Raw genomic sequence first — 57,671 nt, 5'->3', positions numbered from 1 at the left:
CCTGTTGCAATGATAGTAACATCTGTTCCTTCGTTTAATAAAATTGCTTTTCCAATTACGAAAGGTTCGTCAGCAGGAGTAAAGTTAGCAACTACTGGACGACCGAAACGTAAATATGCTGGTCCGTGGTGATCTGCTAATGCAATAGTTGCTGCTTTAGTCTGGTTGTAATCGCAAGTATTGATTACAGTCATTCCTGGCAGCATTTTCATTAAACCAATATCTTCTAAGATTTGGTGAGTTGCTCCGTCTTCTCCCAAAGTTAAACCAGCGTGAGAAGCACATATTTTTACATTTTTATCTGAGTAAGCAACAGATTGACGAATTTGATCGTAAACTCTACCAGTAGAGAAGTTCGCAAAAGTTCCAGTAAATGGAATTTTTCCGCCAATTGTTAAACCTGCAGCGATACCAATCATGTTTGCTTCAGCAATTCCGATTTGGAAAAAACGCTCTGGGTGATTTTTTTTGAAATCATCAAATTTTAATGATCCGATTAAGTCAGCACATAATGCTACAACATTTTCGTTTTTTTGACCTAGTTCTGTCATTCCCGCTCCAAAACCAGAACGAGTATCTTTACTTCCTGTATTTTCGTATTTTTTCATTTTATTTCTTTTGTGGTACTAAGCTTCTAAGTGACTAAGTTTCTAAACTGAAAACTGTCTACTAAGATTGCCTACTTTTTAATAGTCTGCTAAAGTTGAAACGTTTTGAGCCAAAGCACTTGCTAATTGGTCATTGTTTGGCGCTTTACCGTGCCAAGCATGAGTATGCATCATGAAATCTACTCCGTTACCCATTTCTGTATGCAATAAAATACAAACTGGTTTTCCTTTTCCTGTTCTTGATTTAGCATCAGTCAATCCAGCGATAATTGCATCGATGTTGTTTCCTTCTTTGATCTCTAAAACATCCCAGTCAAAAGCTTCGAATTTAGCGCGAAGACTTCCCATTGGAAGAACTTCATCTGTAGTTCCGTCAATTTGTTTTCCATTAAGGTCGATAGTAGCGATAATGTTATCTACTTTTTTAGCAGAAGCATACATAATAGCTTCCCAGTTTTGGCCTTCTTGTAATTCTCCGTCTCCGTGTAAACTATATACGATATGATTGTCTTTGTTTAATTTTTTAGCTTGAGCTGCACCCAAGGCTACAGATAAACCTTGTCCTAATGAACCAGATGCAATACGAACTCCAGGTAAGCCTTCATGAGTTGTTGGATGCCCTTGTAAGCGAGAATCTAATAATCTGAATGTAGCTAATTCTGAAACTGGAAAATAACCGCTGCGTGCTAGAACGCTATAAAAGACAGGAGAGATGTGTCCGTTTGAAAGGAAAAATAAATCTTCTCCAATTCCGTTCATATCAAACCCCTCTTTGCGGTCCATAATATTTTGATATAGTGTTACCAAAAATTCAGTACAACCTAGTGATCCTCCTGGGTGTCCAGAGTTTACAGCATGTACCATTCTAAGAATATCTCTTCTTACTTGGATCGTTAAATCGCTTAATTGTTGTGTGTTAGGCTTCATTTTATATGTAAAATTTTAAACTGTAGCAAAAGTAACGGATATTTTGTGGGGAGACAAATGATTTTCTGCTTTAGTTCGTTTCAATTGTTAAATTTTTTTGCTCTTTTCTTATCAGAATTAAGGAAAATGCAAGAAATTGATAATTACATATAAACGTTTTGCCACACATTAAACAATTGTAATGATTTTTAAAAATCTATTTAAATTGTTTAATTTGTGGCAAAAATGTAGAAATTAAGAAGGTTTAATTGGTGTCGCCCTCACTGTAATAATTATTTTCTTCGTCTTCTGAACCAATGTCTTCTTGATCATCGTCTAATTCAGAACCAGGAACGTCCAAATCATTTCCGATTTTATCGCTGTTTTGTTTCCATTCGTTATTGTTTTGAATGATAGTTTTATCAGTTGAAATATTTTCGGGATCTATATCTTCTAGTTTATCTTCTTGATTATAGATATCTTCATTTGAGGGATAATTTAGATTTTCTAAATTTTTTTCTATTTCATTTTCTTTTGCTGTGTTTTTGTCTTCTGAATTTATCATAATGCAATGTATTAAAGATTAATTAAGAGGTTTGATTGTTTTATAAAGTTATAAAATTCTGATAATTTGGGATTTATATTTTTTACAGATAAAAAGTTTTATCATTTACATTTTTTAAGATTTACTTAAATTCTTGCATTTAGAATCTAAAATCAGAAATTAAGAAAACATTAGCTAAATTTCTAATTGACAAATAATCTAATTAATAAAATTTCCTGAAATTAAACTATCTTTGCCGTCCCGAACAGTAGGGAGAAAAACGAATTTATGAAGTTTGATTTATTACAAAAGGATCCGCAGTCTAAAGCTAGAGCGGGAAGTATTACTACAGATCACGGAGTTATAGAAACTCCTATTTTTATGCCTGTTGGAACAGTTGCTTCTGTAAAAGGAGTGCACCAGCGTGAATTGAAAGAAGAGATTAATCCCGACATTATTCTTGGAAATACCTATCACTTATATCTGCGTCCACAGACCGAAATTTTGGAAAAAGCAGGAGGATTACACAAGTTTATGAACTGGGATCGCAATATTTTGACCGATTCTGGAGGATATCAAGTGTATTCGCTTTCGTCAAATAGAAAAATTAAAGAAGAAGGAGTAAAGTTCAAATCGCATATTGATGGTTCTTACCACTTTTTTACGCCAGAGAATGTAATGGAAATTCAGCGTACAATTGGTGCTGATATTATTATGGCTTTTGATGAATGTACGCCTTATCCTTGCGATTACAGATATGCGCAACGTTCAATGCACATGACACATCGCTGGTTGGACCGTTGTATTAATCATTTGGATAAAGTGCCTTATAAATATGGCTATGAACAAACATTTTTCCCGATTGTTCAAGGAAGTACTTATAAAGATCTTCGTCGTCAGTCGGCTGAATATATTGCTAATGCAGGACAGCAAGGAAATGCAATTGGCGGACTTTCTGTAGGTGAACCTGCTGAAGAAATGTATGCCATGACAGAAGTGGTTTGCGAAATTCTTCCAGAAGATAAACCTCGTTATTTAATGGGCGTTGGAACTCCAATTAATATTTTAGAAAATATTGCATTAGGAATTGACATGTTCGACTGCGTTATGCCAACTCGTAATGCAAGAAACGGTATGTTGTTTACAGCAAATGGAACAATCAATATCAAAAATAAAAAATGGGAAGCTGACTTTTCTCCAATCGACGAAATGGGACACACTTTTGTAGATACAGAATATACGAAAGCATATTTACGCCACTTATTTGCAGCCAATGAATATTTAGGAAAGCAAATTGCTACGATTCATAATCTTGGCTTCTATATGTGGTTGGTTCGTGAGGCTAGAAAACATATCTTAGCAGGCGATTTTAGACCATGGAAAGAAATGATGGTTAAAAATATGAGCCAAAGACTTTAAAATATATTGATTTGTTTAATCGTTTATTCGGTTAAACGATTAAACAAATAATCGATTAAATTCTACTATGTTAACAATAATAGATAAATACATCTTAAAGAGATATCTGGGGACTTTCTCAGTCATGTTGCTTTTATTTGCGCCAATCGGAATTGTGATTGACGTTTCTGAAAAGGTAAATAAAATGCTTGAAAATAAGATTCCGTTTGGAGATATTGCTTTCTATTATTACAATTTTACGATTTACTTTATTAATTCGCTGTTTCCGATATTTTTGTTTTTATCGGTAATCTGGTTCACATCAAAATTGGCTAATAATACAGAGATTATTGCGATTTTGAGTTCTGGAATTTCATTTACGCGTTTCTTGCGTCCTTATATTATAGGTGCAACAATTGTTTCGATTTTTGTGTTGCTTATGGGATTTTTTATTGTTCCTGCAGCCAGTGAAGGCTACAATAATTTTAGGTATACTTATTTGAAAGGAAACGGAAAAGAGCTCATGCGTGGTGAGAATACAAATGTTTTCAGACAAATCAATGATCATGATTTTATATTTGTAAATAGCTTTAATGAAGAATCAAAAACAGCTTTCAATTTTTCTTTAGAACATTTCGAAAAAGAAAAATTGACTTATAAAATTACTGCAAGCCGTATTAAATGGGATCCAAAGAAGAAGATTTATGTTTTATACGATTATACAAAAAGAACTATAGGCGAGCTAAATGACGTGCTTGAGAAAGCTCCTGAAAAAAATGTAGCTTTTAAATTTGAATTGGCCGATTTGACCCCCGTAGTTTACATCGCAGAAACCCTTACTCTTGGTAAACTAATTGATTTTATTGAAAAAGAAAGAAAAAGAGGTTCAGGAAACATAAATACCTATTTGGTTGTTCTTTATAAAAAATATAGTATTCCGGTTTCGGCATTTATTTTAACGATTATTGCGGTTTCGGTTTCTTCTATGAAACGCCGTGGTGGAATGGGAATGAACCTTGCTATTGGAATCGCAATCGCATTTTCATTTGTATTCTTTGACAAAATCTTTGGTACACTTGCCGAAAAATCTACATTCTCACCTTTATTAGCTGTTTGGTTTCCGAATATTGTTTTTGGAATTTTAGCGGTTTACCTATTACGTAATGCGAAACGATAATTTAAAAAGCTATCTAAATCTTCACTTAATTGTTTTTATTTGGGGTTTTACGGCCATTTTGGGTGCTTTAATTACAATTGATGCCGAAAATCTGGTTTGGTACAGAATGCTGATTGCAATGATTTTTCTAGGCGGATTTATTGCTTTTAAAAAACAATCTTTTCAGGTTCCGATAAAAGAATTCTTTAAATTGATTTTTGTCGGATTATTAATTGCGCTTCATTGGATTTTCTTTTTTAAGGCAATTCACGTTTCCAACGTTTCCATTACGCTTTCCATATTTTCATTAGGAGCATTTTTTGCCTCTTTGTTAGAACCATTATTTTACGGAAGAAAAGTGCTTTGGTATGAAGTTCTTTTCGGACTTGTAATAATTGCTGGGTTAGGACTCATTCTTCAAGTTGAAATAAAATACCTTGAAGGTGTTTATTATGCATTAGCTGCAATTATTTTAGGAGTTTTATTTACTTTAATGAATGGGAAATTAATTTCAGATCATGAACCTTCTGTAATTACTTTTTATGAGTTTGGTGCAGGAGTTTTTTTTATTACGATTTATTTTTTATTTCAAGGAAAATTTACAGCAGATTTCTTCGAGATGTCTTTAAATAACTGGATTTTATTATTGATTTTGGCTTCAATCTGCACGGCTTATGCATTTACTGCTTCGGTAAAAGTAATGCAAAGATTGACACCTTATACTGTAATGTTAACCACTAATTTAGAGCCAGTTTACGGGATAGTTTTGGCTTATTTTATCTTGGGTGGAAAAGAAAAAATGAGCATTGAGTTTTACATCGGAGCGGTAATAATTATTATAACAGTTATTCTAAACGGTGTTTTCAAACATTATCAGAACAAGAAAGAAAACTTGCAATAGTTTTCTTATTATTAAAATGCATTTTTATACTTTAAATAACAATTAACTTCGCCAATGATATAATATTTTTATATTTGCGGTTCGATTTACAAACAAAATTCAAAAATCCATGGAATATTTAGATTTTGAGCTTCCAATTAAAGAACTTGAAGAACAGTTAGAAAAGTGTGTTATTATTGGAAAAGAATCTGACGTTGACGTAACACCAACGTGCAAGGAAATCAACAAGAAATTAGAGCAAACGAAGAAAGATATATACAAAAACCTTACGGCTTGGCAGAGGGTACAATTGTCAAGACACCCAAATAGACCTTATACTTTAGACTATATCAAAGCAATATGCGGAGATACTTTCTTAGAACTTCATGGAGACAGAGGTTTTAAAGATGATAAGGCAATGGTTGGTGGTCTTGGTAAAATAAACGGACAATCGTTTATGATTATCGGTCAGCAAAAAGGTTTTAATACAAAAACGCGTCAATACCGTAATTTTGGTATGGCTAATCCAGAAGGATACCGTAAGGCTTTACGTTTGATGAAAATGGCAGAGAAATTCGGAATTCCAGTTTTAACTTTAGTAGATACTCCAGGTGCATATCCAGGATTGGAAGCTGAGGAAAGAGGGCAAGGAGAAGCTATTGCTAGAAATATCTTCGAAATGGTTCGTCTGCAAGTGCCAATCATTACCATTATTGTAGGTGAAGGTGCTTCTGGTGGAGCTTTAGGAATTGGTGTTGGAGACCGCGTTTATATGTTAGAAAATACTTGGTACTCTGTAATCTCTCCAGAATCTTGCTCTTCTATTTTATGGAAAAGCTGGGAGTACAAAGAGCGTGCAGCTGAAGCTTTAAAATTGACTTCTTCTGACATGAAAAAACAAAAACTTGTTGATGATGTGATTCCAGAACCACTAGGAGGAGCGCATTATGACCGAGAAACTACTTTTAAAACAGTAGCAGAATATATTACAAAAGGATATAACGAATTGAAAGACTTATCAACAGCCGATTTAATTGCCCAGAGAATGGACAAATACAGCAATATGGGCGAGTTTAAAGAGTAAATTCATAAAATAGAATGAAAAATCCGAAGCCCTGCGGTTTCGGATTTTTTTTTGGTTATCAACACAAAAAAATATTTATAAACAATAGAATAGTTATAACTCGCTAGCATATTTTTTTTAAATTTTGCTACTTTCGCTATATGGAAAATTTCAAAAATGTAAACCCTGTCAAGGTCGACAAAACTACTATTATCAATCTAGAAAAAGGTAAGCTTCCTCCACAAGTAATTGACTTGGAAGAGGCTGTACTTGGTGCGATGATGATTGACAAAAAAGGGGTAGATGATGTAATTGATATTTTACAGCCAGACGCTTTTTACAAAGACGCACACAAACATATTTTTGAAGCAATTTTACAGCTTTTTACAGAAACTCAGCCTATCGATTTGCTGACCGTTTCGACACAGTTAAAGAAAAATGGAAAGTTAGATTTGGCTGGAGGAGATTTTTATCTGATCCAGCTTACGCAAAAAATTGCTTCGTCTGCTCACATCGAATTTCACTCGCGTATTATTCTTCAAAAATTTATTCAAAGAAGTTTGATTCGAATTTCTTCTGAAATTATTGAAGAATCTTATGACGAAACTACAGACGTTTTCGATTTGCTGGATAAAGCAGAGTCAAAATTATATGAGGTAACTCAGGGAAATATTAAACGTAGTTCTGAAACGGCTCAGAGTTTGGTTTTGCAAGCAAAGAAACGTATTGAAGAAATTGCTGGTAAAGAAGGTTTGAGTGGTGTTGCAACTGGATTTGAGAAACTAGATGAAGTAACTTCTGGGTGGCAGCCTTCGGATTTGATTATTATTGCGGCTCGTCCTGGTATGGGTAAAACAGCCTTCGTCCTTTCAATGGCGAGAAATGTAAGTATTCAGTTCGGACATGCAGTTGCAATTTTCTCTCTGGAGATGGCATCTGTTCAGTTGATTACGAGGCTTATTTCTTCTGAAACTGGACTTTCCTCAGAAAAACTAAGAACAGGTAAATTAGAAAAGCACGAATGGGAACAGTTGAGCACTAAAGTAAAAGATTTAGAAAAAGCTCCTTTGTTTATTGACGATACACCATCGCTTTCGATATTCGATTTACGTGCGAAATGCCGTCGTTTGGCTTCGCAGCACGGAATTAAGTTAATTATTATTGACTACTTGCAGCTGATGACTGCGGGAGGAAGCGGAAAAGGTGGAGGAAACCGTGAGCAGGAGATTTCGACAATTTCTCGAAACTTAAAAGCTTTGGCAAAAGAGTTGAATGTTCCGGTAATTGCACTTTCTCAGTTATCGCGTGCCGTAGAAACCCGTGGATCTAGTAAGCGACCTTTACTTTCGGATCTTCGTGAATCTGGAGCGATTGAGCAGGATGCCGATATCGTATCGTTTATTTATCGTCCTGAATATTATAAAATTGAAGAGTGGGACGATGATGAGGCATCTTCTACGCAAGGTCAAGCGGAGTTTATTATAGCCAAGCACCGTAATGGTGGTTTGGAGAATATTCGTCTGAAATTCTTAGGACATTTAGGTAAGTTCGACAACTTAGAAGAATTTACAGGAGGCTATGATGATTTGCCATCTAAAATGAATCATGATGACAATCCTTTCCTAACGAAAAATTTGCCGTCTGCAAATGAAGCCTTCGGAAGTAATTTAAATGACGACGATGACGACAGTGATGTTCCCTTCTAATAAAAAAATCAAAAAGCCTTATTTTTAAGGCTTTTTTTTATGTTTTTATGTTAATTTTCTAATAAAAATCAGTAGTTTAGCGAAACCAATTATAAACTATCGAAGTTTTTTAAATTATTAACCAAAAACAAATTTTAAATTATGAATGAAGAAACCTTTCCAGGACCTATTCAGATTCCTGTAGCAACTGCAAATGAGTGGGAGAAGAGATATCAAGATGATAACTCAGTTGAAGATTCTAAGAAAAAAGTAAAAGCTTTCTTAATACCAAGAGAAAGTTTGGAAAAAGTTTTAAAGCTTGAAACAGAAGCTGTTTGGGCATATTTAGGTATAAACGATCAAAAGGAAAAAACATTACTTTTTGTTGGTGCCGAATATGATAAAGAAGCTGAAAAATGGATCAATGTTTATGGCCTAGGAGAAGGAGCAGATGGTGAAGTAGGAGGTGGAGAGGTAGTATACGACGGTGCAAGGCCAAGCCCACCTTTTTAATTATTAAATTTTTAAGTTTAAAATAATGGCTGATTTTTTAATATATTCAAGTTATTTGATTTTATTGATTAATCTTGTATTATATACATTTAGCTTTTTCCGAGAGGGAAAAGCTAATGTTTTTTTTGTCTCTTATTTAGCTTTTTCAACTGTTTTGCAGTTTTCAATGGAACTAGTTTATCATTTGGGAATGAATAATTTATTTCTTGTTAATATTTTTTTTATAGGACAAATGATCATACTTGGACTTTTTTATAATTCGCTATTTTATAATAAAGCTCAAAAAATATTCGTCAAGATCTCATTAATAATTGCTTTGCTGATTTTATTAGTGCAATTTTTGATAGATTCTAGTCAGTTCTTAAAGTTTAATTTATTCGGAATAACTTTAACGTCTTTGCTGATTGTTGTCTTTGCACTAGTTCATTTTTATAATATGCTGACGGAAAATAAAAAGTATTACTATATAAGTATGGGGGTAGTTTTTTATTTATTGGCAAGTACTGTACTGTTTTTAATAGGCAATCTATCTACAGGATTAAGTGCAGATTTGAAATATCTAAGCTGGCAGTTAAATGCTTTTTTATTAATAGTCTACTACTTGATTATTTTATTTGAGTGGAAAGTAAGTTTTTCACAAAAGGCAAGTCTGCAGAATTAGTTTGTAATTATATACTATAAAAAAAATAGATATGAATGCAGGTCACATTCCTGAGAAAGAACTAGTAGCTATAATATTATATATCTCTTTGTTTTTTATAATTGTTGCAGTCGCATTAATTATATTCTTTTATTTTTCTAGAAAAAAAATCATTCAGAAAGAACTAGAGAAAATAGATTTAATTCTTCGTTATCAAAAAGAACAGCTCCACGCTATTATTGTAACCCAAGAGGAGGAACGAAAAAGAATTGCGCAAGATCTTCACGATGATATTAGTTCAAAATTGAATATTGTTTACTTAAACAGCCATTTGCTTACAGCGCCAAACTTAACTGAAGCTGAAACTGCAGAAATTACAGAAAATATTATTGCTTTGACAACAAAGGCATTAGATAATTCTAGAAAAATTGCGCACAATTTGTTGCCGCCAGTTTTTGAAAAATTTGGATTGAATGCAGGTATCGAGGAATTGTGTGGGGAGTTTGAAAGCAGTAAATCAGTCAAAACACATTATAAAAATGAAATTGATTTTGACGAGAAAGACATAGATAGACATTTGCATGTTTTTAGAATTCTGCAAGAACTTATGAATAATTCTATCCGTCATGGAAAAGCATCAGAAATATGGATTTCGTTTGCTAATATTAACGGAATAAATACTTGCAATTACCAAGATAATGGCGTTGGTTTCGATAGTTCAAATGCTGAAAATCAAAAGGGTTTAGGAATGAAAAATATAGATAGCCGCATATCGTTTTTGGAAGGAACAATAGAAATTAACTCTCAAATTAATAGTGGTATTGTTGTAAATTTTACTTTTTAGGTAGAATTATGTGTTTTATTAAGGTTTTTAGTCAATAAAGTGGGGTATTTAGACTTTTTCTAAATCATATTTTGTAATTTCGGTAAACCAAATTAAACGACCAAAAACAAAAAAGATGAATGCTGCTATAAAAATTGCCCTAGTCGATGATGAAATTTTGTTTCGAAAAGGAATTTCTTTTTTATTACAGAGAGAGGAAAATATAGATATCATTTTTGAAGCCTCAAATGGTGAAGAGCTTATTTCACAATTAAATGAAAAAGAAATAAAGCCAGATATAATAATAATGGACTTAAAGATGCCGGTGTTAAACGGGGTCGAAGCCACTAAAATTATTAGAAAATCGTTTCCAGATATTAAGATTATTGCACTGACTAGTTATGACACAAAGTCTTTTATTGCCAATATGATTCAAGTCGGCGCAGTTGCTTACTTAATAAAAAATACTACTCCAAAAGATTTAATTCATACGATAAACGAAGTAGCGAAAAAAGGTTTTTATTACAACGAAAATGTTTTAAAAACGATTCAAGAAACCATAGTTTCTCCTAAAAATGCAAGAGGTGGTTTAGAAACTAATTTCCTTTCTCCGCGTGAAATCGAAATTCTACAATTAATTTGCCAGCAGAAAACTACAGCAGAAATTGCTGAACATCTTTTTCTAAGTCCTAGAACTATAGAAGGGCATAGGAATAATTTATTGCTTAAAACAGAATCGCGTAATATTGCTGGTTTGGTTGTTTATGCTATTCAGAATGAATTGGCAGTTTTAACTATTTAAAAAATTACGCTGTCAAAAACTGAATTGACAATACATAATACAATATTATTGTTATTACAAGAACACATAATCCTATTTTCTGAATTATATTCAGGCCCTTTTGTTGGTTTTTACTATCATTAAGCTTCATAATGTGGTTATTTTTACGGCGATTAGTTTGATGAACCTGGGATAGCAAATGTAGAAAGAATATTCTGCCTAAGTATAGGTGTTTTTACCTGTTTTTAAGTTGTTTAAAATTTTCTTCACAATCTTTTTTTAACATTCCATTATGGCATAAAAAGCAGTAAGCATTCTTTTTTTGTTGCAGCCTTTTATATCTTTACTAAAATAATTTTCTGATGAATAAGAGTTTACTCTATATTTTTATACTATTAGCAACACTAAGTGCTAGAGCTTCGTTTATCTTACTTCCGATGGACGAAACAACGCAGCAAAATCATCTAAAAGCATACGGAATTACTTATTGGTGTTTAAGTAGGGATTACAAAGCGAGCTGGCTTTTAAATTACCGAGGAGGTTCTTTTTTACTTCCTGATGCTGATGAAATTAGAAAAGAATGTAAAATAAGAGGAGTTAGTTTTGAAGTGATTTCAGATAGCGAACAAGCTTTAATTCTAAATGAAATTTCGAGTCCTTCTCAAAATATGGAATCTGTAATTTTAGAAAAAGCCCCTAAAATAGCGGTATATACTCCAAAAGGAAAACAACCGTGGGATGATGCTGTGACTTTGGTTTTAACTTATGCCGAGATTCCTTTTACTCCCATTTATGATGAAGAAGTTTTAAGCGATCAATTATTAATGTATGATTGGCTGCATTTGCATCATGAAGATTTTACGGGACAATATGGGAAATTTTACGCAGCTTATAAAAATACACCTTGGTATATAGATCAAAAAAGAGACGCAGAAGCTTTGGCCGCTAAATTGGGATATGCAAAAGTGTCTCAGGAAAAAGGGGCGGTTGCAAAAAAAATTAGAGATTTTGTTATTGGCGGAGGTTTTATGTTTGCGATGTGCTCTGCGACAGATAGTTTTGATATTGCACTTGCTGCCGATGGTGTAGATATTTGTGAATCTATGTTTGACGGAGATCCAAGTGAACCGAATTATCAGTCAAAATTAAATTATAATAATTCTTTTGCTTTTAAAAATTTTACTCTTGAAAGAAGACCGGAAGTTTATGAGTTTTCTGATATCGATATGACAACAAAAAGGAGAGTATTGATGGAGAAAGATTACTTTACTTTAATGGAATTCTCTGCAAAATGGGATCCTATTCCGAGTATGTTATGCCAAAATCACACACAATTGGTGAAGGGTTTTATGGGACAAACAACTTCTTTTGACACTTCATTGATAAAATCGAACATCTTGATAATGGGAACATGCGAGATAAATGGAGAGTCTAGATATATTCATGGAGAAAAAGGCAAGGGGATGTTTACTTTTTTTGGCGGACATGATCCAGAAGATTTTCAGCATCAGGTTGGAGATCCTCCAACGGTTTTAGATTTACATCCGAATTCTCCAGGTTATAGATTGATCTTGAATAACGTTTTGTTTCCAGCTGCTAGAAAAAAGAAGCTTAAAACTTAATTAGTTTAAAGAAAACTCAAACCAGATTGGAATATGATCGGATACTTTTCTTGCATTCTGAAGTGAATCAAAATCTTCGTAAAATTTAATGATTCCAGAATTGAGGACTTTTAGATTTACTGTATTATAAAAAATATTATCAAATTCAGATGCAAGACAAATATTGCTTTTGCATTGATGCTTAAGAGTTGTTTTTTGATTTTTTAATACAGATGCATATCCCATCTTTTTTAACGGATTAAAAACAGAATGTTTTTCAGGGCAATTGAAATCGCCTAAGAAAGCGAGATTTAAATTGGGATATTTGTTTGGTAAAAATTTGAAATATTTGATTTCGGTTTCAGGCTGCTTTTTTTTCGTTATTGCATGAAAATTAACTAGTGTAATTGTCTTTTTATTGATTTCGAATGTGGCAAAATAGGGCTCCCGATCAATTTCTACACTAAATTTTTTCTCAAGCCAAGGTTTGGTTTTTAATTTGGCTTTGTTAGTTTTCCAAATAAACGCGTACCGTTCTGTTTTGTAACTGCTGCTAGAAGTAGGATCACTTATTTTGTAATCCCATTTATTGCCCTTTTCGTTAAGTAATTCTGCAAGTTTTGCGACAGTTTGAGCACCTCCATTTCCGGCAACAACTTCCTGAATTGCAATAATATCGTAGTTAGAAATTGTTTTGGCAATATAATTTAAATGGATGTCAGATTTAGATTTTCCAAAGTTTTCGATATTCCATGACAGAACTTTGGTTTGTGCAAAAGATAAAAAGGCAAAAAATAATAAGACTAGGCTGAGAATTTTCTTCATATAAATTTAATGAGCAGAGATATAAAACTTCTCTTTCAGCAATAATCAAGCCCTTATTAAAAATAATTAGTGTTTTTTGTATCGGTTTTTTAGTGCAGTTCCGATTATTATAATTTGCAATACTAATAATGCTGGAATAAATATCATTTTCCAATCAATTTCTAGCCAGCCCGTTTTTTCAGAAACAAAGGCAAAACTAATCGATAAAAAAAGACATAATAACATTGTTTTCATAATAATTCTATTTTGTGTAGTATTAATTTTAGAGAATATAATACTCGCTTTGCTTTTCGGTTTCATGGTAAGTTAATAGGTTATTACAAATTTAACGGTATGAAAAGTGTAATCCTTACGGAAACCCGTAAATCGCAATAAAAATTACACCAGTCCGAAATCTTTTGCGATTGCGATCAAATGCACATTGTTGTTCGCTTTAAAATAAATCTTTAATTTATTTATTCTTTTTTCGATACTGCTTGTTCCATTAGGCGTTATAGATAAGTCTTTAAATTCTTTAGAAATGCTTTCTAAAATGTAACCTTGTGATAAAAGCTTTAAAATAGAAATATCATAAGATTCTATTTCAATTAGTGACTTATCGTTGAAACTAAAAGACAAATCAGAAGAAAGTATTTTTTCTTCATTATTAAATGTGCCTTCAATAGCATTTCTTAGTTCCGAAATACTATTTCTTCCTTTAGAAACATAAGCATTAATACCTAATTCGTTAAAAAGAGTTTTAATCCTATAACTTTTGTCTTCTATAGAAAAAACGATCTTTTTTATATTGGGTTGAACTTTATTTATGGCATCTATAAGCTCGTCGCCACTATTTAAATTTACTTTTCTATGATCCGATTTAAAAGATAAATCAGTAATCAACAAATCGTAAGGTTCTTTGTCAGCTAATGCTTTTTTTATTTTAAGCAGACCTTCGTCACAATATTTCACATGATGAATTACTGGAACTTGTAACTCTTCAAGTACTTGAACAACTGCAATGCTGATACTATCTAAATCTTCGGCAACTAAAACTTTTTTAAACATATACTGGATTATATAGGGAATTTGAAACTTATTTTAAAACCACTTTCTGAATTTGAGTCAAAATTAAATGTTCCTTTTATTGTTTCAATACGGTTTTCCACATTTTGTAGTCTTTTTTCTAAAATATTATTTTCTGAAATAATTTCATTACTGTTATCAGTATAGGAAATGAGTAGATTTTTGTTTATTTCTTTTACAATAATACTCACCAAACTAGAACTATTAGATTTTTTCATATTGAATAATAATTCTTGTAAAATTCGATAGAGTATTATTTTTTTATTTTTATCAATTTTACTCCAGAAAACCGAATCAAATCCATTTAGAATAATGTTTACATCTTTAGTTTTGTATTCTGAAATCATTTCCTTTAAGATAGCTAAGTATCTTTCGTCTGTCGGGACTTTGCTGTTTTCTCTAGATATGTTGCGGGTTTTTGAGTAAATATTATTTAAGCTATCTAGTAGTTTTTCCTTATTGTCTTTATTTTCTAGATTGTGATCTTGTACAAATAATAACGTTTCATAGATATTTGAGTTAAGCTCATTATGCAATTTCTGAGATATTCTCATTTCGCTTTTAAGGATGATGTCATTTTTTTCTCGTTTGCCTTTGGTAGTAATATAAAATATTAAAAAAAGGATGATAAATAAGCTTAAAGAAATTACGACATAAGAAATATAGCTTCTGTTTTTTTGTCTTTGCAATTGTAATTCTCTTTCTGCTTTTTGATTTTTGAGTTCAAAATTTTCTTCTTTATCTTTCTTTGAGTCATATATGACATCTGCAAATTGATTTTTTGCAGTTTTTCTGCTTAAATAGAGGCTATCATTTTTTCTAGTATAAATTTCCCAGTATTTTTTTGCTTTTTCAGCCTTGTCCATCTCAAGTAGATCGGCTAATCTGTCGATTTCATTTCCAGCTGATTTTGCTCGTTTTGCAGCATGGTATGATTTCTCTGCATAAAATTTTTTAAGTTCTGGATTATAATATTTTGAGTAATAAAGATAATAGCCAAAATAGTTGGCAATTAGCTCAAAATCATTGTTGTATGGGATGGTTAATTCCAAACTTTCGTCAAGACATTTTAAAGCTTGTTCTTTATGATTTCCAAGGCCTATGTAGGAGAGAGCTAAATTATACAATATACCAGAACGCACAAGGTTTGTATTTGAAGGTGTGATTTTATCTGCAATTTTGCACTTGGATATTGGTTCTAATATATCTTTCGCCTCTTGAAATTTTTTTTGTTGAACATAAACAAATGCAATTTCAGATAATATTCGCGCTTTTCTAAATGTGGATATTGCTGTTTTTAATGCTTTTCTATGATAGTAAAGTGCCTTTTCGTTGTTATAAGTATAAAAATAGTTGAAAGCCATAAACGTGTAAGCATTGATGGCATACTTTTTACTAGATGTTTTATCTAAATAAGGAAATGCTTTTATAAGCGTAGCCTCTGCTTCGTAAAAATTGCCATATCGTTGCAAGATTTCAACTATATAGTTTAATGAACCAACATATGCATCTGCATAATCTTCTTTAGGATCACATAGCAATTGTGTTTTGTTGAAGTAAAAATAGGCACTGTCGTATTTTCCTGCATCAAAAAAAGCATGAGCTTTTTCTGATGTTTTTTTTATTTTATTTGAAAGATCGGTTTTAGTGTGATTTTTTTGTTTTTTTTCTGCTTTAGAAAACGATACAAAGAAAAGAGTTGCTAGAATCAAACAAATGATTAGCAAAGAAAAAAGAATATTTTTTTTTTGAAAAAAGGGTAACAGGTTTTTAATCATTACGCAGGAAGTTTAATTAAGACCTTAAAACCATTTCCAAAATCTGAATCGATTTCGATCTCACCTTTGATGGCTCGAATTCGATTCTCAATATTATGCAAGCCATTTTTGTGAACCATTTTGTTTGAGTCAATTCCTTTTCCATTGTCGGTATAGTTAATTATAATAGTATTTTTCCTTTTTTTAAAAGTTAAGGCAACTAAAGAAGCATCACTATGCTTTTTCATGTTTACTAGCAATTCTTGGATGATTCTGTAAATCGATACTTTTTTAATTTCATCAACTTGATCCCACGAAATTTCATCTAACCCATTTATTAAGAAGTTTATTTTAGAGGTATTAAATCCAGAAATCATCTCTTTAAGTGAAACTGTATAATTTTGGTTGCTCAAAATAGGATAGTTTTCCTTGGATACATCTCTTGTTCGAGAATAAATATCATCTAGCTTTTTCAGTAAATGATTTCGGTTTTCTTCAGTAGAAAGATTTCTATTCTCAACAAAAGCAAGCGTATGATAAATGTCATTAGCTAATTCGTCATGAAGTCTTTTTGAAATTCGCGTTTCGCTTTGATAAGTTGCTTCAATTTTTTGACGATTATTTCGTGCAGTTAAATAGTAATAGACAACCACAATCAAGCATGATGCTAATATGATTATGATATATGAAATAATATTTTTGCTTTCCTGTTTTTCTAATTGAAGTTCGTTTTTGATTTTTTGAGCCTTTAATTTTAAGTTTTCCTCTTTTTCCCTTTTGGAATCATATTTCATTTTTGCAAATTGATTTTTTGCTTTTTGTCTAAAGGCATAAATACGGTGATTCTCTTTTATATAAAGAAGAGCCTTTTCTTTTATTTCTGCGGCAGAATCAGTGTTTTCTATAATAAATTTTAATGCAAGTAAGCGATCATTAGTATTGCCGGATAAGGTGTAGTTTTTGTAGCTTAATTTGGCATACATCATCGATAAAGACTTATTGTTTTGATAATATTGAGCAAGATTATAATACGTTTTGCCTAAACCATCTTCATACTTTGCTTCAGAGTTTATATGTATACTCTTTTCAAAAAAAGACAAAGCTTTCGAATTCTTGAGTTTGAAATAACAAATGCCAATATAATCGAGTATTTTGGAATAATATATTGGTTTTTCCTGTACAGTTTTTTCTTTGCTTATGGATAAGAAAATTTGCAATGCTTTATCGTATTTGCCTTGGTTGATATAAATGGCCGCAATATTGTTTTTTGCTTCAAGTACGTTGATTCTGTCTACTTTCAAAACAAATGCTTTTGAATAATAGTAAATTGCATTTGGATAATCATAAGTGTAATAATAGTTTCTGCCTAAAACACTGTAAATATTCCATATGTGATTTGGATCGTTTATTTTGTTTAAATAAGGAATTGTTTCTGTTGCTGTCTTAGTGCTTCCAATAAAATCTTCATGATTTTGTTGAATTTCTGCCATGTAATACATGCAATAAACGTAACTTTTGGCATCTTCAGTAGGATTGCATTTCGTTCTCGCTCTGTTGTAGAAATAAAATGCGCTATCAAACTTTTTAATCTTGTAGAATGAATCAGCTGTATTGATAATTTTCTCTATTCTGACCTTATTATTTAGATCGTCTGCTGTGAAGTTTTTTCCCTTCTGACAGGCAAAAAAAAATGTAAAAATTAGAATTATATATAGTAAAAATGGTATTCCCTTTGGTGTCATGCGTCAAAAATAAAAAATCTCAGTTCTTGTGAAAGAGTATAAATACCTGTTTTTGTAAAAAGATGAATTCGTTATTTTTTGCCTATTCATTTACAATTATATACAAACAAACCCTCACAGAGAGGGTTGTTAAAGTTTGAAAATGATGTAAATATTATCCTTATAAATTATTCTGCTCTCATTCCAGTAGTAATTGCTAATCTATTCCATGAGTTAATTGTGATGATGGCTAAAAGTATTTCGGCAAGATATTTTTCATCAAATAATTTAGCAGCATTTTCGTAAACTTCATCTGAAACATTATTGCCAATTAATGTAACTTGTTCTGTTAACGCTAAGATTGCTTTTTCTTCTTCATTATAAAAATCGGCTTCACGCCAAGCGCTAATTAAATAAATTCTTTGTTCAGAAATACCATGCTTTCGAGCGTCTGCAGTGTGCATGTTAATACAAAATGCACAGCCATTGATTTGTGAAGCACGGATTTTGATTAATTCCTTGTGTACAGGAGTTAATGAAGTAGATGAGATATATTTTTCTAGATTTAATAAAGCATTATAAGCTTCTGGAGCAACATTCGGGATAACGATTCTTGATTTCATTTTTTTATGTTTTAAAAGTTCATTACAAAGGTCAGTAATGTATACTTTCAAAAACTTGAACTACTTCAAGAAATTCAAATCAGACTTTTCCAGCTCTTATTTTACTCATAAATTCTGCGGAAAAATCCAAATAGGAGGCAAGCATATATTGAGGAACACGCTGTACAAAATCAGGAAAGTGATCATTAAAGTGATGATATCTTTCTTCCGCTGACATTGTAAATAAGAATTTGATACGCATTTGCATAGCGCCAAAACTTTTTTGAGTAACTATTCTGAAGTACCTTTCTAGATTCGGTATTTCAATCAGCAGAGATTCTAAAATTGTTTTGTCAATAGCAATGACTTCTGAATTTTCTACTGCCTGTAAATAAAAGCTTGAAGGAACATGATTGTGGTAACTTAAATAATCAGTAATCCACCAATTTTCGATACCAAATTGCAACGTTTGTTCAGCTCCTTTAGAGTTAATAATATACTGCCGCATACAGCCTTTAACAACAAAATACATAGTGTTGCATATTTGACCTTCTTCTAAAATATGTTCTTTCTTTTTTATTTTAGAAAGTTCTAGGCATGATTCTAATTTATCAATATCTGAAGGTCCAAGAGAAATGAATTTTTTAATATGATCCAAAAGAGCTTTGTGCATAAAACAGTTTTAGTTTTATACAAATGTACTTTTTAAATTTTGTTTTTTAGAAAAACAGGACAATTGAAACTTCTTTAAACAAAAAAACCATTCGCGTTAACGAATGGTTTTATATAATAAGTAAGTAATCTTAAATTGAGTTTATAAAACGTTTTATTTTACTTTATTAAGAATAGCTTTGAAAGCTTCTGGGTGGTTCATAGCTAAATCAGCAAGAACTTTTCTGTTCAATTCGATTCCATTAGCTTTAACTTTACCCATGAATTGAGAATAAGACATTCCTTCTAATCTAGCTCCAGCGTTGATACGTTGAATCCATAATGAACGGAAATTTCTTTTGTTTTGTTTTCTATCGCGGTAAGCGTAGCTCATCGCTTTCTCTACTGCATTCTTAGCAACTGTCCAAACGTTTTTACGTCTTCCAAAGAAACCTTTGGCTTGCTTCATTATTTTTTTTCTTCTTGCTCTTTTAGCAACTGAATTTACCGATCTTGGCATAATTTTAATGTGTTTTTGTAGCAGGCGTCCTGAATTGAATCAAAGGAACTTAAAGCCATACTCCAAGGTTATATAAATAATTTTTTAACCTAAAGAATTATTAGATAATTCTTAATTGTTGTTTAATGCTTCTCATATCTGTTTGGTGAACTAGCGCTGAGTGTGTCAAAGCTAATTTACGTTTTTTAGATTTTTTAGTCAAGATGTGACTTTTAAAAGCATGCTTTCTTTTAATCTTTCCAGAGCCAGTAACTTTAAAACGTTTCTTAGCGCTAGATTTTGTTTTCATTTTAGGCATTTTTCCTAGTTTTTTAATTTATTCTTACTTACTTATATCTTCAGTCTAAAAGTTTAAAAGTTTAAAGTCAAAAGTCAGTTTATGACTTTCGACTTTAAGACTTTAAGCTTTCGACTTATTTCTTTTTCTTAGGAGCAATGAACATGATCATTCTCTTTCCTTCCAGAACAGGCATTGCCTCAACTTTACCATGTTCCTCTAAGTCCTGTGCAAGACGTAATAATAGAATCTGACCTTGATCTTTGTAAATGATAGAACGTCCTTTAAAGAAAACGAAAGCTTTTAATTTAGCTCCTTCTTTCAAGAATTTTTCAGCGTTCTTTCTTTTAAACTCATAATCGTGCTCATCTGTCTGAGGACCAAAACGAATTTCTTTTACAACAACCTGAGAAGATTTAGCCTTTAATGCTTTATCACGTTTCTTTTGTTCATAAACAAATTTCTTGTAGTCCATGATTTTACAAACTGGCGGCTCAGCATTTGGAGAAATTTCAACCAAATCTAACTCAAGCTGATCTGCTAAACGCAATGCATCAGCTATTTTAAAAACGCCAGGTTCAATATTCTCACCTACAAGACGTACTTCTGGAACACGAATAAGATTGTTTATTCTGTGTGCATCTTTTTTTTCTACTCGAGGTTGAAAACCTCTGTTACTTTTTATTGCTATGACTTTCTAATTTAAGTTAAACTGTAAATACTTTTAATGTCTTTTTTATTTCTTCGTCTACAATCGCAGCAAATTCGGCGATCGAAACTGTGATATTACCTTTTCCTTCTTGTCCGTGACGACGAATAGAAATCGTGCCGTTTTTCTCTTCTTCCTCACCAACGATAAGCATAAATGGGATTTTCTGCATTTCTGCATCTCTAATTTTCTTACCGATAGTTTCGTTTCGGTTGTCAATTAGGGCGCGAATTTCGTGATTTTCTAGCAAATCTAAAACTTTTTTAGCATAATTTTCGTATTTCTCGCTCAAAGACAAGATAATAGCTTGCTCAGGCATCAGCCAAAGTGGGAAATTTCCTGCTGTATGCTCTAGTAAAATTGCTATAAAACGTTCCATAGATCCAAAAGGAGCTCTGTGAATCATAACAGGGCGATGTAATTCATTATCAGCACCTTTGTAAGTCAATTCAAAACGCTCAGGTAAATTATAATCTACCTGAATAGTTCCTAACTGCCATTGTCTTCCCAAAGCATCTTTTACCATGAAATCTAGTTTCGGACCATAAAACGCTGCTTCACCATATTCTACAACAGTATTTAGACCTTTGTCTTTTGCTGCATTGATAATTGCATTTTCAGCTTTTTCCCAGTTTTCATCAGTTCCAATATATTTGTCTCTGTTTTCTTGATCTCTTAACGAAATTTGAGCTGTAAAGTTTTCAAAACCTAACGAACCAAATACATATAATACAAGGTCAATTACTTTTTTGAACTCTTCATCCAATTGCTCTGGAGTACAGAAAATGTGCGCATCATCTTGAGTAAAGCCTCTAACGCGAGTTAAACCATGTAATTCTCCTGATTGCTCATATCTATAAACAGTACCAAATTCAGCATAACGCTTAGGCAAATCTTTATATGACCAAGGTCTTACATTGTAAATCTCACAGTGGTGAGGGCAGTTCATTGGTTTTAATAAAAATTCTTCACCTTCTGCTGGAGTGTGAATTGGTTGGAAACTATCAGCTCCATATTTAGCATAGTGGCCAGAAGTAACATAAAGTTCTTTCTGTCCAATATGAGGACTGACAACTTGTTCGTATCCAGCTTTTTTCTGAGCTCTTTTCAAAAATTGCTCCAATCGATCTCTTAAAGCAGCACCTTTTGGTAACCATAAAGGTAAACCTTGACCCACTTTTTGAGAAAAAGCAAATAATTCAAGCTCTTTTCCAAGTTTACGGTGATCACGACGTTTAGCTTCTTCAAGAAGTTCAAGGTATTCAGTCAAATCTTTTTGTTTAGGAAAAGAAGTTCCATAAACACGAGTTAACTGTTTGTTTTTCTCATCACCTCTCCAATAAGCACCGGCAACACTCATGATTTTTACAGCTTTGATAATTCCAGTGTTCGGAATATGTCCACCACGGCATAAATCAGTAAAAGTAGAATGGTCGCAGAAAGTAATAGTTCCGTCTTCAAGATTTGAAATCAATTCAGTTTTGTAAACGTTATCTTTATACATTTCTAAAGCTTCTGCTTTAGTCACTGGACGCATTTTAAAATCAAACTTTCCTCTTGCGATTTCAAGAATTCGGTCTTCGATTTTTTTAAAATCAGCTTCAGAAATTTTCTGGTCTTCAAAATCAACATCATAATAGAAGCCATTAGCAATCGCAGGCCCAAGAGTCAATTTAATTCCAGGGTACAATTCCTCAAGAGCTTGAGCCATTACGTGCGAAGTCGAGTGCCAGAAAGCTTTTTTACCTTCGGCATCATTCCAAGTATATAAAATAAGATTACCGTCGGTCGTTAATGGAGTCTCGGTTTCAATAGTTGTACCATTAAAAGATGCAGAAATGACATTTCTTGCAAAACCTTCGCTAATGTTTTTAGCGACCTCCATTGGAGTTACGCCCGAAGCGAACTCTCTAATTGACCCATCGGGTAAAGTAATCTTGATCATTGTTTATAATTTTGTGAATGCAAATATACATGATTACAAAAATACATACAATATATATGTATAAGTTTACTCTATTATATATAAGTATAGTTTTGTTGTGCTATAAGAATAGCTCTTGTTTCAACCCGACAGGTTTTCAAAACCTGTCGGGTTTATTTTTTATGCATATATAAGGAGAAAGCTTCATTTGCCATTCAGACCGCAACTGAAGTTCTTTAAAGTTTTGGAATTTGGAATTTAAAAGATTGGGATTTTGTTTTTTTAGGAGCTTTTTCCCGCTATGCGCTTCAATCTTTTGGGGCCGAACCCCGGCCCCAAAAGGATTTCCGCTCCTATCGGGGCTAAGAAAGCGGTTTCAGGAGAGGCAATTCGGGAAATGGAAGATTTCGTAAGCATGAAAAAACTTTTGAAAAAGGCGCCAAATGCTGAAAATCCGATAAAAACTGATGTCGGAAAGTATGGCAAAATAAGAAAATACCAGACATACGAAGAAAAGCCTTACGTTCTGTGAAAAATATCCAAAATGTAAACTCCGCGTTATGAGAAGGTTAGGGGAAAAGGCAGAAAAACTTAAAAAAAACTCTTTAAAAAAGCTTGGAAAAGCGGAAAAAGGCACTACTTTTGCACCCGCAACGGCGAAAAGCGCTCTTAGACATTCCGGCAGCCTGATCACATTTTAAGGAAAGAGATTTTCGAAAAAAAAGATTGAAAAAAGCTTGCGGGAAAAGAAAAAGCTTTTTACATTTGCACCCCGCAAAACACGGAAGCTCATTGAAGGATTGGAAGAAAAACGGAAAAGATGAGGCGATAAGAAAGCTTCAAAAATTTTTCAAGTTTTTCTTGCGAGAAACAGAAAGAAGTTTTAGTTTTGCACCCGCTTTGAAACACAAGCGGAAAAAGAAAAAGACACGTTCGTAGACATATTGAATTGACAGCCGTTTTGAAAGAGATTTCAAAACAAAATAGAATAAGAGTAATGGAATCGAAAGATTTTTAAAAGAACCGATAGCAAGGCGTCGCATATACATTATTAAAATATACGATGAAGAGTTTGATCCTGGCTCAGGATGAACGCTAGCGGCAGGCTTAACACATGCAAGTCGAGGGGTAGAGTTCTTCGGAATTTGAGACCGGCGCACGGGTGCGTAACGCGTATGCAATCTGCCTTCCACAGAGGGATAGCCCAGAGAAATTTGGATTAATACCTCATAGCATAACCGGACCGCATGGTTCGGTTATTAAAGTCACAACGGTGGAAGATGAGCATGCGTCCCATTAGCTTGTTGGTAAGGTAACGGCTTACCAAGGCAACGATGGGTAGGGGTCCTGAGAGGGAGATCCCCCACACTGGTACTGAGACACGGACCAGACTCCTACGGGAGGCAGCAGTGAGGAATATTGGTCAATGGGCGCAAGCCTGAACCAGCCATGCCGCGTGCAGGATGACGGTCCTATGGATTGTAAACTGCTTTTGTACGGGAAGAAACACTCCTACGTGTAGGAGCCTGACGGTACCGTAAGAATAAGGATCGGCTAACTCCGTGCCAGCAGCCGCGGTAATACGGAGGATCCAAGCGTTATCCGGAATCATTGGGTTTAAAGGGTCTGTAGGCGGTCTTGTAAGTCAGTGGTGAAAGCCCATCGCTCAACGGTGGAACGGCCATTGATACTGCAGGACTTGAATTATTGGGAAGCAACTAGAATATGTAGTGTAGCGGTGAAATGCTTAGAGATTACATGGAATACCAATTGCGAAGGCAGGTTGCTACCAATGGATTGACGCTGATGGACGAAAGCGTGGGTAGCGAACAGGATTAGATACCCTGGTAGTCCACGCCGTAAACGATGGATACTAGCTGTTGGGGGCAACTTCAGTGGCTAAGCGAAAGTGATAAGTATCCCACCTGGGGAGTACGAACGCAAGTTTGAAACTCAAAGGAATTGACGGGGGCCCGCACAAGCGGTGGAGCATGTGGTTTAATTCGATGATACGCGAGGAACCTTACCAAGGCTTAAATGCAGACTGACCGATTTGGAAACAGATCTTTCGCAAGACAGTTTACAAGGTGCTGCATGGTTGTCGTCAGCTCGTGCCGTGAGGTGTCAGGTTAAGTCCTATAACGAGCGCAACCCCTGTTGTTAGTTGCCAGCGAGTAGTGTCGGGAACTCTAACAAGACTGCCAGTGCAAACTGTGAGGAAGGTGGGGATGACGTCAAATCATCACGGCCCTTACGCCTTGGGCTACACACGTGCTACAATGGCCGGTACAGAGAGCAGCCACCCCGCGAGGGGGAGCGAATCTATAAAGCCGGTCACAGTTCGGATCGGAGTCTGCAACTCGACTCCGTGAAGCTGGAATCGCTAGTAATCGGATATCAGCCATGATCCGGTGAATACGTTCCCGGGCCTTGTACACACCGCCCGTCAAGCCATGGAAGCTGGGGGTGCCTGAAGTCGGTGACCGCAAGGAGCTGCCTAGGGTAAAACTGGTAACTAGGGCTAAGTCGTAACAAGGTAGCCGTACCGGAAGGTGCGGCTGGAACACCTCCTTTCTAGAGCCCAAAGTGTTAGCCGGAAGGCACGCTTGGGAAATAAGATGCCTGTTTTAGGTTTTGGATCGTGAAATTGCATTACTCTTGCTGTTAATTTAAAGAAATAAACTTTTAAGTAAAAAAAAACAGAGTCTCGTAGCTCAGCTGGTTAGAGTACTACACTGATAATGTAGGGGTCGGCAGTTCGAGTCTGCCCGGGACTACTTTTTAAAGCTTGAAGAGAAGGAAATTCTAGAGTTGAAGCGTTATGAATCTTAATTCATAATTCATAATTCACAATTCATCATTAGATTTGGGGGATTAGCTCAGCTGGCTAGAGCGCCTGCCTTGCACGCAGGAGGTCAACGGTTCGACTCCGTTATTCTCCACGAAGCTGCCGTAAAAACGGTAGGTAAAAGTTCATTGACATATTGGGATAAGAAAATAATAAGAAAGTAGAAAGCGTTTTTATCGGCAATGATAAAAACAAAAAAAACGGTCTTGTTCTAACAGGCAAGATTGGTGCAATAAGCAAAATAAGGGCGCATGGGGGATGCCTAGGCTCTCAGAGGCGATGAAGGACGTGATAAGCTGCGAAAAGCTGCGGGGACGGGCACACACCGATCGATCCGCAGGTATCCGAATGGGGCAACCCGCTATATTGAAGATATAGCACACCGATAGGTGGGCAAACCCGCTGAACTGAAACATCTAAGTAGGCGGAGGAGAAGAAAACAAAAGTGATTCCGTAAGTAGTGGCGAGCGAACGCGGATTAGCCCAAACCGGCATTGTTACGGCATTGCCGGGGTTGTAGGACCGCGACATTTCATGCGCAAGGAACCGGAAGCTTCTGGAAAGGAGCGCCATAGAGGGTGACAGCCCCGTATGGGCAACGAGCGTAATGGATAGCGGCATCCTGAGTAGGGCGGGGCACGTGAAACCCTGTCTGAATTCGGCGGGACCATCCGCTAAGGCTAAATACTCCTGAGAGACCGATAGTGAACCAGTACCGTGAGGGAAAGGTGAAAAGAACCGTGAATAACGGAGTGAAATAGATCCTGAAACCATGCGCCTACAAGCGGTCGGAGCCCTTTCGTGGGGTGACGGCGTGCCTTTTGCATAATGAGCCTACGAGTTAACGCTGCTGGCAAGGATAAGTGGTTAAGCCATGGATCCGCAGCGAAAGCGAGTCTGAATAGGGCGCTTTAGTCAGTAGTGTTAGACGCGAAACCGTGTGATCTACCCATGGGCAGGTTGAAGCTGTGGTAACACACAGTGGAGGACCGAACCGGTTGACGTTGAAAAGTCTTCGGATGACCTGTGGGTAGGGGTGAAAGGCCAATCAAACTCGGAAATAGCTCGTACTCCCCGAAATGCATTTAGGTGCAGCGCTGATAATAGTTATATAGAGGTAGAGCTACTGATTGGATGCGGGGGCTTCACCGCCTACCAATTCCTGACAAACTCCGAATGCTATATAATGTTTTGCAGCAGTGAGGGCTTGGGTGCTAAGGTCCAAGTCCGAGAGGGAAAGAACCCAGACCATCAGCTAAGGTCCCCAAATATATGCTAAGTTGAAAGAACGAGGTTTGTCTGCCCAGACAGCTAGGATGTTGGCTTGGAAGCAGCCATTCATTTAAAGAGTGCGTAACAGCTCACTAGTCGAGCGGACGAGCATGGATAATAATCGGGCATAAGCATATTACCGAAGCTATGGATTTGCATGTATGTGCAAGTGGTAGGGGAGCATTCTGACAGGGCTGAAGGTGTATCGTAAGGTATGCTGGACCGGTCAGAAAAGAAAATGTAGGCATAAGTAACGATAATGCGGGCGAGAAACCCGCACACCGAAAAACTAAGGTTTCCACAGCTATGCTAATCAGCTGTGGGTTAGTCTGGACCTAAGGCGAACCCGAAAGGGACAGTCGATGGCCAACGGGTTAATATTCCCGTACTTCTTATTGCTGTGATGGGGTGACGGAGTGATGAAAGCGCCGCGAACTGACGGAATAGTTCGTTAAAGCACCTAGCTATAGGCTCTCTAGGCAAATCCGGAGAGTTTGGTGAAATGCGATAGTACTCGGAGTCTTCGGACAAAGAGATAGTGCGCCTAAGGGCTTCCAAGAAAAACCTCTAAACTTCAGGCAGTAAGAACCAGTACCGTAAACCGACACAGGTAGTTGAGGAGAGAATCCTAAGGTGCTCGAGAGATTCATGGCTAAGGAATTAGGCAAAATAGACCTGTAACTTCGGGAGAAAGGTCGCCCCGAGCAATCGGGGCCGCAGTGAAGAGGTCCAGGCGACTGTTTATCAAAAACACAGGGCTCTGCAAAATCGCAAGATGAAGTATAGGGCCTGACACCTGCCCGGTGCTGGAAGGTTAAGAGGAGATGTTATCTTCGGAGAAGCATTGAATTGAAGCCCCAGTAAACGGCGGCCGTAACTATAACGGTCCTAAGGTAGCGAAATTCCTTGTCGGGTAAGTTCCGACCTGCACGAATGGTGTAACGATCTGGACACTGTCTCAGCCATGAGCTCGGTGAAATTGTAGTAACGGTGAAGATGCCGTTTACCCGCAGTGGGACGAAAAGACCCTGTGCACCTTTACTATAGCTTAGTATTGACCTTGGATAAATGATGTGTAGGATAGGTTGGAGACTGTGAAGTGGCGTCGCCAGGCGCTGTGGAGTCATTGTTGAAATACAACCCTTTGTTTATCTGAGGCCTAACCCCGTGTTGCGGGGGACAGTGCTTGGTGGGTAGTTTGACTGGGGTGGTCGCCTCCAAAAGAGTAACGGAGGCTTCTAAAGGTTCCCTCAGTACGCTTGGTAACCGTGCGTAGAGTGCAATGGCATAAGGGAGCTTGACTGAGAGACATACAGGTCGATCAGGTACGAAAGTAGAGCATAGTGATCCGGTGGTTCCGCATGGAAGGGCCATCGCTCAAAGGATAAAAGGTACGCCGGGGATAACAGGCTGATCTCCCCCAAGAGCTCATATCGACGGGGGGGTTTGGCACCTCGATGTCGGCTCGTCACATCCTGGGGCTGGAGAAGGTCCCAAGGGTTGGGCTGTTCGCCCATTAAAGTGGCACGCGAGCTGGGTTCAGAACGTCGTGAGACAGTTCGGTCTCTATCTACTGCGGGCGTTAGAAATTTGAGTGGATCTGATTCTAGTACGAGAGGACCGAATTGGACTAACCTCTAGTGTATCTGTTGTCCCGCCAGGGGCACCGCAGAGTAGCTACGTTGGGAAGGGATAAGCGCTGAAAGCATATAAGCGCGAAACCCACCACAAGATGAGATTTCTTTTAAGGATCGTGGAAGATGACCACGTTGATAGGCTACAGATGTAAAGGCAGTAATGTCACAGTCGAGTAGTACTAATAATCCGTAAGCTTATGCACAGACTTTTCCTCCCCGCCCTGCGGGGAGGAAGGAACTTTCTTAACTAGAAAAGCTTATTTGTTTCTTTATCCCAGTATGTTAAAATATTGTCTGATTGATCATTAACAATTCACAATTGATAAATAACAGTCGGAAGCTGCTTGCAGCGAATAGCCTTAAGGTGGTTATTGCGGCGGGGCTCACCTCTTCCCATCCCGAACAGAGAAGTTAAGCCCGCCTGCGCAGATGGTACTGCAGTCATGTGGGAGAGTATGTCGTCGCCTTTCTTTTAAGAATCCTCATCATTAATCTGATGGGGATTTTTTTGTTTTTGGAAAATAATATTGAAGCCGTGTGGGAGACACGGCAACTATGGGGCCGTCGCCTTTCTTTTAAGTCCTTCTCGATTTGTCGGGCAGGATTTTCTGCTTTCTGGCAGGTTTGCTTTGAAAATTTAACCGCAGAGAACTTAGTCGATGATTCTTCTTGAGAGTTATGAAGTATGTAAAGCTGTATGGAGATCCACATTAGGATTTAGCTGAAAAGAGTGCAATGAGTTTTATTTTGTAGTCCTTGCAAAGTGGTAAAGTTTGCAAAGTTTATTGAGGTGTAATTGAAGCTGAGAATTTTTAATTCTTTGAGTTTGGAATTTTGTCCCTAAGTTTTAGAATTAGAATTTCTTTTGAAAAATAAACTCTTCTTTATACAGGATCGCGTTAGGGATATAAGACGTATCATTTTGCTAAATGTTGCACTTCTAAAGCTTTTTTTGTAAAAGATTTAGCGGGCAGTCTGACTCGAAGGAAGCTCTCTATTAGTGTGCTTAAATATTTACTGCTTGTTGTTTTTGAAGACAATGTGTATGGTAATTTTTTTTGAATTTTATTTATACTCTTTTGAATTAAATTTCTTTTGGTTAATAATGTTTTATTTATGCGGGATTCTTCTGAATGGAGGGAGTGTTCTTTTTTGATGCTTGTATTTCCGTAAGCCTGGATAATGCTTTTCTCAAAAAAATATGGTATAGTCTGATTAGGTATGAAGGTGTCTAAAATAATTTTGCAATTAATTTTTGACAAATATTTTTCTGCATTGTTTATCTTTACTTTTGAGGTTAATTATGAATTGATAAAACTGGTCTTTTTTTCTGTGAAGATGTTTCTAGATATTGGATAACTGTCATGTTTTGGTTTTGTAAAAAAATGCAAAAACGAGTAGCAATTTCTTTATTGATGAATGTTATTTTAAATTTTGGATAGAAAGATGTTCAGATCTGTTTGTGTTTTAAAGAAAAAAGCAAAAGGATTTCCGCTTCTATCGGGGCTATGGCACCGGTTTCCAGAAGAAGCTTTCGGCTTTATTTGTCTTCTAAAAACGGCACTAAAGATTAAAAACGGCAGAAAAATGGCTTTCGCGCCTTAGCGTCTTTGCGGCAAAATAGCCCAAAGGACAGCAGAACGCAGAAAAATCCTTCAAGCGTTTAAAAAAACTTTAGTCTGTAAAGCATCCGTTGCCAGACAGTTAAGAAATAATCTGAAAAAAGATTGAAAAAAGTCTGGGAAAAGTGTTGGAAAAGCGGAAAAAGGCACTACTTTTGCACCCGCAACGGCGAAAAGCGCTCTTAGACATTCCGGCAGTCTGATCACATTTTAAGGAAAGAGATTTTCGAAAAAAAGATTGAAAAAAGCTTGCGGGAAAAGAAAAAGCTTTTTACATTTGCACCCCGCAAAACACGGAAGCTCATTGAAGGATTGGAAGAAAAACGGAAAAGATGAGGCGATAAGAAAGCTTCAAAAATTTTTCAAGTTTTTCTTGCGAGAAACAGAAAGAAGTTTTAGTTTTGCACCCGCTTTGAAACACAAGCGGAAAAAGAAAAAGACACGTTCGTAGACATATTGAATTGACAGCCGTTTTGAAAGAGATTTCAAAACAAAATAGAATAAGAGTAATGGAATCGAAAGATTTTTAAAAGAACCGATAGCAAGGCGTCGCATATACATTATTAAAATATACGATGAAGAGTTTGATCCTGGCTCAGGATGAACGCTAGCGGCAGGCTTAACACATGCAAGTCGAGGGGTAGAGTTCTTCGGAATTTGAGACCGGCGCACGGGTGCGTAACGCGTATGCAATCTGCCTTCCACAGAGGGATAGCCCAGAGAAATTTGGATTAATACCTCATAGCATAACCGGACCGCATGGTTCGGTTATTAAAGTCACAACGGTGGAAGATGAGCATGCGTCCCATTAGCTTGTTGGTAAGGTAACGGCTTACCAAGGCAACGATGGGTAGGGGTCCTGAGAGGGAGATCCCCCACACTGGTACTGAGACACGGACCAGACTCCTACGGGAGGCAGCAGTGAGGAATATTGGTCAATGGGCGCAAGCCTGAACCAGCCATGCCGCGTGCAGGATGACGGTCCTATGGATTGTAAACTGCTTTTGTACGGGAAGAAACACTCCTACGTGTAGGAGCCTGACGGTACCGTAAGAATAAGGATCGGCTAACTCCGTGCCAGCAGCCGCGGTAATACGGAGGATCCAAGCGTTATCCGGAATCATTGGGTTTAAAGGGTCTGTAGGCGGTCTTGTAAGTCAGTGGTGAAAGCCCATCGCTCAACGGTGGAACGGCCATTGATACTGCAGGACTTGAATTATTGGGAAGCAACTAGAATATGTAGTGTAGCGGTGAAATGCTTAGAGATTACATGGAATACCAATTGCGAAGGCAGGTTGCTACCAATGGATTGACGCTGATGGACGAAAGCGTGGGTAGCGAACAGGATTAGATACCCTGGTAGTCCACGCCGTAAACGATGGATACTAGCTGTTGGGGGCAACTTCAGTGGCTAAGCGAAAGTGATAAGTATCCCACCTGGGGAGTACGAACGCAAGTTTGAAACTCAAAGGAATTGACGGGGGCCCGCACAAGCGGTGGAGCATGTGGTTTAATTCGATGATACGCGAGGAACCTTACCAAGGCTTAAATGCAGACTGACCGATTTGGAAACAGATCTTTCGCAAGACAGTTTACAAGGTGCTGCATGGTTGTCGTCAGCTCGTGCCGTGAGGTGTCAGGTTAAGTCCTATAACGAGCGCAACCCCTGTTGTTAGTTGCCAGCGAGTAGTGTCGGGAACTCTAACAAGACTGCCAGTGCAAACTGTGAGGAAGGTGGGGATGACGTCAAATCATCACGGCCCTTACGCCTTGGGCTACACACGTGCTACAATGGCCGGTACAGAGAGCAGCCACCCCGCGAGGGGGAGCGAATCTATAAAGCCGGTCACAGTTCGGATCGGAGTCTGCAACTCGACTCCGTGAAGCTGGAATCGCTAGTAATCGGATATCAGCCATGATCCGGTGAATACGTTCCCGGGCCTTGTACACACCGCCCGTCAAGCCATGGAAGCTGGGGGTGCCTGAAGTCGGTGACCGCAAGGAGCTGCCTAGGGTAAAACTGGTAACTAGGGCTAAGTCGTAACAAGGTAGCCGTACCGGAAGGTGCGGCTGGAACACCTCCTTTCTAGAGCCCAAAGTGTTAGCCGGAAGGCACGCTTGGGAAATAAGATGCCTGTTTTAGGTTTTGGATCGTGAAATTGCATTACTCTTGCTGTTAATTTAAAGAAATAAACTTTTAAGTAAAAAAAAACAGAGTCTCGTAGCTCAGCTGGTTAGAGTACTACACTGATAATGTAGGGGTCGGCAGTTCGAGTCTGCCCGGGACTACTTTTTAAAGCTTGAAGAGAAGGAAATTCTAGAGTTGAAGCGTTATGAATCTTAATTCATAATTCATAATTCACAATTCATCATTAGATTTGGGGGATTAGCTCAGCTGGCTAGAGCGCCTGCCTTGCACGCAGGAGGTCAACGGTTCGACTCCGTTATTCTCCACGAAGCTGCCGTAAAAACGGTAGGTAAAAGTTCATTGACATATTGGGATAAGAAAATAATAAGAAAGTAGAAAGCGTTTTTATCGGCAATGATAAAAACAAAAAAAACGGTCTTGTTCTAACAGGCAAGATTGGTGCAATAAGCAAAATAAGGGCGCATGGGGGATGCCTAGGCTCTCAGAGGCGATGAAGGACGTGATAAGCTGCGAAAAGCTGCGGGGACGGGCACACACCGATCGATCCGCAGGTATCCGAATGGGGCAACCCGCTATATTGAAGATATAGCACACCGATAGGTGGGCAAACCCGCTGAACTGAAACATCTAAGTAGGCGGAGGAGAAGAAAACAAAAGTGATTCCGTAAGTAGTGGCGAGCGAACGCGGATTAGCCCAAACCGGCATTGTTACGGCATTGCCGGGGTTGTAGGACCGCGACATTTCATGCGCAAGGAACCGGAAGCTTCTGGAAAGGAGCGCCATAGAGGGTGACAGCCCCGTATGGGCAACGAGCGTAATGGATAGCGGCATCCTGAGTAGGGCGGGGCACGTGAAACCCTGTCTGAATTCGGCGGGACCATCCGCTAAGGCTAAATACTCCTGAGAGACCGATAGTGAACCAGTACCGTGAGGGAAAGGTGAAAAGAACCGTGAATAACGGAGTGAAATAGATCCTGAAACCATGCGCCTACAAGCGGTCGGAGCCCTTTCGTGGGGTGACGGCGTGCCTTTTGCATAATGAGCCTACGAGTTAACGCTGCTGGCAAGGATAAGTGGTTAAGCCATGGATCCGCAGCGAAAGCGAGTCTGAATAGGGCGCTTTAGTCAGTAGTGTTAGACGCGAAACCGTGTGATCTACCCATGGGCAGGTTGAAGCTGTGGTAACACACAGTGGAGGACCGAACCGGTTGACGTTGAAAAGTCTTCGGATGACCTGTGGGTAGGGGTGAAAGGCCAATCAAACTCGGAAATAGCTCGTACTCCCCGAAATGCATTTAGGTGCAGCGCTGATAATAGTTATATAGAGGTAGAGCTACTGATTGGATGCGGGGGCTTCACCGCCTACCAATTCCTGACAAACTCCGAATGCTATATAATGTTTTGCAGCAGTGAGGGCTTGGGTGCTAAGGTCCAAGTCCGAGAGGGAAAGAACCCAGACCATCAGCTAAGGTCCCCAAATATATGCTAAGTTGAAAGAACGAGGTTTGTCTGCCCAGACAGCTAGGATGTTGGCTTGGAAGCAGCCATTCATTTAAAGAGTGCGTAACAGCTCACTAGTCGAGCGGACGAGCATGGATAATAATCGGGCATAAGCATATTACCGAAGCTATGGATTTGCATGTATGTGCAAGTGGTAGGGGAGCATTCTGACAGGGCTGAAGGTGTATCGTAAGGTATGCTGGACCGGTCAGAAAAGAAAATGTAGGCATAAGTAACGATAATGCGGGCGAGAAACCCGCACACCGAAAAACTAAGGTTTCCACAGCTATGCTAATCAGCTGTGGGTTAGTCTGGACCTAAGGCGAACCCGAAAGGGACAGTCGATGGCCAACGGGTTAATATTCCCGTACTTCTTATTGCTGTGATGGGGTGACGGAGTGATGAAAGCGCCGCGAACTGACGGAATAGTTCGTTAAAGCACCTAGCTATAGGCTCTCTAGGCAAATCCGGAGAGTTTGGTGAAATGCGATAGTACTCGGAGTCTTCGGACAAAGAGATAGTGCGCCTAAGGGCTTCCAAGAAAAACCTCTAAACTTCAGGCAGTAAGAACCAGTACCGTAAACCGACACAGGTAGTTGAGGAGAGAATCCTAAGGTGCTCGAGAGATTCATGGCTAAGGAATTAGGCAAAATAGACCTGTAACTTCGGGAGAAAGGTCGCCCCGAGCAATCGGGGCCGCAGTGAAGAGGTCCAGGCGACTGTTTATCAAAAACACAGGGCTCTGCAAAATCGCAAGATGAAGTATAGGGCCTGACACCTGCCCGGTGCTGGAAGGTTAAGAGGAGATGTTATCTTCGGAGAAGCATTGAATTGAAGCCCCAGTAAACGGCGGCCGTAACTATAACGGTCCTAAGGTAGCGAAATTCCTTGTCGGGTAAGTTCCGACCTGCACGAATGGTGTAACGATCTGGACACTGTCTCAGCCATGAGCTCGGTGAAATTGTAGTAACGGTGAAGATGCCGTTTACCCGCAGTGGGACGAAAAGACCCTGTGCACCTTTACTATAGCTTAGTATTGACCTTGGATAAATGATGTGTAGGATAGGTTGGAGACTGTGAAGTGGCGTCGCCAGGCGCTGTGGAGTCATTGTTGAAATACAACCCTTTGTTTATCTGAGGCCTAACCCCGTGTTGCGGGGGACAGTGCTTGGTGGGTAGTTTGACTGGGGTGGTCGCCTCCAAAAGAGTAACGGAGGCTTCTAAAGGTTCCCTCAGTACGCTTGGTAACCGTGCGTAGAGTGCAATGGCATAAGGGAGCTTGACTGAGAGACATACAGGTCGATCAGGTACGAAAGTAGAGCATAGTGATCCGGTGGTTCCGCATGGAAGGGCCATCGCTCAAAGGATAAAAGGTACGCCGGGGATAACAGGCTGATCTCCCCCAAGAGCTCATATCGACGGGGGGGTTTGGCACCTCGATGTCGGCTCGTCACATCCTGGGGCTGGAGAAGGTCCCAAGGGTTGGGCTGTTCGCCCATTAAAGTGGCACGCGAGCTGGGTTCAGAACGTCGTGAGACAGTTCGGTCTCTATCTACTGCGGGCGTTAGAAATTTGAGTGGATCTGATTCTAGTACGAGAGGACCGAATTGGACTAACCTCTAGTGTATCTGTTGTCCCGCCAGGGGCACCGCAGAGTAGCTACGTTGGGAAGGGATAAGCGCTGAAAGCATATAAGCGCGAAACCCACCACAAGATGAGATTTCTTTTAAGGATCGTGGAAGATGACCACGTTGATAGGCTACAGATGTAAAGGCAGTAATGTCACAGTCGAGTAGTACTAATAATCCGTAAGCTTATGCACAGACTTTTCCTCCCCGCCCTGCGGGGAGGAAGGAACTTTCTTAACTAGAAAAGCTTATTTGTTTCTTTATCCCAGTATGTTAAAATATTGTCTGATTGATCATTAACAATTCACAATTGATAATTAACAGTCGGAAGCTGCTTGCAGCGAATAGCCTTAAGGTGGTTATTGCGGCGGGGCTCACCTCTTCCCATCCCGAACAGAGAAGTTAAGCCCGCCTGCGCAGATGGTACTGCATTATTGTGGGAGAGTATGTCGTCGCCTTTCTTTTGAAAACCCTATCCAATTCGGATAGGGTTTTCTGTTTTTATATGATTTTGAAAAAAGCTGCCTCAAGATTGGATGACGGGTTCAGATTAGCCTGAAGCCGCGTTAGTGATGGAAGCGGCATCCTTTTGCGGGACACGCAGAGCCTCATTTTCCCTGTCGCTCCTCCCGCAAAAGATACAGCGGACAGCACGGCCCGAAGGGAAACGCCATAAGCATCTGCAGTCTTGAGTCTATAAGTGTTAAATTATAGTCAATTGTTGACGGTTAAATATTGATACTTTAGACTTTTTGAATTTGAATGAGTATTTTTGTGTTTAAATTACTTTTTAAATATGAAGAAAAATATTTTATTGTTAGCACTTCTAGCTGTTACAGGTTTGAGTGCGCAACAACGTCCAAAGTTAGTAGTGGGTATAGTTGTAGATCAAATGAAAATGGAATATTTATATCGCTTTTCAGATGATTTTTCTCCTAACGGCTTTAAAAGATTAATGAATGATGGATTTACTTTCCAGAATATGCATTACAATTATATGCCAACTTACACTGCTCCTGGACACGCTTCAATCTACACAGGTACGACTCCAGCGACTCACGGAATTGTTGGTAACGAATGGTTTAGCAGAACACTTGGTAAAGAAACGTACTGTACTGATGATGCCGGTGTTAAAACAGTAGGTGATGGTACAGCAGAAGAAGGCGCGATGTCTCCAAAAAACCTTCAAAGTACTACAATTACAGATGAAGTTAGAATGGCAACTAATTTTACTGGAAAAGTTATTGGACTAAGCTTAAAAGATAGAGGTGCTATATTACCAGCAGGACATTTTGCTAACTGGGCATTCTGGTATAGTAAAACAGGTTCTTTTATTTCTAGTACTTTTTATGGTGAAAAACTGCCAGAATGGGTTACAGAATTCAATAATGAAAAAAACTACTTAAAATATATTAATAAAGGATGGGATTTGTATAAGCCTGCTTCGGTTTATAACGAAAGTCTTCCAGATAATAACCCATACGAAGGTAAACTATATGGAAGTGCTGCTCCTGTTTTTCCGTATGATTTAAAATCAATGTATGAGAAGAACGACGCTGGAATTATTAGAGCAACTCCTTTTGGTAACGATTTATTAGCTGAATTTGCAAAAAGAGCTATTGAGAAAGAAGAATTAGGTAAAGATAATATTACTGACTTCTTAACAGTTAGTTTTTCTTCTACAGACTATGTGGGACACTTACTTGGTCCAAGATCTATGGAGCTTCAAGATACTTACTTGAGATTGGATCAAACGATTGCTGATTTTTTAGCATATCTTGATAAAACAGTTGGTAAGGGTAATTATTTACTTTTCTTAACAGCGGACCATGCTGGCGCAGAAAATGTAATCTATTTGAAAGATCGTAAATATAATGTAGATAATTATCCTTCTAAAGAGGTTAAGAAAAGCTTGCAGGATTTCTCTACTAAGACATTTGGTGTAGATTTGATTCAAAATTACTCAAACTTTAATGTTTTCTTCAATAAGCAAATTATTAAAGACAAGAAATTAGATCTTGATAAAGTTAAAGATGCTTTTAAAAAGTTTTTAATTACTCAACCACAAGTTAAAAAAGTTTATACAGAAGAAGAAGTTTTAGCTAACGCTGGAAATGATTATGCTCTTAATTTTGTTGCAAAAGGTTATGATGTTACACAAAATGGTGATTTAGTTATTGTAGATAAACCTGGAATGATAGAATATACACCAACAGGTACATCACATGGCACTATTTATAGCTACGATACGCACGTTCCAGCTATTTTCTACGGTTGGCACATCAAAAAAGGTGAATCGTATGAGAAAAAAGCGATTACGGAAATTGCTCCAACAATTGCTCAAAAAATTAAAGTTACTTTTCCAAATGGAACCGAGGCAAAAGTTATGACTGAAGTTCTTGACAATAAAAAATAAAATATAGTAATATTTTGAAAAGCCTGTCTTCGTGACAGGTTTTTTTATGCCATAAAAAAAGGCTTTTCAATTAAGAAAAGCCTTCTTGTAATAGTGATTTAGTAAGCACTTATATAAGTATTAGCACTATGCGTTTGCTAATACTATTTCTTCGTTAAAAGGAAGATTCCAAGCTTCTGCAACTCCTTTGTAAAGGATTTTTCCATTAGCTACGTTCAATCCTTTTTTCAATTCTTCATTTTCTGCACAAGCTTTTTCCCATCCTTTGTTTGCTAATTGTACAGCATATGGTAAAGTTGCGTTTGTTAATGCTAAAGTAGAAGTGTAAGGAACAGCTCCCGGCATATTAGCTACACAGTAGTGAACGATATCGTCAATAATGAATGTTGGGTTTTCATGAGTTGTTGGAGTACAAGTTTCAATACAACCTCCTTGGTCAACAGCTACGTCAACAACAACAGTTCCTGGGCGCATTAATTTAAGCATATCACGAGTGATTAAGTGAGGTGCTTTTGCTCCTGGAATTAAAACTGCTCCAACAATTAAGTCAGCATCTTTAATTGCTCTTGTAATGTTGTAGTGGTTAGACATTTCTGTGTTTACGTTTGCTGGCATGATGTCATCTAATTGACGTAAACGTGGTAAGCTTAAGTCCATGATAGTAACTTGAGCACCTAAACCAGCAGCCATTTTAGCAGCTTGAGTTCCTACAATTCCTCCACCTAAAACTAATACTTTAGCTGGCGGTACACCTGGAACACCTCCTAAAAGAATTCCTCTTCCTTTTAATGGTTTTTCAAGGTATTTTGCCCCTTGTTGGATTGCCATACGACCAGCAACCTCAGACATTGGAACTAATAAAGGTAAGCTTCTATCTGTTTTTTCAACAGTTTCATATGCTAAACATACAGCTCCTTTTTCTAACATTGCATGTGTCAATTCTTCTGAAGATGCAAAGTGGAAGTAAGTAAATAATAATTGATCTTTTTTAATCAATGGATATTCTGAAGCAATTGGCTCTTTTACTTTGATGATCATTTCTGCAATAGCATAAACTTCTTCAATAGTTGGTAAAACAACCGCACCAGCTTCAGCATATTCTGCGTCAGCGAAACCGCTTCCTAAACCAGCAGTAGATTGAACATACACTGTATGTCCGTGTTTTTTCATTTCAGAAACACCTGCAGGAGTTAAAGCAACTCTATTTTCGTTATTTTTTATTTCTTTAGGAACACCTATTATCATTTTGTTATATTTTTTTGTTTTTATTGAAATTGTTTTACAAATCTACAGATAGCGAATAAATTATGGTTTAATGCTTAATAAATAAGAAAATATTATTTTATTTTTTACTTTTACAGAAAAATGTTCTGTTTTTGGTCTGAATTTATTCTTCAAAAAGAAAAAATGACTAAATCGGACTAATTTTAATAAAACGTTTTCGTTATGGCTTTAGATGAAATTGACAAAAAAATCCTACGTCTATTACAAGAAGATGCGCACTACACTTTAAAAGACATTGCAAACAAAATAAATTTGTCTTTGACACCTGTTCATGATCGTGTGAAACGCCTTGAAAAAGATGGTATTATAGAAAAATATGTCACACTTCTAGACAAGAAAAAATTGGGGAATAATTTGACAGTTTACTGCCAAGTTACGTTGACAAAACAGACTTATGATACTTCGGAAGGATTTAATCAATCGATTTTGAATTTGCCAGAAGTAGTAGAGTGTAATTACGTTTCAGGAAACTTCGATTATATGCTGAAAATCATAATTCCAGATATGGAAAGTTATCATCACTTTCATCAGAAAAAATTATCGGTTCTGCCTGAAGTTTCTTTAATAAATACCGTTTTTGTAATTTCAGAAGTAAAGAGTACTACTGTTCTTCCTATTTAAACTAAAACAAAAAACCATCAAGAAAATCCTGATGGTTTTAAGAAAAAAAGTTAGTTTGGTTGAATTAATAATATGTATAACGTCTTACTTTGGCAATATATTTTGCTAAACGAATAACTTGATGGCTATATCCATATTCATTGTCATACCAAATATATAGCACTATATTTTTTCCATCCTTTGAAACAATGGTAGCATTGCTGTCATAAATAGATGGAGCAGAAGTTCCAACTATATCAGACGAAACCAATTCATTGTTTAAAGAATATTTGATTTGCTCTACAAGTTCTCCTTCAAGAGCATATTTCTTCATAATTTTATTGATTGCAGTAATCGATGTCGCTTTCTTAACTTCTAAATTTAATACAACAAGAGAGCCATTAGGAACAGGAACACGAATAGCATTTGAAGTTAATTTACCTTCCAATGATGGCAAAGCTTTTGCCACAGCACTTCCTGCACCAGTTTCGGTAATAACCATATTTAAAGCAGCAGCTCTTCCACGACGATATTTTCTATGCATATTATCAACCAGATTCTGGTCGTTGGTGTAGGCATGAATGGTTTCTAAATGACCTTTTACAACACCAAGAGTTTCTTCAACTACTTTTAAAATTGGAGTAATAGCATTTGTTGTGCAAGATGCCGCAGAAAAAATATTTACTTCATCAGGATTAAATTCATTGTGATTAACACCATGTACAATATTTGGAACACCTTTTCCAGGAGCGGTTAACAAAACTTTACTTGCTCCATTTGAAGTTAAATGTCTTCTAAGGGCTTCTTCAGTTGTAAATGCACCAGTGTTATCAATTACTAAAGCATCATTGATTCCGTAAGTAGTGTAATCAATTTCTTCTGGAGAATTGGCAGTAATGATATGAACAGTTGTTCCGTTTATAATTAATGCATTATTTTTAGTGTCTGCAATTACAGAACCTTGAAAATCGCCGTGAATTGAGTCATATCGCAATAGAGAAGCTCGTTTCTCTAAGCTTGTTGCATCATTTTTATCACGGGTTACAATGGCTCTCAGACGCAATTGATCTCCTTTTCCAGTTTTAGACATTAGCTCTCTCGCCAACAAACGTCCAATTCTTCCGAAACCGTACAAAACAATATCTTTTGGTTTGATTTCTTTTGAAGATTTTGCTTTTTTCAATTTTTCAATAACAAAATATCTCGCATCAGGATATTTTTCATCTTCTAAACGATATTCATAAGTTAGTTTTCCTAAATCTATTTTTGCTGGTGGAAGATCTAAAGATAAAACGACTTTTGCGATTTCAACCGAATCAAAAATGGTGATTGGTTTACCTACGAATTCTCCAGCATATTGATGAAGATTGATAATATCGCTCACGTTTTTATCCAATAACTGATTCTTGAATAAAACCATTTCGATTGATTTGTCATACCATAAATCGCTTATGACTTTAATTAATTCTACACCGGCTTTTCTTCGGTCGACTTGTAATGATACCTCTTTTTGGTACAATGATTTGTTACTCATAATTGAAAAAATAAAATGCTCACTATTTTAAAATTTTGCGCAAAAGTATCTATTTCAATCGATTTCGTAAACTATTTTAGCATTTATTTTTGAAAATAAAAAAGCCACCTTAATTTTCTTAAGATGGCATTTTTTGAAGTTTTCAGTCGCAGTCACAGTTTGCAGTTTTTAGTAATTGAAAACTGTGACAGAAAACTGAGATTTAAATTATAATTCTGAAAATCTCTCCATTTCTGTTGATCATTTCAATTCGAACGCTTTGTCCTTCGTCTTTTTTACTTAAAAGTTTTGAAACTGTTTCAACGTTTGTTGCTTTTACATTGTCAATACTTAGGATAATATTTCCTACTAATTCGTTTTGATATTGCATTAAATTCTCATTGCTGATGTTTTTAATTTTAACACCGTAATCGATTCTGAATTTTTTCTTGTCAGCAGCATCAATGTTTTCTAATTCAATTCCTTTAAATTCAGCGCTGTAAAACTCATTTTTGCTTAAAGTTACAGGAACTGTTTTAGTTTTTCCTTCTTTAATATAAGTTACTTTTACAACATCGTTTGGACGTTTTGTATTGATATAACCTGATAAATCTGCATAAGTTGCAATGTTTTGATCATCTAGTTTTACAATGATGTCACCTTTAGTTAAACCAGCTTTTTCTGCTCCAGAATTTTTAGAAACTCTATTAATATAGAATCCTTGTGTTTCTGTCACTCCCAATTCTTTAGAAGCTGTTGCATTCAATTCGCCTCCTTCAACTCCAAGAATACCTCTTTGAACATTTCCGTACTCCATAATATCCTCAATAATTTTTCGGGCAATATTAGAAGGAACAGCAAAAGAATATCCAACATAAGAACCTGTCATAGAAGAAATCATCGTATTAATTCCGATTAATTCACCTCTTGCGTTTACTAACGCTCCACCGCTATTACCAGGGTTTACCGCAGCATCAGTCTGAATGAAAGATTGGATTCCGCTTTGATCTAAATTTCTCGCTTTTGCTGAAACAATTCCGGCAGTTACAGTAGAAGTCAAGTTATAAGGATTTCCAACAGCCAATACCCATTCGCCAACTTTTACGTTATCAGAATTTGCAAAAGCAGTGTAAGGAAGTTTTTCATCAGCATTGATTTTCAAAAGAGCAATGTCCATTTTAGAATCGGTACCGATTAACTTCGCTTTATATGATTTTTTATTGTTTAAAGTAATTTCAATTTCTGTAGCGTCTTTAATTACGTGATTATTAGTAACAATGTATCCATCTTCAGAAATAATTACACCAGAACCAGTTCCTACTTGTTCTTGCTGCTGTTGTCCACCATATCCGTAGAAAAATTCAAGCATTGGGTTGCTGACAGTTCTTCTAGAAACATTTTTTACGTGAACGACAGTATGTACAGTTTTGTCTGCGGCTTCGGTAAAATCTAATGTTTCAGCACCTAATCCAACATTTTTTCCATAAGAGTTAGGGGCAAGAGTTACAACAGAATTTCCTTTTCCAAAAAAAGAATTGTTGCTTTCAAATAATAACTTGTAAGCACCAAGAGTAATAGCACCACTTAATAATGACACTAAAAATAAGGCTGAAAATCTTTTCATATTAGAATTTGTAATTAAGTTATTAGAATTTAAGTTTCATGTTTTATTTAACGTAAAATTACTTCAAAAAATTATTTGTAAAAACGGTTTAACGCTCTTTAACAATGATTAACATTTCATTAATTAATAGTTCGTACTTTTGTATTTCTAACAACTAAAAAATGCAAATAGAATTTTATAAATATCAAGGTACAGGAAACGATTTTGTAATGATAGATAACCGTACAAATTTCTTTCCAAAAGAGGATGTAAAACTTATTGAGCGTCTGTGCAACAGACGATTCGGAATTGGAGCAGACGGATTAATTTTACTTGAAAATGATTCTGAAACTGACTTCAGAATGGTTTACTATAACTCTGATGGAAATCAAAGTTCAATGTGCGGAAACGGTGGTCGTTGTCTTGTCGCTTTTGCTAATCAATTGGGAGTAATTGATGACAAAACGACTTTTATTGCAACCGACGGATTACATCATGCTTCTGTAAATGCCGATTCGATTGTTTCTTTGCAAATGATTGATGTAAACGAAATTCAGAAAAAAGATTCTTATACTTTCCTAAATACAGGTTCGCCTCATCATGTTCAAATTGTTGATGATTTGGAACATTATAATGTAAAAGAAAATGGAGCAGCGATTCGCTACGGTGAATTGTATGGAGAAAAAGGAAGCAATGTCAATTTTGTTAAAAAAGTAGACAACGATACTTTTTCTTTACGAACCTACGAAAGAGGTGTTGAAGATGAAACTCTTGCTTGCGGAACTGGAGCGACAGCAGTTGCGATTGCGATGAATGCAATTGGAGAAACAGATAAAACTTCGATAAATTTAAATGTTGAAGGCGGAAAACTAGTCGTTTCTTTTGATAAAGATAATGATGGTTATACAAATGTTTTCCTGACTGGTCCTGCGAAATTTGTTTTTAAAGGAACAATTGAGATTTAATTTATAAATGCCAATTTTTTAAATACCAAATTCCAATTCAGATTTTAAAATCTAAAATCTGCAATCTAAAATCTGAAGTATCTACATGATTACATTAAAAGGCGATTCGATTTATTTGCGTGCACTTGAACCTCAAGATCTAGAGTTTATTTATTCCATAGAAAATGACGAAAATATTTGGGAAGTAAGCAATACGCAAACTCCTTATAGCCGTTTTTTGATTAAACAATATTTAGAAAATGCACATCAGGATATTTATGAGGCAAAACAGCTTCGTTTAGCAATTTGTCAAGATGAAGATTTTCCTGCTATCGGATTGATTGATTTATTCGATTTTGATCCGAGAAATAATAGGGCAGGAATTGGCATTGTCGTTCAGAAAGAAGAAAATCAAGGAAAAAAGATTGGTTCTGAGGCTTTAGAGCTTTTAATAAAATATTCTTTTTATAATTTAAATCTGCATCAATTATATGCAAATATTGGAGTGCAAAATGTAGCGAGTATTGCACTTTTTACTAAATTTGGTTTCAAGAAAATCGGAATAAAAAAAGACTGGATTTTGTATCATAACCACTATCAAGATGAAGCAATTTTTCAGCTAATTAACAAACAAATTTAAATTTTAAGCTTTGAGTCTAAAAAAAATAATAACAATAAGTGCCGTAGCCATTATTTCAGTTTTATTGATTTATGGTTTTATATTAATCAGTAAAATATTTAGTTCGAACACTAAATTTGAAGAAAAAGAAGTGTACGTTTATGTGCCAACAGATGCAAATTATGCTGATGTAAAAAAGATTTTGGCGCCTTACATCAAGAATTTTGACAACTTTGAAATGGTTGCCGAAAAAAGAGATTATCCAGAAAATGTAAAATCAGGTCGTTTTCTTTTGAAGAAAGATATGAATAATATTGACTTAGTGCGAGCAATGCGTTCTAATGTTCCAGTTAAGTTGGTTTTTAATAATCAAGAGCGTTTAGAAAATTTTGCCGGAAGAATCGGAAAAGAAATAGAAGCGGATAGTTTATCCTTATTAAAAGCGATTAAAGATTCGACTTTCTTAGCAGCAAACGGATTTAATGAAGAAAACGTTTTTGCAATGTTTATTCCAAATACTTATGAGATTTATTGGAATACTTCGGCTGAGAAGTTCCGTGATAAAATGATTAAAGAATATCACAATTTTTGGACAGCTGATAGAATCGCTAAAGCAAAAGCACAAGGTTTAACACCAGTGCAAGCTACTATTTTAGCATCAATTGTTCATAAAGAATCGGTTAAGAAAGACGAAAGACCGCGTATTGCGGGAGTTTATCTAAACCGTTTACGTTTAGAAATGCCTTTGCAAGCTGATCCAACCGTCATTTATGCTTTAAAATTAAGAGATAACAATTTTGATCAAGTTATAAAAAGAGTTTTTTACAATGATTTGGTAATGAGATCTCCATATAATACTTATGTAAACAAAGGACTTCCTCCTGGACCAATTGCAATGCCTGATATTACAGCATTAGAGGCGGTTTTAAACCCAGAGAAGAACGATTATATTTATTTCTGTGCAAGTGTCGATCGTTTCGGATATCATGAATTTGCTGCGACATTGGCAGAACACAATGTAAATGCAAAAAAATATTCTGATTGGATCGCAAGTCAGGGAGTAACGAGATAATTTTATTATCGATTTAAATATTTAAAAACCGAAGTAAATTTTACTTCGGTTTTTTTATTTCTTTTTAATGCAAAATTGTTCTTGAAATCGAATAATTACGAATTTGCTATTTTGGATATTTTTTAGATTGAAGTAATAAAAAAATAAACATTTTTTAATGTTGATTTTTATAAAATTCAAAAACGGGTTTTCAAGATTTGCATAAAAAAACAAGATTTTATCATAAGAAAATTCTTTCTTTTTAATAGAATTTGCTTAAAATTTATATAAAATACGATTTTTTTTTGGTCTTAATTGTTGGTTTTTAAAGTGAAAAAACGAGAACTAAAATCTCTCGGAATCCATTACTATAACTGGGATGGAAGCAGTTTACGATTTTACGTAAAAAATGCTAAACGATTGATTTTAAGCATATTTTTAAAATAACTTATCTTTGCACCGTAGAAATTTCAAGAGGGTGACAGCGTCTTGAAGAAAAACAATTTATGATAAAGAAATGGTATTTTTATGCGAGTTTAGTCGTTATTATTACATTTTTAAGTTTGGGATTTATTCCCTCTAACAACGAAACCAAACCTTGGTTTTTAATTGAAAAAACAGATGGATCAGAATACATTTTTCCATCTAAAGAAAAAGATGATTATCCTAAAATCGCAAATGTCCCATTCACAGGAAATCGTCTAATAGGATTTAAAGAAGCAGTCGCTTTTAAAGAATCACAAGGGCAGTACAGATTAGTAAATACCCTTGGTTATATGGGTAAATATCAATTTGGTTCTAAAGCTTTGAGAGCAATTGGAATTAATGATACTAAAGCCTTTTTAAAAGATCCTGCTCTACAAGAAAAAGCTTTTATGGCTTTACTAGCCAAAAACAAATGGATTTTACGTAACGAAATCGAAAAGTACGAAGGCAAAATCGTCAGCGGTATTGAAATTACCGAATCTGGAATTTTAGCAGCGGCACATCTAGGTGGTGCAGGTTCTGTAAAGAATTTTTTCAAAAACAAAGGAAGCAGACATTTTAGAGATGCTTTTGGAACTTCATTGAAAAGCTACATGAGAGATTTTGCAGGTTACGATCTTTCTTTTATAGAAGCTGACAGTAACGCAACAGTAAACGACTAAATGAAAAAAGAAAAATCCCTTGTAAAAAGGGATTTTCTTTTTAATCTATTAAAGCTTCTAAGATTTTTATAGCCGCTTCACTTATTTTAGTTCCAGGTCCAAAAACGGCCGATGCACCTGCATCAAACAAGAATTGATAGTCCTGAGACGGAATAACACCCCCCACAATTACCATTATATCTTCGCGGCCATGTTTTTTTAATTCTTCTATAACTTGCGGAACCAAAGTTTTGTGACCAGCAGCTAGAGATGAAACACCTAAGATATGAACATCATTCTCCACAGCTTGTTTTGCTGCTTCTGCCGGAGTTTGAAATAATGGGCCTATATCAACATCAAAACCAACATCGGCGTAACCCGTAGCGACTACTTTTGCGCCTCGATCGTGACCGTCTTGCCCCATCTTTGCAATCATAATTCTAGGACGTCTTCCTTCTTGTTTAGCAAAAACATCCGCAAGTTGTTTTGCCTTTTCAAAATTCTCGTCATTTTTTATTGCTGCACTATACACTCCGCTAAAAGATTTAATTTGTGCTTTAAAACGGCCAAAAACAGTTTCCAATGCATTACTGATTTCGCCTAATGTTGCTCTGTTTCTAGCGGCTTCAATAGCATTTTCTAATAAGTTTCCTTGTCCAGTCTGAGCACAATGGATTAATTTTTCTAGTGACTTATTTACTTTTTCAGAATCTCTTGTTCGTTTTATTTCTTCAAGACGTTCTACTTGTTGTTTTCGAACTAACTGATTGTCGACATCTAGAATATCCAACGGATCTTCTTTTTCTAAACGATATTTATTTACGCCGACAATAATATCTTGTCCGCTGTCAATTCTAGCTTGTTTTCTTGCCGCAGCTTCTTCAATTCGAAGTTTCGGAATTCCAGCTTCAATTGCTTTGGTCATTCCACCAAGCTCTTCTACTTCTTCAATTAGCTTCCAAGTCTTCTCAACAATGTCATTTGTTAAACTTTCAACATAATAACTTCCAGCCCAAGGATCGACTGTTTTGGTTATTTTAGTTTCTTCTTGAAGAAAGATCTGAGTATTTCTCGCAATTCTAGCAGAGAAATCTGTTGGAAGTGCGATTGCCTCGTCTAAAGCATTTGTATGTAAAGATTGTGTTCCGCCAAAAACGGCAGCAGCAGCTTCAATACAAGTTCTGGCAACATTGTTAAATGGATCTTGTTCTGTCAAACTCCATCCGCTGGTTTGGCAATGTGTTCTTAATGCCAAAGATTTATCACTTTTTGGATTAAACTGCTGTAATAATTTAGCCCAAATCATTCGGCCAGCTCTCATTTTGGCAATTTCCATAAAATGATTCATTCCGATTGCCCAAAAGAAAGATAATCTTGGCGCAAATTCATCAATCGTCATTCCTGTTGATAAGCCGGTTCTAATATATTCTAAACCATCTGCCAAAGTATACGCTAATTCAATATCGGCAGTTGCACCAGCTTCTTGCATATGATAACCAGAAATGGAAATAGAATTGAATTTCGGCATTTTTTTGCTCGTAAATTCAAAAATATCAGCAATGATTTTCATCGAAGGAGTTGGAGGATAGATATAGGTATTTCTAACCATAAACTCCTTTAAAATATCATTTTGGATTGTTCCCGCTAATTTTTCTGGACTAACACCTTGTTCTTCGGCAGCAACAATATAAAAAGCCATAATAGGTAAAACAGCTCCATTCATAGTCATGGAAACTGACATTTCATCAAGCGGAATCTGATCGAAAAGCACTTTCATGTCTTCAACAGAATCTATTGCTACACCAGCTTTTCCGACATCACCAACTACTCTTTCATGATCTGAATCGTAACCGCGATGTGTTGGTAGGTCAAAGGCGATGGAAAGTCCTTTCTGTCCTGCAGCTAAATTTTTTCTATAAAAAGCATTGCTTTCTTCTGCTGTAGAAAATCCTGCGTATTGACGAATAGTCCACGGACGTCTCACATACATCGTGGCATATGGTCCGCGTAAATTTGGTGCAAAACCAGCTCCGAAATCAAGAAAATCTAATTCTTCGATATCTTTCTCCGAGTAGCTTTTTTTAATTTCGATTCCTTCAGCAGTAAGAAAATGCTTTTCCACATTCAGAATAACTTTTTCTAAGAGACTGGAATTTTCAAGCTTGATATGTTGTAAATCTTTTCTTTTCATTTTTTTTAGCCTTTAATATATAAACCCTGATTACTCTTAATAAGTCTTTCTGTTTCAGTTTTTCCACCAATAGTTTTGGATTGTCGGAATAAATTTCAGTCATTTTTTACTAAAGAGTTTTAAACACAAATCTATATTTTAATAGGTTGATTTTTATCATTAGTATCAATAGCAAAAACAAATGTATATTGAACTCTTATTGGTTTCCCATTTTGCTTCCCTGGGATCCATTTAGGAGATTTCCTTAATACTCTAATTGCTTCGCTACCTGTTCCATAACCGATATCACGCATCACTTTGATATCAGACAAAGAGCCATCTTTTTCTATAGTGAACGATGTTGTTATTTTACCCTTGAGGTTATCTTCCTCAGGCAATTGAAAATTGCTATTAAAAAAATGCTCTAATTTAGCTATATCTCCTGGGAATCTTGGTTTTATCTCTATTCCGCTTATGTTATAAACTCGATTGTCATCTTGGTCGGTTAAAGTCTTTGCTTTTTCAACTCTTTGAGGAGCTTCTTCAACTGTTAATACTCCAATGCCTCCATCATCAGCATAAGGGTTACCAGCCATCCAGTATTTAATGTGGCAAGGAACTGCTTTTCCGTGTAAAGTAGCTGGCACCCACTTTGGACTTAAAGCCATAACACGAAGCGCTTCATTTTCATTAAGCGAACCTATTGGATTAAGCACTTTAACATCGGTCACTAAACCAGTAGTTTGTACAATAAATTCTACGCTAATGAATTTAGGTAGTTTTTCTTTAGGAATCCATTTAAAATTCTTTTCAACAAAAAATATATATTCATTCCACCCTCCAGGGAACATTGGTTTATTCTCAACTTCTTGTTCTTCAAAGATTTTTGATTGAGCTGTTGCTATCGAAGCACTAAAAAGCAATAATAAAATAATTTTTTTCATAAGTTTATTCCAATTCTAATCTTTCTTGCTCCATTTTTTCAGCCAATCTCTTTTCGATAATCGGTGTAATTAATGTTTTTCTTGGTTTTATTTTTACAAAAGGAAACAATTCTAAATCGTGTTTCATTCTGTCTTCTTTGTTTGGATATTTATTTGTGCCTAAAAGGATTTCCTTTTTAGAATCGAATAATTCCTGTTCTTTATTAGCACTTTCCTGAATTTTCTTTTTGATTGTGCCATCATTTAAAAGTTTTAAGAAACCACCATTGGCTTCAATATCTTTAAATAACGCCAAGCTTTTTTCTGCCAATTGCATGGTTAAGCTTTCGATGTAATAACTTCCATCAGCTGGATTGTCAACTTTATCAAAATAACTTTCATGTTTTAAAATTAAAAGCTGATTTCTAGCAATTCGGTCTCCAAATTCATTGTCTTTATGATATAATGCGTCGTAAGGCAAATTGGCAATCGCATTTGCACCGCCTAAAATTGCTGACATACATTCGGTTGTCGTACGCAACATATTGACATTATAATCGTAAATGGTTTTATTGCGTTTTGTTGGCGTTACCAATAAATGGCATTTTATTTTTGAATTATATTCTGAAGCAATTAAATCAAAAAGCATTCGAAGTGCACGAAGCTTTGCAATTTCGAAGAAATAATTTGTTCCAACAGAAACTTGAAAAACAATAGACTTTGCGGTTCCAGCAAAACGATTTAAATATTCGTTTGCATGCGCTAAACTATAAGCGATTTGCTGAGTGATGTTAGCGCCAGAATTTTGGTACAATCCCAAATCTACACTGAGAAGATTTAAATTGGTTGTATTTTTTAAAAGCAAATCTAAAGTTTCAAAATTATTTTTCTCTGAAGTGGTAAACCAATTTCCTTCTCGTGCCAGTTGTCCGATTGGGTCAAAATTACAGTAAAAATTAGATTTTTTCTGAATCGAAATTGTGTCTAATTTTTTAACGAAATCGATTGAGATGAAACTGAAATTAAAGTAAACGTTTTTGTTTTCTAAAGGAAGATTTTCCAATAGTTTTTCAACATCAATTTTATCATTTTCAATTGTAAAACGAAGACTTTCTGCACCTCTTTCTAAAGTGTTTAAAGCGCGTTCTATAGATTTTTCTACATCGAAAACAAAGATATTTTGGCAGATTTTAAAATCTGAGGCTTGCGTATTTACATTTGCAGCTTTTGTAAACTCATCACTGTGATAAAAAGGTTTTACCTGAATATCTTCTGGAGAATTCCAAATAACAGTTTGATTGTAATCGGCTCCATCTAATTCAAACTGAATTTTTTGTTTCCATTGTTTGGATGAAATCGGATTAAAATCGTCGAATAGGTTAGTGGCCATTGTAGTTTTTTTGATTATTCTTTTTCTTGAATCGTGTCTCCTTCAAATTGTATGATATAAATATCTTCGCTGTCCTTTTTCATAAAATACTTTTCGCGAGCGTATTTCTCAATTTGTTCTGGATTTTTGAGTAGCTTAATTTGCTCCTGATCTTTTTTGATTTCTTCCTGATAATACTTTTTATTATCTTCTAGTTCGTGTATCTGCTGATCTAGAAAGCGATGATCAAAATAGGAGTAATTGTCTAAAAATAACATCCAGACTATGAAAAACAGCAAAACCCAAACATATTTATTTCCAAGGTATTTGAACCATTTTTTGTCTTTATATGGATTCTTGAATTTCATATAAGATAATTTCTTTTGAATTGTTTTTTTTAGACCTGTTAGAGAGCAAACCCGACCTTCGCCGGGCTGCATATAATTTTATGGTTTAAATTTACGATAAAAATTATGAAATTCTCTGATTAATTACGGCACGAACGACATCAATTGCTACCGTATTATATTTGTCATTCGGGATGATAATGTCTGCAAAAGCCTTAGAAGGTTCGATAAATTGCTCATGCATAGGTTTTAAAGTCGTTTGGTAACGGTTTAAAACTTCGTCAATATCACGGCCGCGTTCTGAAATATCTCTTTTTAAACGACGAATTAATCTTTCGTCTGAATCTGCGTGAACGAAGATTTTAATATCAAACATATCACGCAATTCAGGATTTGTCAAAATTAAAATTCCTTCCACAATCATAACTTTTCTTGGATGAGTCGAAACAGTATCGTCTGTTCTATTGTGTTGGATAAAAGAATAAACCGGCTGATCTATTGTTTCTCCTGCTTTTAAAGCTTTTAGGTGTTTTACCAATAATTCAAAATCGATCGCACGCGGGTGATCAAAATTGATCAATGCTCTTTCGTCAAACGATAAATTATCGGTTTGCTTGTAGTATGAATCCTGAGAAATTACCCCAACTTCTGTGTCTGGTAATTCATTCATAATTTGGTGTACTACTGTAGTTTTTCCACTTCCTGTTCCTCCTGCAAGTCCGATAATGAGCATAAAATTTTTGTTTGATATTTGTTTGGCAAAAATAATAATTTAACTGAATCGCTAAACATATAATGTAATTTAACCATATAAGTAATGTAAGTAAATGTAAGCTAGAAAATATTTAAACAAAATGTTACTTAACTGAAATTACTGCTGTTATATTGATAAAAGACCGAATTATTTGTTTTAAATCATTTGAGCATTATAAGTAAATATAAATAGTGCTTTTTGACCTAAACGAGCTTTAAAAATTTCCACTAAACTTATAATCTCTTAAATGAACTTACATGGTGAAAAATATAAAAAAAAAATCCCGAAAGTGAACCTTCGGGATTTCGTGCAATCAGTATAGTTTAAAAAAAATATTCTGAATTTAGTAAGCACTTGTAATTATTTATTCTTTTTTGCTTTAATCATCATTTCAAGCTGATCCCAAAGTTCTTCTGGAATTGCTTCTAATAAATTGAATTGTCCGGCACCTTTTAGCCATTCGCCACCATCAATTGTGATGACATCTCCATTAATGTATGAAGAGAAATCTGAAACTAAATAAGCAGCCAAATTGGCTAATTCTTGGTGATCTCCAACTCTTTTTAATGGCACTTTTTTCGCCATGTCAAATTTCTCTGAAAGATCTCCAGGCAATAGTCTGTCCCAAGCACCTTTTGTAGGGAATGGTCCAGGAGCAATTGCATTCGAACGAATTCCGTATTTTGCCCATTCTACAGCAAGACTTCTTGTCATTGCCAAAACTCCCGCTTTTGCCGTAGCACTAGGGACAACATAAGCCGATCCTGTCCAAGCGTAAGTAGTTACTATATTTAAAATCGTTGCCGAAGTTTGTTTGGTATCAATCCAGTGTTTTCCAAAAGCAAGCGTACAGTTTTTAGAACCTTTCAGTACTATATCTATCACAGTATCAAATGCATTTGCGGATAATCTTTCTGTTGGCGAAATGAAATTTCCTGCTGCATTATTTAAAAGAACATCTACTTTTCCGAAAACTTTTAAAGTTTCTTGAAGCATATTTTCTACTTCTTCGTAATGGCGAACATCACATTGTAGCGGAAGACATTTACCTCCAGTTTCACTTTCAAGTTCGGCAGCTGTAGTTTTTAACTTTTCTAGATCTCTAGAAGTTATCGCTACTTGAGCTCCTAATTCGAGAAAATATTTGGTCATAGCTTTACCTAAACCGCTTCCGCCGCCTGTAACGACAATGACTTTGCCTTGTAAAGCATCGTCACGTAGCATTTTATCTGTGTAGCTCATACTTTTTCTTTTTTTGCAATATTAATTAAATAAAATAGGATGCATGCATAATATTGTTATAAAATTTCAAAAAACTTTATATTTGGCATAATTTTTTTGCTGCAGACTCTAATGTGAAATCATCTTTAGCAAAACAAAAACGGACTAATTTCTGGTCTTTATGGTCGGAATAAAAGGTTGAAATAGGAATTGCCGCTACGCCGTGATTTATGATTAAGTTTTTGCAGAAAGTAACATCATCTTCATTTGAAATGTTGGCATATGAAGCGACTTGAAAATAAGTTCCCTCACAAGGTTTCAATTCAAAACGGCTATTTTGAAGCAGTTTCTTAAAATAATCCCTTTTTTCCTGATAGAATTTTCCAAGAAGGTTAACATCGACCACATCAAGATATTCGCTAATAGCAAACTGAGAAATGCTGTTTACGCTGAAAACCAAAAACTGATGTACTTTTTTGATTTCTTTCATTAAATGTTCTGGCGCAATGGTGTAGCCAATTTTCCAACCTGTAATATGAAATGATTTTCCGAAAGAAGAAACCATTACACAGCGGTCTAAAAGAAAATCTTTTGTATGTGCCGAAATATGTTTTTCTTCAAAAGTAATGTATTCATATACTTCATCAGACAAAACGATAATGCCTGGATATTTTTCAAGAAGATTTTTTAACTGTACAAAATCATTTTCAGTTAAAATTTTTCCCGTCGGATTATGCGGATTATTGATAATCATCATTCTTGTTTTGGTAGAACAAGCTTTTTCAATTCTTTCCCAATTTGGTGTGTAATCGTCATTCAAAGCTACTCGAACAGGTTTTGCTTTGCAGAGTAAAACAGGAGATTCATAAGAATCATAACTCGGATCGAGAATAATTACTTCATCATTTTCTTTTACTAAAGCTAAAATTGTGGTGAAAATTCCTTGAGTTGCTCCAGCTGTAACCAAAAGTTCTGTATCTGGATTGATTGTTCTATTATAAGAACTCAGAGTTAAATTCGCAATTTTGTTCATCAACGGAGGATAGCCTGCCATTGGTGTGTATTGGTGAACATTTTCTTTCGCTAATCTTGCTACAATATCTGTCAGTCTTTCGTCAACAGGAAAATTTGGAAATCCCTGCGAAAGATTTATAGCATTGTATTCTACTGCCATTTTTGACATTACCGTAAAAATGCTTGTGGTTACGTTTGGGAGTTTACTCATGATAAAGTTTTTTGATTAGGGAAAAACTTGGGAGTGAATAAAATAAACTTAATTGATTGTCATAGGAATGGAATACAGAACTCTAACAATTTTATTATTTTGTTTTCCTGGATTCCATTTAGGAAATAGTTTTAAAACTCTGATAGCTTCGGCACCTGTTTCATATCCAAGGTCTCTTAAGATTTTAATATCGCTTAACGATCCATCTTTTTCAATAATAAAAGTGGCATATATTCTTCCTTTTAAGCCTTCCTTACTGCTTTTGAAATTTTGTTTTATAAAGGCGTTCATTGCGTCTACTCCGCCAGGAAATTCAGGTTTTACTTCTATGCCAGCTGTGTTGTATACAGGGTTTTCTTCCTCTACGACCACTCCGATAGGTATATAAGGTATTTCTTCGGTATTCTTAGAAGGTGTTTTATTTGAAGAATCTTTTGTTTTTGTTTGAGAAAATATATTTTGAGAGCAAAAAATAATGATTAAGATTAAAAGTTTTTTCATAAGGTGGTTTTAAGGTTAGCTTACATTTTATGAATAATAAAAATCGCAGGACGTTTATCAATGTCGATTTTTAATTTTTTCCAATCAGAAACTTTCATCGTTTTTATGAATTCTGTTGGCAAAGTAATATCTGCTGCAATACAAAGATGAGTTGCCGGACTTAAAATCTGCAAAAGATCTTCAATCAGTTTATTGTTTCTGTATGGAGTTTCAATAAATAGTTGTGATTGATTTTTATCATAAGATAATTTCTCAAAATGACGAATTGCCGATTTTTTCTCGTCTTTATCAATTGGTAAATATCCGTTAAAAGTAAAACTCTGGCCATTCATTCCAGAAGCCATCATGGCCAATAGGATAGAAGAAGGACCAACTAAAGGCACAACCTGTATTCCTTTTTCGTGCGCCAATTTCACAATTGCGGCACCTGGATCAGCAACGCCAGGACAGCCAGCTTCACTCATTAATCCCATATTTTTTCCTTCTAATAAAGGTTTAATGAAATCATTGTGTTCGCTGGTTTCTGTTCTTTTGTTTAAAGTAAAAAGAACCAGTTCAGATTGCTTTTTTTCTGGATAGACTGCTTTTATAGATTTTCTTGCAGTTTTATCATTTTCAACAATATAATGGTCGATAACTTCTATCGTTCTTCTAACGGTTTGAGGTAAAACATCCATCGGATCGCTTTCGCCCATTGTTGTTGGAATTAAATATAGTTTTCCGAAAGATTTCATATGCTTTTGTTTAAAATTAAAAAATTCAATTATCTCTTTTTTAGAAACAATTGAATCGAATTAGGAGTGTTTTTTAAGAAGCTGATCAGCAATTAAATCAGTCACTTCGTCCAGCATTTTGTAAACGTTTTCAAAACCGTTGGCAGAACCATAATACGGGTCAGGAACATCTACATTTTCGTCTGGAAATAAATCGTTTAAAATCAAACGGACTTTATTTTTGTGTTCTGGAGTTTTGGCTAAATGAATAACATCGCGAAAATTCGAATTATCCATTACATAGATATAATCAAACTCATCAAAATCGGAAACTTTTATTTGTCTTCCTTTTTGTTCGCCGATATTGATTCCGTATTTTTTGGCAACTTCAATTGAGCGTTTGTCAGGGCAATGACCAACATGCCAAGAACCTGTTCCTGCAGAATCAACTAAAAATTTATCTTGAGGTAATTTAGAGGCTAAAATTCCTTCTGCTAAAGGAGATCTGCAAATATTCCCTAAACAAACCATTAAGATTTTTACAGGCATGGCGCGTATTAAAGCGTTAGTTTTTTATTGATGTCTTCAACAAACTTTTTAAATTGTTTGTCTGTAGAAACTAAGTTATCGACTGTTTTACAAGCGTGAAGAACAGTTGCGTGATCGCGATCTCCAATTTGCGAACCAATATTAGCCAAAGAAGCTTTAGTGAATTTTTTAGCAAAGAACATAGCTAATTGTCTTGCTTGCACAACATGCCTCTTTCTGGTTTTAGATTGAAGTGTTTCGATATCCAATTGGAAATAGTCTGAAACGATTTTTTGAATATAATCGATTGAGATTTCTCTCTTTACGTTTTTAACAAATTTCTCTACAACGCTTTTCGCTAATTCAATCGTAACTTCTTTTTTGTTGAAAGAAGACTGAGCGATCAATGAAATAATAGCTCCTTCAAGTTCTCTTACGTTTGTTTTGATGTTACGGGCAACGTATTCTAAAATATCTTCTGGCATTTCTACACCATCGCGGTATAAAATATTTTTTAAGATTGAGATACGAGTTTCGTAGTCAGGCTGATGCAATTCTGCAGACAATCCCCATTTGAAACGAGATAATAATCTTTGCTCGATATCCTGCATATCAACAGGAGCTTTATCAGAAGTCAAGATTACTTGTTTTCCGTTTTGATGCAAATAGTTGAAAATGTGGAAGAATACGTCTTGCGTTCCTGATTTTCCAGATAAGAATTGAACATCGTCAATAATCAAAACATCGATTAGCTGATAAAAATGAATAAAGTCATTACGATTATTCTTTTTTACAGAATCAATGTATTGCTGTGTGAAAATCTCAGCAGAAATATATAAAACGGTCTTTTCTGGATATTTATCTTTTACTTCTACACCTATAGCATGCGCTAAGTGTGTTTTTCCTAAACCAACTCCTCCAAAAATCAATAACGGATTAAATGAAGTTCCTCCTGGTTTGTTGGCAACAGCCATACCTGCAGAACGAGCCAAACGGTTTGAATCTCCTTCTAAGAAATTGTCAAAACTGTAGTTCGGATTTAACTGAGACTCAATTTTTAAATTTCTGATTCCCGGAATTACAAACGGATTTTTAAGTTCGGGATTTAAGTTTTTAAACGGAGCGTCAACCTCTTGCGGTTTCATTGGCACTCTGTTGGCACTTGGCAGCTGCTCGGTAAACGGCTGTTTATTGCCATAAGTGTTCTCCATTTTAATTTTATAGAGTAACTTTGCGTTTTTTCCCAGTTCTTTGGTAAGCGCAACTTTCAATAATTTTACGTAATGCTCTTCGAGCCATTCGTAGAAAAATTTACTCGGAACCTGAATGTATAATGCGTTATCGGTTAGCTCAACTGATTTGATTGGTTCGAACCAAGTTTTATATGCTTGGTCTTGAATATTATCCTTTATAAAGGACAAACAGTTTTCCCATACCGATTGAGCAGTTTTAGTCAT

At 35.9% G+C, this 57,671-nt stretch carries 45 protein-coding genes, 4 tRNA genes and 6 rRNA genes (1 of these 55 running past the window's edge); 27 read left to right on the top strand and 28 right to left on the bottom strand.

What is annotated here, in order from left to right; genetic code table 11:
• From ACNRYB_RS00275 to ACNRYB_RS00265, 3 genes are all read right to left on the bottom strand, one after another.
• A protein-coding gene (locus ACNRYB_RS00275) for a transketolase family protein (protein ID WP_111380241.1) crosses the window boundary here: on the bottom strand, positions 1-608 show its 5' portion. It extends 346 nt beyond the left edge of the window; only the first 608 of its 954 coding nucleotides appear in the window; its start codon is at positions 606-608; its stop codon lies beyond the left edge, outside the window.
• Between the two features lie 78 nt (positions 609-686).
• Positions 687-1,535: a transketolase gene (locus tag ACNRYB_RS00270; protein WP_343707407.1), complete on the bottom strand. Its 849-nt coding sequence runs from the start codon at positions 1,533-1,535 to the stop codon at positions 687-689.
• 244 nt (positions 1,536-1,779) lie between these two features.
• Positions 1,780-2,079, bottom strand: a complete 300-nt coding sequence (locus ACNRYB_RS00265) for a hypothetical protein (RefSeq protein ID WP_129748100.1) — start codon at positions 2,077-2,079, stop codon at positions 1,780-1,782.
• 267 nt (positions 2,080-2,346) lie between these two features.
• Here ACNRYB_RS00265 and tgt point away from each other — a divergent pair, with 267 nt between their 5' ends.
• From tgt to ACNRYB_RS00215, 10 genes are all read left to right on the top strand, one after another.
• The gene (gene tgt, locus ACNRYB_RS00260) at positions 2,347-3,477 is read left to right on the top strand and encodes a tRNA guanosine(34) transglycosylase Tgt (RefSeq protein WP_129748101.1); all 1,131 of its coding nucleotides are present in this window, start codon (positions 2,347-2,349) and stop codon (positions 3,475-3,477) included.
• 67 nt (positions 3,478-3,544) lie between these two features.
• A complete protein-coding gene (locus ACNRYB_RS00255; protein WP_129748102.1) occupies positions 3,545-4,633 on the top strand; it encodes an LptF/LptG family permease in 1,089 nt (362 codons plus the stop codon).
• Complete coding sequence (locus ACNRYB_RS00250) at positions 4,620-5,513, top strand: DMT family transporter (RefSeq protein ID WP_473728920.1); 894 nt, start codon at positions 4,620-4,622, stop codon at positions 5,511-5,513. The genes ACNRYB_RS00255 and ACNRYB_RS00250 overlap by 14 nt, the downstream gene beginning before the upstream one ends.
• A 109-nt stretch (positions 5,514-5,622) precedes the next feature.
• The gene (locus ACNRYB_RS00245) at positions 5,623-6,576 is read left to right on the top strand and encodes an acetyl-CoA carboxylase carboxyltransferase subunit alpha (RefSeq protein WP_008464922.1); all 954 of its coding nucleotides are present in this window, start codon (positions 5,623-5,625) and stop codon (positions 6,574-6,576) included.
• A 140-nt stretch (positions 6,577-6,716) separates the two neighbouring features.
• A complete protein-coding gene (dnaB, locus tag ACNRYB_RS00240) occupies positions 6,717-8,261 on the top strand; it encodes a replicative DNA helicase (RefSeq protein ID WP_129748104.1) in 1,545 nt (514 codons plus the stop codon).
• Positions 8,262-8,402: 141 nt separating this feature from the next.
• On the top strand, positions 8,403-8,753 hold the full coding sequence (locus ACNRYB_RS00235; RefSeq protein WP_473728919.1) for a hypothetical protein: 351 nt from the start codon (positions 8,403-8,405) through the stop codon (positions 8,751-8,753).
• A gap of 25 nt (positions 8,754-8,778) precedes the next feature.
• Positions 8,779-9,414 carry a hypothetical protein gene (locus tag ACNRYB_RS00230; RefSeq protein WP_129748106.1) on the top strand — a complete coding sequence of 212 codons (636 nt, stop codon included), beginning with the start codon at positions 8,779-8,781 and terminating at the stop codon, positions 9,412-9,414.
• 31 nt (positions 9,415-9,445) lie between these two features.
• Positions 9,446-10,237 (top strand): sensor histidine kinase, encoded by a 792-nt coding sequence (locus tag ACNRYB_RS00225; protein WP_473728918.1) that lies wholly within the window; start codon positions 9,446-9,448, stop codon positions 10,235-10,237.
• Positions 10,238-10,352: 115 nt separating this feature from the next.
• Positions 10,353-11,018, top strand: coding sequence for a response regulator (locus ACNRYB_RS00220; RefSeq protein WP_473728917.1), 666 nt, complete (start codon positions 10,353-10,355; stop codon positions 11,016-11,018).
• A gap of 341 nt (positions 11,019-11,359) precedes the next feature.
• Positions 11,360-12,619, top strand: a complete 1,260-nt coding sequence (locus tag ACNRYB_RS00215) for an asparagine synthetase B (RefSeq protein WP_473728916.1) — start codon at positions 11,360-11,362, stop codon at positions 12,617-12,619.
• Here the strand turns inward: ACNRYB_RS00215 and ACNRYB_RS00210 are convergent, their stop codons facing one another.
• From ACNRYB_RS00210 to thrS, 11 genes are all read right to left on the bottom strand, one after another.
• Positions 12,620-13,423 carry an endonuclease/exonuclease/phosphatase family protein gene (locus ACNRYB_RS00210; protein WP_473728915.1) on the bottom strand — a complete coding sequence of 268 codons (804 nt, stop codon included), beginning with the start codon at positions 13,421-13,423 and terminating at the stop codon, positions 12,620-12,622.
• 66 nt (positions 13,424-13,489) lie between these two features.
• Complete coding sequence (locus tag ACNRYB_RS00205; protein ID WP_165352465.1) at positions 13,490-13,657, bottom strand: hypothetical protein; 168 nt, start codon at positions 13,655-13,657, stop codon at positions 13,490-13,492.
• Positions 13,658-13,801: 144 nt separating this feature from the next.
• Positions 13,802-14,470, bottom strand: a complete 669-nt coding sequence (locus ACNRYB_RS00200) for a response regulator (RefSeq protein WP_129748111.1) — start codon at positions 14,468-14,470, stop codon at positions 13,802-13,804.
• 8 nt (positions 14,471-14,478) lie between these two features.
• Positions 14,479-16,266 carry an ATP-binding protein gene (locus ACNRYB_RS00195; protein WP_473728914.1) on the bottom strand — a complete coding sequence of 596 codons (1,788 nt, stop codon included), beginning with the start codon at positions 16,264-16,266 and terminating at the stop codon, positions 14,479-14,481.
• Positions 16,266-17,735 carry a tetratricopeptide repeat-containing sensor histidine kinase gene (locus ACNRYB_RS00190; RefSeq protein ID WP_473728913.1) on the bottom strand — a complete coding sequence of 490 codons (1,470 nt, stop codon included), beginning with the start codon at positions 17,733-17,735 and terminating at the stop codon, positions 16,266-16,268. The genes ACNRYB_RS00195 and ACNRYB_RS00190 overlap by 1 nt, the downstream gene beginning before the upstream one ends.
• A gap of 419 nt (positions 17,736-18,154) precedes the next feature.
• Complete coding sequence (locus ACNRYB_RS00185; protein WP_129748113.1) at positions 18,155-18,589, bottom strand: carboxymuconolactone decarboxylase family protein; 435 nt, start codon at positions 18,587-18,589, stop codon at positions 18,155-18,157.
• Between the two features lie 79 nt (positions 18,590-18,668).
• Positions 18,669-19,241 (bottom strand): Crp/Fnr family transcriptional regulator, encoded by a 573-nt coding sequence (locus ACNRYB_RS00180; RefSeq protein ID WP_473728912.1) that lies wholly within the window; start codon positions 19,239-19,241, stop codon positions 18,669-18,671.
• 153 nt (positions 19,242-19,394) lie between these two features.
• Positions 19,395-19,739: a 50S ribosomal protein L20 gene (gene rplT, locus ACNRYB_RS00175; protein ID WP_008464948.1), complete on the bottom strand. Its 345-nt coding sequence runs from the start codon at positions 19,737-19,739 to the stop codon at positions 19,395-19,397.
• Between the two features lie 100 nt (positions 19,740-19,839).
• Entirely contained in the window at positions 19,840-20,037 is a 198-nt protein-coding gene (gene rpmI / locus ACNRYB_RS00170) for a 50S ribosomal protein L35 (RefSeq protein ID WP_008464950.1), read from the bottom strand.
• A 115-nt stretch (positions 20,038-20,152) separates the two neighbouring features.
• On the bottom strand, positions 20,153-20,707 hold the full coding sequence (gene infC, locus ACNRYB_RS00165; protein WP_111286002.1) for a translation initiation factor IF-3: 555 nt from the start codon (positions 20,705-20,707) through the stop codon (positions 20,153-20,155).
• A gap of 16 nt (positions 20,708-20,723) precedes the next feature.
• Complete coding sequence (gene thrS / locus ACNRYB_RS00160) at positions 20,724-22,670, bottom strand: threonine--tRNA ligase (RefSeq protein ID WP_473728911.1); 1,947 nt, start codon at positions 22,668-22,670, stop codon at positions 20,724-20,726.
• Between the two features lie 539 nt (positions 22,671-23,209).
• Between thrS and ACNRYB_RS00155 the strand changes: the two genes are divergently transcribed.
• The 12 genes from ACNRYB_RS00155 to pafA all read left to right on the top strand — a co-directional run bounded on the left by ACNRYB_RS00155 (position 23,210) and on the right by pafA (position 37,722).
• On the top strand, positions 23,210-23,350 hold the full coding sequence (locus ACNRYB_RS00155; protein ID WP_473728910.1) for a hypothetical protein: 141 nt from the start codon (positions 23,210-23,212) through the stop codon (positions 23,348-23,350).
• Between the two features lie 359 nt (positions 23,351-23,709).
• Positions 23,710-25,223, top strand: a 16S ribosomal RNA gene (locus ACNRYB_RS00150).
• Between the two features lie 129 nt (positions 25,224-25,352).
• A tRNA-Ile gene (locus ACNRYB_RS00145) sits at positions 25,353-25,426 on the top strand.
• Positions 25,427-25,517: 91 nt separating this feature from the next.
• A tRNA-Ala gene (locus ACNRYB_RS00140) sits at positions 25,518-25,591 on the top strand.
• Positions 25,592-25,726: 135 nt separating this feature from the next.
• Positions 25,727-28,609, top strand: a 23S ribosomal RNA gene (locus ACNRYB_RS00135).
• 157 nt (positions 28,610-28,766) lie between these two features.
• Positions 28,767-28,876 (top strand): 5S ribosomal RNA (gene rrf, locus ACNRYB_RS00130).
• A gap of 1,724 nt (positions 28,877-30,600) precedes the next feature.
• Positions 30,601-32,114, top strand: a 16S ribosomal RNA gene (locus ACNRYB_RS00125).
• A 129-nt stretch (positions 32,115-32,243) separates the two neighbouring features.
• Positions 32,244-32,317 (top strand) — tRNA-Ile (locus tag ACNRYB_RS00120).
• Positions 32,318-32,408: 91 nt separating this feature from the next.
• Positions 32,409-32,482 (top strand) — tRNA-Ala (locus ACNRYB_RS00115).
• 135 nt (positions 32,483-32,617) lie between these two features.
• Positions 32,618-35,500, top strand: a 23S ribosomal RNA gene (locus ACNRYB_RS00110).
• A gap of 157 nt (positions 35,501-35,657) precedes the next feature.
• Positions 35,658-35,767 (top strand): 5S ribosomal RNA (gene rrf, locus ACNRYB_RS00105).
• Together the 16S, 23S and 5S rRNA genes with 4 tRNA genes alongside form the textbook arrangement of a ribosomal RNA operon.
• A 335-nt stretch (positions 35,768-36,102) precedes the next feature.
• A complete protein-coding gene (gene pafA / locus ACNRYB_RS00100; RefSeq protein WP_473728909.1) occupies positions 36,103-37,722 on the top strand; it encodes an alkaline phosphatase PafA in 1,620 nt (539 codons plus the stop codon).
• A 126-nt stretch (positions 37,723-37,848) separates the two neighbouring features.
• On the opposite strand, the gene ald is transcribed toward pafA, so the two are convergent.
• Complete coding sequence (gene ald, locus ACNRYB_RS00095; RefSeq protein WP_177212328.1) at positions 37,849-38,967, bottom strand: alanine dehydrogenase; 1,119 nt, start codon at positions 38,965-38,967, stop codon at positions 37,849-37,851.
• A 201-nt stretch (positions 38,968-39,168) separates the two neighbouring features.
• Here ald and ACNRYB_RS00090 point away from each other — a divergent pair, with 201 nt between their 5' ends.
• Complete coding sequence (locus ACNRYB_RS00090; RefSeq protein WP_008467950.1) at positions 39,169-39,627, top strand: Lrp/AsnC family transcriptional regulator; 459 nt, start codon at positions 39,169-39,171, stop codon at positions 39,625-39,627.
• A 64-nt stretch (positions 39,628-39,691) separates the two neighbouring features.
• Here ACNRYB_RS00090 and ACNRYB_RS00085 read toward each other — a convergent pair whose 3' ends face one another.
• Together ACNRYB_RS00085 and ACNRYB_RS00080 are read right to left on the bottom strand one after the other, a co-directional pair.
• The gene (locus ACNRYB_RS00085; protein ID WP_129744971.1) at positions 39,692-41,140 is read right to left on the bottom strand and encodes a glyceraldehyde-3-phosphate dehydrogenase; all 1,449 of its coding nucleotides are present in this window, start codon (positions 41,138-41,140) and stop codon (positions 39,692-39,694) included.
• Positions 41,141-41,342: 202 nt separating this feature from the next.
• Complete coding sequence (locus tag ACNRYB_RS00080; RefSeq protein WP_473728908.1) at positions 41,343-42,743, bottom strand: trypsin-like peptidase domain-containing protein; 1,401 nt, start codon at positions 42,741-42,743, stop codon at positions 41,343-41,345.
• 161 nt (positions 42,744-42,904) lie between these two features.
• Here ACNRYB_RS00080 and dapF point away from each other — a divergent pair, with 161 nt between their 5' ends.
• The 4 genes from dapF (at position 42,905) to ACNRYB_RS00060 (ending at position 46,484) form a co-directional block, all read left to right on the top strand.
• Entirely contained in the window at positions 42,905-43,687 is a 783-nt protein-coding gene (gene dapF / locus ACNRYB_RS00075; protein ID WP_473728907.1) for a diaminopimelate epimerase, read from the top strand.
• Positions 43,688-43,772: 85 nt separating this feature from the next.
• Positions 43,773-44,306 carry a GNAT family N-acetyltransferase gene (locus tag ACNRYB_RS00070; RefSeq protein ID WP_129744977.1) on the top strand — a complete coding sequence of 178 codons (534 nt, stop codon included), beginning with the start codon at positions 43,773-43,775 and terminating at the stop codon, positions 44,304-44,306.
• Between the two features lie 10 nt (positions 44,307-44,316).
• Positions 44,317-45,357, top strand: coding sequence for an endolytic transglycosylase MltG (gene mltG, locus ACNRYB_RS00065; RefSeq protein WP_473728906.1), 1,041 nt, complete (start codon positions 44,317-44,319; stop codon positions 45,355-45,357).
• 485 nt (positions 45,358-45,842) lie between these two features.
• On the top strand, positions 45,843-46,484 hold the full coding sequence (locus tag ACNRYB_RS00060) for a peptidoglycan-binding protein LysM (RefSeq protein ID WP_129744981.1): 642 nt from the start codon (positions 45,843-45,845) through the stop codon (positions 46,482-46,484).
• Positions 46,485-46,524: 40 nt separating this feature from the next.
• Here the strand turns inward: ACNRYB_RS00060 and scpA are convergent, their stop codons facing one another.
• From scpA to dnaA, 11 genes are all read right to left on the bottom strand, one after another.
• Positions 46,525-48,654 (bottom strand): methylmalonyl-CoA mutase, encoded by a 2,130-nt coding sequence (gene scpA / locus ACNRYB_RS00055; protein WP_473728905.1) that lies wholly within the window; start codon positions 48,652-48,654, stop codon positions 46,525-46,527.
• A gap of 131 nt (positions 48,655-48,785) precedes the next feature.
• Positions 48,786-49,577, bottom strand: coding sequence for an energy transducer TonB (locus ACNRYB_RS00050; protein ID WP_473728904.1), 792 nt, complete (start codon positions 49,575-49,577; stop codon positions 48,786-48,788).
• Between the two features lie 4 nt (positions 49,578-49,581).
• Positions 49,582-50,946, bottom strand: a complete 1,365-nt coding sequence (locus ACNRYB_RS00045) for a methylmalonyl-CoA mutase subunit beta (RefSeq protein WP_129744983.1) — start codon at positions 50,944-50,946, stop codon at positions 49,582-49,584.
• Positions 50,947-50,960: 14 nt separating this feature from the next.
• Complete coding sequence (locus ACNRYB_RS00040; protein ID WP_091133698.1) at positions 50,961-51,293, bottom strand: FtsB family cell division protein; 333 nt, start codon at positions 51,291-51,293, stop codon at positions 50,961-50,963.
• 103 nt (positions 51,294-51,396) lie between these two features.
• On the bottom strand, positions 51,397-52,005 hold the full coding sequence (udk, locus tag ACNRYB_RS00035) for a uridine kinase (RefSeq protein ID WP_008467967.1): 609 nt from the start codon (positions 52,003-52,005) through the stop codon (positions 51,397-51,399).
• Positions 52,006-52,386: 381 nt separating this feature from the next.
• Positions 52,387-53,268 carry an SDR family oxidoreductase gene (locus ACNRYB_RS00030; RefSeq protein ID WP_186296627.1) on the bottom strand — a complete coding sequence of 294 codons (882 nt, stop codon included), beginning with the start codon at positions 53,266-53,268 and terminating at the stop codon, positions 52,387-52,389.
• Between the two features lie 76 nt (positions 53,269-53,344).
• On the bottom strand, positions 53,345-54,472 hold the full coding sequence (locus ACNRYB_RS00025) for a methionine aminotransferase (protein ID WP_473728903.1): 1,128 nt from the start codon (positions 54,470-54,472) through the stop codon (positions 53,345-53,347).
• Positions 54,473-54,520: 48 nt separating this feature from the next.
• Entirely contained in the window at positions 54,521-54,973 is a 453-nt protein-coding gene (locus ACNRYB_RS00020) for an energy transducer TonB (RefSeq protein WP_129744987.1), read from the bottom strand.
• 20 nt (positions 54,974-54,993) lie between these two features.
• Positions 54,994-55,707, bottom strand: a complete 714-nt coding sequence (locus ACNRYB_RS00015; protein WP_111363892.1) for an SAM-dependent methyltransferase — start codon at positions 55,705-55,707, stop codon at positions 54,994-54,996.
• A 60-nt stretch (positions 55,708-55,767) separates the two neighbouring features.
• Positions 55,768-56,235, bottom strand: a complete 468-nt coding sequence (locus ACNRYB_RS00010) for a low molecular weight protein-tyrosine-phosphatase (RefSeq protein WP_473728902.1) — start codon at positions 56,233-56,235, stop codon at positions 55,768-55,770.
• 8 nt (positions 56,236-56,243) lie between these two features.
• The gene (gene dnaA, locus ACNRYB_RS00005) at positions 56,244-57,671 is read right to left on the bottom strand and encodes a chromosomal replication initiator protein DnaA (protein WP_008467978.1); all 1,428 of its coding nucleotides are present in this window, start codon (positions 57,669-57,671) and stop codon (positions 56,244-56,246) included.

This window comes from Flavobacterium sp. CR10, from assembly GCF_055814415.1.
The sequence above is the reverse complement of the archived record's forward strand: the minus strand, read 5'-3'. Positions and strand labels throughout refer to the sequence as shown.

Coding starts and splice junctions, on each gene's coding strand:
- ACNRYB_RS00270 (WP_343707407.1), bottom strand. CDS start 1,535: ATGAAGCCTAACACACAACAATTAAGCGATTTAACGATCCAAGTAAGA.
- ACNRYB_RS00265 (WP_129748100.1), bottom strand. CDS start 2,079: ATGATAAATTCAGAAGACAAAAACACAGCAAAAGAAAATGAAATAGAA.
- tgt (WP_129748101.1), top strand. CDS start 2,347: ATGAAGTTTGATTTATTACAAAAGGATCCGCAGTCTAAAGCTAGAGCG.
- ACNRYB_RS00255 (WP_129748102.1), top strand. CDS start 3,545: ATGTTAACAATAATAGATAAATACATCTTAAAGAGATATCTGGGGACT.
- ACNRYB_RS00250 (WP_473728920.1), top strand. CDS start 4,620: ATGCGAAACGATAATTTAAAAAGCTATCTAAATCTTCACTTAATTGTT.
- ACNRYB_RS00245 (WP_008464922.1), top strand. CDS start 5,623: ATGGAATATTTAGATTTTGAGCTTCCAATTAAAGAACTTGAAGAACAG.
- dnaB (WP_129748104.1), top strand. CDS start 6,717: ATGGAAAATTTCAAAAATGTAAACCCTGTCAAGGTCGACAAAACTACT.
- ACNRYB_RS00235 (WP_473728919.1), top strand. CDS start 8,403: ATGAATGAAGAAACCTTTCCAGGACCTATTCAGATTCCTGTAGCAACT.
- ACNRYB_RS00230 (WP_129748106.1), top strand. CDS start 8,779: ATGGCTGATTTTTTAATATATTCAAGTTATTTGATTTTATTGATTAAT.
- ACNRYB_RS00225 (WP_473728918.1), top strand. CDS start 9,446: ATGAATGCAGGTCACATTCCTGAGAAAGAACTAGTAGCTATAATATTA.
- ACNRYB_RS00220 (WP_473728917.1), top strand. CDS start 10,353: ATGAATGCTGCTATAAAAATTGCCCTAGTCGATGATGAAATTTTGTTT.
- ACNRYB_RS00215 (WP_473728916.1), top strand. CDS start 11,360: ATGAATAAGAGTTTACTCTATATTTTTATACTATTAGCAACACTAAGT.
- ACNRYB_RS00210 (WP_473728915.1), bottom strand. CDS start 13,423: ATGAAGAAAATTCTCAGCCTAGTCTTATTATTTTTTGCCTTTTTATCT.
- ACNRYB_RS00205 (WP_165352465.1), bottom strand. CDS start 13,657: ATGAAAACAATGTTATTATGTCTTTTTTTATCGATTAGTTTTGCCTTT.
- ACNRYB_RS00200 (WP_129748111.1), bottom strand. CDS start 14,470: ATGTTTAAAAAAGTTTTAGTTGCCGAAGATTTAGATAGTATCAGCATT.
- ACNRYB_RS00195 (WP_473728914.1), bottom strand. CDS start 16,266: ATGATTAAAAACCTGTTACCCTTTTTTCAAAAAAAAAATATTCTTTTT.
- ACNRYB_RS00190 (WP_473728913.1), bottom strand. CDS start 17,735: ATGGCAGAAATTCAACAAAATCATGAAGATTTTATTGGAAGCACTAAG.
- ACNRYB_RS00185 (WP_129748113.1), bottom strand. CDS start 18,589: ATGAAATCAAGAATCGTTATCCCGAATGTTGCTCCAGAAGCTTATAAT.
- ACNRYB_RS00180 (WP_473728912.1), bottom strand. CDS start 19,241: ATGCACAAAGCTCTTTTGGATCATATTAAAAAATTCATTTCTCTTGGA.
- rplT (WP_008464948.1), bottom strand. CDS start 19,739: ATGCCAAGATCGGTAAATTCAGTTGCTAAAAGAGCAAGAAGAAAAAAA.
- rpmI (WP_008464950.1), bottom strand. CDS start 20,037: ATGCCTAAAATGAAAACAAAATCTAGCGCTAAGAAACGTTTTAAAGTT.
- thrS (WP_473728911.1), bottom strand. CDS start 22,670: ATGATCAAGATTACTTTACCCGATGGGTCAATTAGAGAGTTCGCTTCG.
- ACNRYB_RS00155 (WP_473728910.1), top strand. CDS start 23,210: ATGAGAAGGTTAGGGGAAAAGGCAGAAAAACTTAAAAAAAACTCTTTA.
- pafA (WP_473728909.1), top strand. CDS start 36,103: ATGAAGAAAAATATTTTATTGTTAGCACTTCTAGCTGTTACAGGTTTG.
- ald (WP_177212328.1), bottom strand. CDS start 38,967: ATGATAATAGGTGTTCCTAAAGAAATAAAAAATAACGAAAATAGAGTT.
- ACNRYB_RS00090 (WP_008467950.1), top strand. CDS start 39,169: ATGGCTTTAGATGAAATTGACAAAAAAATCCTACGTCTATTACAAGAA.
- ACNRYB_RS00085 (WP_129744971.1), bottom strand. CDS start 41,140: ATGAGTAACAAATCATTGTACCAAAAAGAGGTATCATTACAAGTCGAC.
- ACNRYB_RS00080 (WP_473728908.1), bottom strand. CDS start 42,743: ATGAAAAGATTTTCAGCCTTATTTTTAGTGTCATTATTAAGTGGTGCT.
- dapF (WP_473728907.1), top strand. CDS start 42,905: ATGCAAATAGAATTTTATAAATATCAAGGTACAGGAAACGATTTTGTA.
- ACNRYB_RS00070 (WP_129744977.1), top strand. CDS start 43,773: ATGATTACATTAAAAGGCGATTCGATTTATTTGCGTGCACTTGAACCT.
- ACNRYB_RS00060 (WP_129744981.1), top strand. CDS start 45,843: ATGATAAAGAAATGGTATTTTTATGCGAGTTTAGTCGTTATTATTACA.
- scpA (WP_473728905.1), bottom strand. CDS start 48,654: ATGAAAAGAAAAGATTTACAACATATCAAGCTTGAAAATTCCAGTCTC.
- ACNRYB_RS00050 (WP_473728904.1), bottom strand. CDS start 49,577: ATGAAAAAAATTATTTTATTATTGCTTTTTAGTGCTTCGATAGCAACA.
- ACNRYB_RS00045 (WP_129744983.1), bottom strand. CDS start 50,946: ATGGCCACTAACCTATTCGACGATTTTAATCCGATTTCATCCAAACAA.
- ACNRYB_RS00040 (WP_091133698.1), bottom strand. CDS start 51,293: ATGAAATTCAAGAATCCATATAAAGACAAAAAATGGTTCAAATACCTT.
- udk (WP_008467967.1), bottom strand. CDS start 52,005: ATGCTCATTATCGGACTTGCAGGAGGAACAGGAAGTGGAAAAACTACA.
- ACNRYB_RS00030 (WP_186296627.1), bottom strand. CDS start 53,268: ATGAGCTACACAGATAAAATGCTACGTGACGATGCTTTACAAGGCAAA.
- ACNRYB_RS00025 (WP_473728903.1), bottom strand. CDS start 54,472: ATGAGTAAACTCCCAAACGTAACCACAAGCATTTTTACGGTAATGTCA.
- ACNRYB_RS00020 (WP_129744987.1), bottom strand. CDS start 54,973: ATGAAAAAACTTTTAATCTTAATCATTATTTTTTGCTCTCAAAATATA.
- ACNRYB_RS00015 (WP_111363892.1), bottom strand. CDS start 55,707: ATGAAATCTTTCGGAAAACTATATTTAATTCCAACAACAATGGGCGAA.
- ACNRYB_RS00010 (WP_473728902.1), bottom strand. CDS start 56,235: ATGCCTGTAAAAATCTTAATGGTTTGTTTAGGGAATATTTGCAGATCT.
- dnaA (WP_008467978.1), bottom strand. CDS start 57,671: ATGACTAAAACTGCTCAATCGGTATGGGAAAACTGTTTGTCCTTTATA.